This window comes from Virgisporangium aurantiacum, assembly GCF_016863635.1.
Lineage (GTDB): Bacteria > Actinomycetota > Actinomycetes > Mycobacteriales > Micromonosporaceae > Virgisporangium > Virgisporangium aurantiacum.
Genome location: NZ_BOPG01000037.1, coordinates 1 through 56,871 on the forward strand (window position 1 = coordinate 1; position 56,871 = coordinate 56,871).

The window sequence follows — 56,871 nt, forward strand, 5'->3', positions numbered from 1 at the left end:
GCAGGCACCGCAGGAGCAGGCACCGCAGGAGCAGGCACCGCAGGAACAGGCACCGCAGGAACAGGCACCGCAGGAACAGGCACCGCGGAAACAGGCAGGGAACCGCCGGATCGACACGTCGCAGCCGCATCCGGCGCGGCGGTACAACTACTGGCTCGGTGGCAAGGACCACTTCCAGGCCGACCGCGACTCCGCCGCGATGATCGAGCAGATGATGCCGACGGTGAGCGTCGCCGCCAAGGAGGGCCGCAAGTTCCACGGCCGCGCGGTGAAGCATCTGGCCGAGGCCGGGGTGCGCCAGTTCCTCGACATCGGCACCGGCCTGCCCGCGCCGAACAACACCCACGAGGTCGCGCAGGGCGTCGACCCGACCGCACGCGTCGTGTACGTCGACAACGACCCGCTGGTGCTCGTGCACGCACGTGCGCTGCTGCGCGGCACCCCGCAGGGCCGCACCGCCTACCTCGACGCCGACCTCCGCCGGCCGGACACGATCCTCCGGAGCCCGGAGGTCTTCGCGACGCTCGATCTCGACGAGCCCGTCGCGCTGCTCCTGGTCGCCGTGATGCACTTCATCCTGGACGACGACGGCCCGTACGAACTGGTGCGTCACCTGCTCGACGCGCTTCCCGCCGGCAGCTGTCTGGTCGTCAGCAACGCGACCACCGACTTCATGCCGCCCGAGCAGCTCGCGATCGTGGAGGCCGCCAACGCCCGGGCCGAGCGGCGGGAGGACCGGGTGCGGCTGCGGTCCCAGGCGGAGGTCGAACGCTTCTTCGACGGCCTCGACCTGGTGCCGCCCGGTGTCTGCTCCGTCGCCGACTGGCGGCCGGCCGACCCGCAGGCACCCCGGCCCACGCCGGCCGAGGTGTGCGCCCTGGGCGGCGTCGCGTTCCTGTCGAGGTGACGGTGGTGTGTCCACAGTGGACCGGCCGGCGTCTCACGAGCGTTGGGCGGCCCGGGCGGTGGCGTTGGCCAGCGCGGTGAACAGCGCCACCAGCGCGCGATCGTAGGCGCGGTCGGGCAGCAGCCAACGGGCGAGCAATGCCGCCTTCGCACCGCGTCCGACCGCGTAGCGGGTGCGGGGACGCCGCACCGTCGCGGCGCGGCCGATCGCCCGGGCGACGACGGACGGGGACGACAGGCCCCTGGCGTCCGAGGTCAGCGACGCCGCGTACCGGCGGGCGTAGCCGGCATACGCGCCGTCGCCGGAGATGGCGAGCAGCCGCTCGCCGGCGACCCGCGGGAACTCCGTCTCGATGCCGCCGGGCTGGATCATGATGACGTCGATGCCCAGCGGCCGGACCTCGACCCGCAGGCAGTCGCTGAGACCCTCCAGCGCGTACTTCGTCGCGTGGTACCACCCGCCCAGCGGCTGGTACATCCGCGCGCCGACCGACGAGACGTTGATGATGCGACCCGAGCCCCGCGCCCGCAGGTGGGGCAGCACGAGCTGGCACAGCCGGGCCGCGCCGAAGACGTTGACCTCGAACTGCCGCCGGGCCTCGTCCAGCGGCACGTCCTCGACCGCGCCGAAGGATCCGTATCCGGCGTTGTTCACCAGGACGTCGATCCGACCCGACTCCGTGACGACCCGATCGACCAGCGCCACCAGGCCGGCCTCGTCGGTGACGTCGACCCGGACGGTGTGGATGCCGAGCGCGGCGAGCGGAGCCATCCGGTCCAACCGGCGGGCGACCGCGTAGACGCGGAAGCCGAGCTGGTGCAGGCGGAGGCTGGTGGCCGCGCCGATCCCCGTCGACGCACCGGTCACGATCGCGACCCTGTCCATGCGCCCCACCCCCTCGCCGGTCGGGGTGCCCAGGGTAGCGGCGTACACGGCCGACCACAGCCGTTGAGGCGGATGGCGGACGGTCGGAGCTCCGTCGGATCACGCGGCGTGTACGAGGTCGGTGAGACCGTCGACCGGCACCCGGCCGGCCGGCTTGCCGGTGTCGAGACGCACCCACGTCACCCCGCCGGGATCGGCGACGGCGAGCCGGCTTCCGGCGCCGTCGACGCGCAGCCCGCGGATCTCGCCGGGCGCCTTCCACCACGGCGTCGTCGATCCCGACCCGTGGTCGACGACGGCGACGTTCCCGTCCGCGCCGAGGAACGTGCGGACCTGCGTGGCCGCCAGCCCGGCCGGACCGGACGCGGTGGGCACCGCCAGCACCTGGGTGACGGTCAGCGTCTCGGTGTCGGCCACGGCCAGGCGGCCGCCGGTGAGGTCGGCGACGAGGAGCTGCCGCCCGTCCGGGCGCAGCGCGATCGCGTGGCCGGCGGCCGGGCCGTGGCCGAACGGATCGGGCAGGTCGAGGCAGTAGGCCCACCGTCCGAGGAGGTGCAGGACGTGGACGAACGCGTGCGCCCCGCCGGGACGGCCGGCGACGATGTCGCGGGTGTGCTGGTGGTCGGGCTGGTGGGTGTAGAGCGTGTACAGGACCTGCCCGTTCGGAGACAGGACGGCCTGCCTGCCCTCGCCCCGCATCTCCTCCTCGGCCGGCACCGGTACCTTGTCGCGGGTCAGCAACGGTTTCGGGGCGCCGTCGGGGAGGTCGACCATCCGTACCCGGTACCGCTCCGGTGACTGCGCGGGCAGCCACTCCAGCACGAACAGGGCGGCACCGTCGACGCTGACCGCGTCGGGGGCGACGTTGCCCGGCAGGTCCAGCCGGTGCAGTTCACCGGTGGGCGCGGCGATCAGGACCGGCGTGTGGGTCCGGCCGGCCGGTACGGTTCCCGCCGTCGAGCCGGCCGGATCCGGTGGGGTGAACGCCGCGAACCCGCCGGTCGGGCCGACGACCCGCGGCGTCCACGCGCCGGCGAGCCGGACGCGGCCGACGTCGGCTCCGGTATGGAGGTCGGTCGTCACGAGCGTCGTCGCGGACCCGTCGACCGTCGCCGCGTAGACGCGGTCGCCGTCACCCGACAGGACCGCCGCCGGTCCGTGCTCGATCCGGCGGTCGCCGTTGACCGTGACGAGGCCGGCGCGGGTGGCGGCCACGATGAGACCGTCGGGAGCGTCCGGGGTGGTCTGCTTCCCTGGTTCTCCGCTTGTTGCTTCTCCGCACGCGGCGAGCACCGCCACGCCGCCCATCGATGTCAGCACCTGCCGCCGGGTCGCCATATCCTTCGGACACCGCCCGGCCCCCGCCGGTTCCCCATGAGCCGGGTTGACCCTCAGCCGGGCTTGGCCTGGCGGGTCGATCCGGCCAGCACGATTCCGGCCGCGATCAGCACGACGTTCTTGACCACGAACTCACCGGTCATCGTGAGCAGGAGCGGGTTGTCGCGCTGGAAGACGACGTCGGGTTGCATCACGAGCACGAGGAAGGTTCCGGCGAGGTGGGCCACCATGAGGGCCACGACAATGCCGATCCAGCGCCCGACGAGTAGCGCGAGGCCGATGAGAACCTCGAAAGCGCCGAGCGCCGGAACGAACCATGATTCCGGTAGAAACGGCACCGTCGCCGCTACCAGGTCCGCAATCGGCGTCGACTGCGTCAGCTTGAGCGCGCCGAACCAGATGAATACGATTCCGAGCGAGCCGCGCAGGAGCGGCAGACTCGCACGGCTACCGATCTCGGCCGCTCTGAGCAGGCGTTCTCGGGGCAGGGTGATCACGACCGTCGTCCCTTCATTGGGGTTGCCGGGCATTACGGCGCCCGTGCGCAAGCCGGCCTCATTGGAAAGTTTCGATTCTTGCCGGAGGCCGGCGCGCATTGGAGATAAATTGAAGTTAACAGATGTATTGCCGGACTCCGGGTCCCCCCAAGGGTGGCAAATTCAAGAGTATGAAGATTTGAGAGATTCCATTTGTAAATTGGAGTATCTCAATTGAATCTTCTTTCCCTAGCCCCGCCGTCGAAAGTTGCGGTCCCGGCTCCACGCCTCGGCGGTGCGCTCCGTCCATTGACACACGTCGAAACGTCAAGAACTATTGGACGCGGTTGCTCCACGTTCACCGGGCGGACGTGACGGCATTCTGCCGTGCCGGTGGACGACTCCGCCGGCTTCCCCCGGAGGAGACGACGTGCACCTCAGACCCAGAATCGTTGTCGCTGCGACGGCCGCCGCGGTCGTCAGCGTCGCCACCGCCACCGCGGTGACCAACACGAGTTACGCCGCGGCCGCCGGCTGCCGGGTGACCTACACCGTCGGCTCGACGTGGGCGGGCGGGTTCGGCGCGAACGTCGGCATCGTGAACCTCGGTGACCCGGTCTCCGGCTGGACGCTGAGGTGGTCGTTCGCCGCGGGGCAGACCGTGACCCAGGCGTGGAACGCGACCGTGACGCAGAGCGGGAGCGCGGTGACGGCCGTCAACGCGTCCTACAACGGCAGCCTGGCCACGAACGGCAGCACCTCGTTCGGCTTCAACGGCGGTTGGAACAACGCCAGCAACCCGACGCCGACGAGCTTCACCCTGAACGGCGTCGCCTGCACGGGAAGCGTCACGCCGACCACGTCGCCGTCCACGCCCACCACGCCGACCGTGTCGCCGTCCACGCCGACGTCGCCGGGCGTGCCGCCGGTGCGCACGGTCCGGGCCTACTGGCTCAAGCCCACCGACGTCGCGTACGACCAGCGCTATCCGGACGGCATCGCGAACGTGCTGCGCGAGGCGCAGCGGTACTACCGGCAGGAGCTGGGCCGGACGTTCGCGCTCAACAACCCGGTGGTCGAGGTCGTCAACGGTGACCACCCGCACGCCTGGTACGAGGACACACCGAACGGCAACGACTGCTACTGGTGGGTGGTCTTCAACATGCAGCAGGAGCTGATGCGCAAGCTCAGCCTCCGCGCGCCGGACACCCGCTGGGTCAACGTCGGCGAGATCAGCGCCGAGGCGCTGTGCTCCGGTGGTGGCGGTGGCGGCGGCTGGGTCATCCTGAGCGGCCACGACGCCGACGGCGCCGCCGGCATCGGCGGCAACATGAACCGGTGGTACGGCGGCATGGTGCACGAACTCGGCCACGCCTTCGGCCTGCCGGACTCGACGTCGACCGACGGCACGCCGATGTCGGCGTCGTTCTACAGCTACCCGAACACCCACTTCAGCCAGGCCCAGAAGACCCAGATCCTGAACGGCCCGTACGGGTCCTTCTTCTCCTGAGCCTGCGCCGACAGGCGCTGACCCGGCTGCCGTAACGTGGGGGCGTGGGTGAATACGAGCACATCCTGGTGGAGCGGAAGGACGACACCGTCGTCATCACGATGAACCGTCCCGCGCGGCGCAACTCGCTGTCGGCCGGGCACCTCGCCGAACTGCTCGCGGCGTTCACCGACACGGCGCGATCGGACGCGTCGGGCGTCGTGCTGGCCGGTGCCGGCCCGGTGTTCAGCGCCGGGCACGATTTCGCCGACGTCGCGGCCCGCGATTTCGCCGGGGTCCGTGAGCTGCTGCGGTTGTGCACCGACCTGATGCGGACCGTGCAGTCGGTGCCGCAGGTCGTGATCGCGCGGGTGCACGGGCTGGCCACCGCCGCGGGCTGCCAACTGGTCGCCTCGTGCGATCTCGCGGTGGCCGCGAGTTCGGCCGGTTTCGCCCTGCCGGGCGGCAAGGGCGGCTGGTTCTGCCACACGCCGGCGGTCCCCGTCGCCCGCGCCGTCGGGCGGAAGCGCCTGATGGAACTGGCCCTCACCGGCGACGCCATCGACGCGGCGACGGCGCTCGAATGGGGTCTGGTCAACCGCGTCGTACCCGACGGGGACCTCGACGACGCGGTCGCCGACCTGCTGGCCCGCGCGACGCGGGGGAGCAGGGCGAGCAAGGCGCTGGGCAAGCAGACCCTCTACGCCCAGCTCGACCGTCCCGAGGCGGACGCCTACACGATCGCGCTCGAGGTGATGGCCGCCGCGTCACAGACCCCGGCCGCCCACGAGGGAATGGCGTCCTTCCTCGACAAGCGCCCCCCGCACTGGCGCGACTGAACGGATTTCGCGCAACTCGGACGACAAACGTCTCAAGTGGCGGGTCGGTGTGCCGAACAGGTACGGGTAGACCGCTCGGCTAGCTATGAAGGAGAGCCATGTTGTGGCTCAGATCCCGCCGCGTCCGTACCAAGATCCTGATCGTGGTCGGGGTGGCCATCGCGGGTACGGCCGCGATCGGCCTGCTCGCCATCGCCGGCACGGGCCGGCTCGGCGACACCAGGAACGCGGAGGTGGGCCGGTCCGTCCCGTACATCACGGCGCTGAACAAGGCGGCCCTGGCGGCGAAGGCGGCCGCGAACGACGAACGCGGCTACCTCATCCGGGGTGACACGTCGTTCCGCGACGATGCCCTGGGCCGCAAGGCCACCGTCGACGAGCAGCTCGACGCCGCGGCCGGCCGGTCCGACGACCCCACGGCGGTCGACGCGATCAGGCAGGGCACCGACGCCTGGTTCACCGCGCTCGAAGCCGAGTTCGCCCTGTACTCCCGCGACCCGGCGGCCGCCACCACGGCCGCTCTCGGTGCCAACCGTGACCTGCGCAAGGTGTACGAGGAGCGCTTCGACACCGAGATCACCCGGGCCGAGCAGGCACTCGTCGCGGGGCAGGACTTCGACCGGACGGAGTCCTCGGTACGGCTCGGCATCGTGGTGCTGCTGATCATCGCGCTGGTGCTGGCGACCGCGCTCGCCCTCTACATGACACAGATGATCACCCGGCCGCTCGGTCGCGTGTCGGGTGTCCTCGAAGCGATCGCGGACGGCGACCTCACCCGCGACGCCGACGTCCACCAGCGTGACGAGGTCGGTCGGATGGCCGCCGCCCTCGGCCGGGCCACCACCAACCTGCGGGCGACGGTGGCGAAGCTCGCCGACCACGCCGTGGTGCTCGCCAACGCCGCCGAGGAACTGTCGACGACCAGTGCACAGAGCGCCACCGGCGTCGAGCGGGGGGCCCGGCAGGCCCACCAGGTCGCCGGGCTGGCGGCCGACATGTCGCACACGATCGAGACGGTCGCGTCCGGTGCCACCGAGATGGGCGCCTCGATCCGGGAGATCTCGCAGAACACCAGCCAGGCGGTCAGTGTGGCCGGCCGGGCGGTCCAGGTCGCCGCCGGCACCAACACGACGATGAACAAGCTGGGTGACTCCTCCGCCGAGATCGGCAACGTCATCAAGACGATCACCGCGATCGCGGAGCAGACCAACCTGCTCGCGCTGAACGCGACGATCGAGGCGGCCCGCGCCGGTGACGCGGGGAAGGGCTTCGCCGTGGTCGCCAGCGAGGTGAAGGACCTCGCCCAGGAGACCGCCCGGGCGACGGACGACATCAGCCGCCGGGTCGCCGCGATCCAGACCGACACCACCGGTGCGGTGGCCGCGATCGAGGAGATCAGCGGCATCATCACGCAGATCAACGAGTACCAGATGACCATCGCCTCGGCGGTGGAGGAGCAGTCGGCGACGACGCAGGAGATGAGCCGCAGCGTCGAGGCGGCCGCCGCGGTGGGCCGGCAGGTGGCGGAGACCGTCGACGAGGTGGCGACGTCGGTCGGGCTCATCACGGCGGGCGCGGGCGAGGCCAGAACGGCGGCGGAGAGCCTGGCGGAGATGTCGGGCAGCCTGCGCACGATCGTCCAGACGTTCCGGTACTGAGCACCTGCGCGCCCTCACGCGTCGATTCTTTGGGGAGGCTTGGAGGCACCTCAGGTTCGACGCATGAGATAACTTAAGTCGGTCTTCGACGGAACTGCGTCAGCGCGGACGCCGTACGGGCGGTTACGCAAGACGCGTTCCGTCGACAGGAAGGCTGACATGAGCAGGTCGAGGCATGGGCGTGGCGGGTTCTCGGTGTCCCGCCGGCAGGCATTGACGGCGGCCACCATCGGCGCCGGACTGACCGCCGGCACGGCGATCGGGGTGGCCAGCGCGTTCGACAAGCCCACCCAGGGCCCGGCCGCCGACGACGCGAACGTGATCGTGGTGCGGGTACGGAGTCTCGCCGCCGGCACGCTCGACGTGTTCACCGGCACCGAGCGTTTCGAGGTGCGCGACCGGGATCTGGCGAGGAAGTTGGCAAAGGCCGCACACAAGCGCTGATCCCCGTCCCTTCTTCCCCCCCGTGAGGTTCTTCTGCCATGTCTTCGCACCGCGAAGCCCCCGAAATCTCCAAGGACCCGGTCGCCGACAGCACCGACCTGTACGCGTTCGTCACGCCGGGAAAGCCGGACACGGTCACGCTGATCGCCAACTACCTCCCCATGCAACTGCCGTCCGGCGGCCCGAACTTCTACGAGTTCGGCGACGACGTCCTCTACGAGATCCACGTCGACAACAACGGTGACGGTCGGCCGGACGTCACGTTCCAGTTCCGGTTCGAGACCGAGATCCGCAACGACAAGACGTTCCTCTACAACACCGGGCCGATCGAGGCGCTGGACAGCGTCAACTGGAACCGCCGCCAGTTCTACACCGTGACCCGGCTGGACGGGCACGGAAAGGGCACGGTGATCGCGCGCAAGGTGCCCTGCCCGCCGGTGAACATCGGCCCGGCGTCCACACCGAAGTACGCAGACCTCGCCAAGGACGCCGTGAAGAAGCTCGACGACGGCACCCTGCTGTTCGCCGGGCAACGCGCCGACGGTTTCTACGTCGACCTCGGGTCCATCTTCGACCTCGGCATCCTGCGGCCGTTCCAGGACAAGCATCTGGTCGGCAGCACGCTGTTCAAAAAGGCCGACGACGGCGTGAACGCGCTGAACGGGTTCAACGTCCTGAGCATCGCGTTGCAGGTACCGGCCGCGAGCCTGCGGCAGGAGTACCGCGCGTACCGGTACGATGAGGCCGGCGCGACGATCGGCGTCTGGACCGCGGCGAGCCGCCGGCAGGTGCGCATCCTCGGTGAGGCCGGCGGACGCGACGCCGACACCGGGCCGTTCGTCCAGGTGTCGCGGCTGGGAAACCCGTTGTTCAACGAGGTCATCGTGCCGATGGCGCTGAAGGACCAGTGGAACACGCTGCCGCCGTCGGAGGACAAGCGGTTCGTCGGCTTCGTCGAGCAGCCGGAACTGGCCGCCCTGCTGCCGGTGCTCTACCCGGACGTGTTCCCGAAGCTCGACGCGGCGAACAAGGCGAAGACCAAGCGCGCGGACCTGATCGCGATCCTGCTCACCGGAATCCCGGCGGGCGTCGTGCCGGGCTTCCAGAACACCACCGGTTCCCTGCTCGCCGACATGCTGCGGCTGAACACGGCGATCCCGCCGGCGACCAAACCCAACGAGCTCGGCGTGGTCGGCGGCGACGTCGCCGGATTCCCCAACGGGCGCCGCGTCGAGGACAACGTGGTGTCGGTGTCGCTGCGTGCCATCGCCGGGCTGACGCTCGCGTTGGTGGACAAGACCTTCGTCCCGGACGCGGCGGCGTCCGCGGTCACCGACGGTCTCACCGCCAAGGACGTGAAGGCCGGTTTCCTCAAGGCGTTCCCGTTCCTGGGTACGCCGCTCGACGGGTTCAACAACCCGGCCGAGTGATGAGCGGACATCATCACCACGTCACCGACGCGTCGGCGGTGGCGAGCGTCGTCCTGGAGCTGGGCGCGGACCGCGGCGCACTGGCCATCTACACCGGTGGCGAGCAGTGCGGGCGGGAGATCCACGTGAGCCGCGTCGATCCGGACGGCGCCGCGGACGCGACCGCCGTGCGGACCCACGCGGCGGTACGCGTCCGCGCGGTGCGACCGCGTCCCGTGTACGGAGCGCTCATCCCCGATCTGCCCGCCGGGCGCTATGTCGTCTGGGACGGAGAGGTAGCACTGTCCACAGTGGACGTCAATGGCGGGGCCGTGGCCGAGTTCGAATGGCCACCAGTGCCGCGGTGGCCGTCAGCAGAAGAAGCTTGAGCCACTCGCCGCCGGTGCCGAGGGGCGGCACCAGTTCGTCGGCGAGGTTCCAGGCCGCGTGCATGAGGATCGCCGCGAACACACCGCCGCGCAGGCTCTCGGTGACGAACAGCATGAGGTAGGTGAGGGGAAGGAGTCCGAGGAAGAACACCAGTCCCCGCTGGGTGAACAGGCCGTCGTCGTGCTGCCCGGTGCCCGAGAGGAAGTACAGCGGCACGTGCCACAGGCCCCAGACGGCGGCCAACACCACGGTGGTCGCCGCCCGGCCATAGAACTGCCTGAGGCGCGGCTGCACGTACCCGCGCCAGCCGAACTCCTCCGCCACCGGCCCGGCCACGAACGTGTAGGCCAGCGCGACCAGCGGGCCGCCGACGTCGGCGACCACCCACTCGGCGTGCCGCGGGATCGCCGACAGGTCGTCCAGGTTCAGCAGAACCGCCGCGCCGAGGGGAGCGAACCCGCCCAGGATCACCGCAACCAGCGGTGTACCGACGGACCATCGCACGCGGGGACCCTCACGCGCGTCCCCTCGATGCCGCAACCACATAACCAGCGCCGCCAACGACGGGCCGCTCGCCGCGAGTCCGAAAATCAGCGCGCCGGGGCCCTCGTCGATGCTCGTGCCGAGCGCGCCCAACACCGCCCAGGGAACCCAGGTCAACACCAGGCAGACGGCCGCGAACTCCAGCAGCCGCCGCCGGAGCAGCCCGCGTTCGACCGGTCGATGCAACAGCTCGTTCATGTGTACCCATTTCATGATCAGATCGATGGGCACGACGCTATGCCGGCCGCGGGCGCACCGACGATCCTGCTGACCGGTCGGCGGCCGCTGCGGACAGCCCTACCACGGCTGGGGGGTCAGCGGCAGCGACGCGGGGCCTGCCCGTCCCTAACGTCGCAGGTATGACGACAACGACGGTCACGGTGCCGGCCACGGCGGTGGCGCTGCGCGGGATCAGCCGGACCTACGGGCGGGGATCGGCCGCCGTGCGTGCGGTCGACGACGTGACGATCGACTTTCCGCGTGGCGGCTGGACGGCCGTCATGGGCCCGTCCGGGTCCGGCAAGTCGACGCTGCTGCACTGCGCGGCCGGGCTGGAACGCGTCGACGCGGGACGGGTGTTCATCGGCGGAACCGACATCACCGACGCGAGCGACCGGGAGCTGACGGCGTTCCGCCGCACCCGCGTCGGCTTCGTGTTCCAGAGCTTCAACCTCATCGGCACGCTGACCGCCGAACAGAACGTCGCCCTGCCGTTGCGTCTGGCCGGCCAGCGTCCGTCGCGGTCGGTGGTCCGCGACACCCTCGCCGCGGTGGGCCTGTCCGACCGGGCCCGGCACCGGCCGCGGGAACTCTCCGGCGGGCAGCAGCAGCGGGTGGCGATCGCCCGCGCGATGGTGACCCGGCCCGAGGTGCTGTTCGCCGACGAGCCCACCGGCGCGCTGGACTCGACCGCCGCCCGCTCCGCGCTGAACCTGCTGCGCGCGATGGCCGACGGCGGTCAGAGCATCGTGATGGTGACCCACGACCCGGGCGCGGCCGCCCGCGCCGACGCGGTGGTGTTCCTCCGCGACGGGCGCGTCGTCGACCGGTTGGTCGGCGCCGGACCGCGCGCGGTCGCCGACCGGCTCGCGACGTTGGAGCAGTGACATGCTGGGTATGAGCCGGGCCGGTGTGGCCGAACGTTTTCCCGTCCTCGTCGGCGCCGTGCTGTCGGTGTCGCTCGGCGTGGCGCTGGTGCAGTCGTCGCTGCTGCTGCTCATCTCGGCGGCGACGCTCAAGGCGCCGGCGTCCCTCGGCCCGGCCGAGCGGATGCTGTTCGAGGACAACGCGTCCGCGGCGGTGGCGGTCCTCGGCGTGGTGATGGGCGCCGCCACGTTCCTCGCCGGGTTCATCGTCAGCTCGACGTTCGCGTTCACCGTCACGCAGCGCCGCCGTGACCTCGCGCTGCTGCGTCTGACCGGCGGGAGCCGTGGGCAGGTGCGCCGCCTGCTGCTCGGCGAGGCGGTCCTGCTCGGCGGCCTCGGTGCGGCGGTCGGGGTCCCGGCCGGGCTCGGGGTGATGGCGGTTCAGACGCGGTTGCTCGTCTCCGCGGACTTCGTGCCCGAGGGGTTCACCGCCGAGTGGCGGAACTGGATCCTGGCCGTCTCTGTGGGGACGGGCGTCGTGCTGGCCCTCGGCGGCGCGCTGGTCGCGTCCCGGCGGGCCGGCCGGATCCGCCCGCTGGAGGCGTTGCGCGACACCGGCGCGTCGGCCCGCGTGATGACGGCGAGCCGGTGGATCGCCGGCCTGCTGTTCACCGGCGGCGCGGTCGCCATGATGATCGTCGCCCCGCACGCCGGTGCGGCCGGCGGGCAGGCCGTCGTGATGAACATCGCCATGCCGGCCGCGGTGGCCCTCGCCGCGTTCTCGCCGCTCCTCGTGCCGCTGCTCGGTCGTCTCGTCCCCACCGGAACCGGGGTGGTGGCGGGCCTCGCCCGGGCGAACCTGCGCGACGACCGCCGGCGCAGCGCGTCGGTGGCGGCGCCGCTGATCGTGCTCGTCGGGCTCGTCGTCGGCAACGCCGGCGCCGGCACGTCCTTCCACGCGGCGGCCGTCGCCGAGTTGCGGGAACAGACCCGCGCCGACCTGGTGGTCGAGGGGACCGGCCCGATCGGTGCGGCCGTCACGGCGGTGCCCGGCGTCGCGGCGGCGTCGACCGAGGCGTCGATCCCCGCGATCGTCCACACCGGACACGGCGAGGACGCGGAATCCGAGGGGGTGCTGGCGCTCGTCGTCGACCCGACGTCCTACCCGGCCGCGCACGCCGGCAGCGACGCGATCGCCGGCCTGCGCGGACGCGGCGTGGCCGCCGGCCCCGGCGGCGGGGTGCCGGACCACGGCACGGTCCGGGTGAGCCTGCCGGGCGTCGACCTGGGCCCGCTGCCGGTACTGGCCTCGGTTCCGGAGACGCTGAGCGGCGGCGCCGGGCTGCTCCTGCCGCCCGACGTTGTACCGGCCGCCCTCCTGGCCGACGCGCCGACGCGGTCCTTCGTCACCCTGGCACCCGACGCCGACCCGGCTGCCGTGGCCACCGCACTCGCGGCGATCGGCCGGGTGTCCGAGGTGACCGGCGTGGGCGCCTGGCTCGAGGCCGACGCGAAGGAGCGAAGCTCGACCAACGACAAGGTGATGCTGATCGTGCTCGGCCTGGGCGGCCTGTACGCGCTCATCGGCGTGGTCAACTCGGTGATGATCGGCGCCGCGGCGCGACGCCGGGAGTTCGCCACCGCCCGCGTCACCGGGTTCCGGCGCGGCCAGGTGGTCCGCTCGGCGCTGGTGGAGTCGGTCGCGGTCGCGGCGGCCGGCGTCGTACTCGGCGGACTCGCCGCTGGAGCCACGTTCGTCGGCGCGCTGGGCACCACCGCGGCCGTCGCCGGATCGGCCACCCTCGACGTGCCGTGGACACTGGTCGCGGCGATCGTCGGCGCAGCCCTGACGGCGACGGCGACCGCGAGCACCGTCAGCTCCTGGGTCGCCACCCGCCCGGCACCGGTGACACTGGTCGGCGCCGGCCAGTAGCGGGTCAGGGACGCGGGCGCATCGCCTCGGCGCGGCTGGTGTGGGCGGGTTCGAGCCGGTCTTCCATACCCGCCATGTTCGCACGTATGTACGACAATATTTCCTAAGTCCATATCAAACAACACCGTCCACAGTGGACGCTGATTGCCCGAGCGGCGAGGATGGCGTGACGAGACGCGGACGCTTTGCGCGTTCTGCTGCGGGGGTGCCTCCCGGTGGGGGACCGTCGAGCTATGAACCGTCGGCCCTCTGTCCGCGGTACGCCGGTGCGTCGGCGGACCCTGCTGTCGGCCGCCGGCGCAGCGGCGGTCGGTGCGGGCACCGGAGTTCCGCTGGCCGCCCCGAAGCCGGCGGCGTTGCGTGCGGTGAGCATGGCGACGCACGTCCACGGGTCCTTCAGCGAAGGTGTCGGGAGTTTCGACAGTCACCTGGCGCAGGCGCGCAAGCACAAGGTGGACGTCGTCTGGTTCACCGACCACGATTTTCGCATCGCCGCGTACGACCATCGGCGGGAGGTCCGGTTCGACGCGGCCGTGGAGCCGGAGAACGGGTTGGACTGGACCTGGACACAGACGGTGGAGGGTGCGCCGACCGGTGCGGCGGCCGCGTTCGTCGCCGGGCCGCGTTCGCCGGGCGAGGCGGACGAGGTGGGCAACGCGTTGCGGCTGGCGGCCGGCGGCGGCAACGGCACGCTCTGGTACGCGGGCGCGGCGTGGAACGCCACGGAGCACGCCGCGATCGGCGACACGACCCTGACGTTCGACGCGTTGCCGGAGGCGCACGGGCCGGCCGCGCTACTGCTGCTGGAACTGCAACTGTCGTACCACCCGGCGCACAAGGGGCGGCCGGCCGGCATCTACACCGTCCGGTACGAGATCGGCGGTGTCGCACAGACCGGCCATACCGCGGCCGGGCTCGTCGGTACCGTGCGACTCGCCGCGAAAGCCGGTGTCTGGCAACGGTTCACGGTCGTGCCGGTCGACGACGTCCGGCGGCTGTGGCCGGACCTGGTCGCGGGCGACAACGCGGTGACCGGCCTGCGGTTCGGGGTGCGGACGACGGGCCCGGCGGTGTCCTTCGTGGTCGACCGGCTGAGGTTCGAACGCGCCCGCCGGCAGGGCCAGGCCGGCGAGCAGTTGCGCGCCGAGACGCTCGCACAGTACGCCGACGCGTACGACAGCGTCACCCCACACCTCGCCTACGAGATCTCCCTCGTGCGTCACCTGAACTGGTACGGCGGAGACCTGACACTGCCGGCCTTCACCAGCCCACCCCGGCGCGACAACACCATCGCCCGCACCGAGGAGATGGTCGCCCGGCTGCGCCCGCACGGCGGCGTCATCTGCTGGAACCATCCGCTCGACGTCGAGAAGCGCGACGGGCTCGCCCGGCTGATGGTCGAACGCAACGCCATCGGCGTCGACCTGATCGAGATCGGCCGCAAGGAGATCACCGATCTGCTGTGGGTGCTGGACGTGGCCGCGCGCAACGCGTTGTTCGTCACCGCCGTGGGCGGCAGCGACGACCACGAGGGCCACGACTGGCTGACGAACGAGGAGCACTACCTCACCTACGTCTGGGCGCCGTCGACGGAGCGGACCGCGCTCGTGACCGCCATGCGCAAAGGCGCGGCCTGGTTCACCGACATGGCCCGGTACCGGGGCTCGATGGACCTGCGCATCAACGGCACCAGCTACCTCGGCGGCGTCGTGGTGTCCGCCCGGAAGAGCGTCACCGTCAAGGTCGTCGCCACCGCGATGCCGCCCGACGCGACCCTGGAGGTGGTGACCGGCGTGGTCGACGAGGCAGGTGTCGCCGACCTCACGCCGTCCACCATGATCCGGCCCTTCCCCGCGAAGGCGGTGAAGGGCGGCTTGTGCCGCGTCGGGATCGAACCCGGAAACGGCACCTACGTACGCAGCCAGGTCCGGGCCGCCGACGGCTCGGTCATCGGCGCGTCGAATCCGTTGTGGCTGTTGCCCACGGCGCCGACGCGACCGGTGCCCGACGACCGCCGGTGGACCCTGTCCTGAACCTCCTCACCGGAACACGAAGCTGAAATCCCGTGCGCAGCGCCCGGCGAGGGTGCGGTCCGAGGTGATCCGGCCGGCGGCGATGCGTTTCGCGACCTCGGCGCGGGACACTTCCGTGCCCGTCGCGATGAGCGTCGTCAGCCGGATCGGGATGCGTTGTGCGAAGCGGACGTCGACGTCGAGGATGTCGGCCTTCGGCAGCTCGACCGGGGTCCGCTCCAGCGTCCACGCATCGGTCCAGTCGAGCCAGACGTCGTTGCGGTGCGCCAGGTGCGGCCCGGTCAGCAACTCGGCCGCGAGCGCGGAGTCGTTGTCGTAGAAGCGGTCGAGCATCGTGGGCTCGATCGAGCGGACGGTGGCACGCTCCAGCACGGTCAACTTGATCGTGTCGCCGCACCGGGCGCACCGCGCCAACAGCCAGACGTCGAGGAGCTTGCGGTTCGCGTTGACGCGGAATTTTCCCTGGGTTCGATGCTCCTCCGAAGGGCAGGTCCGGCAGCGGCGCCGGATGGTCGGGAAGTCTGTGGGACGTACGAGCCACTGTGTCGTGGCGCGGACGAGGAAGGTGTCTTCGTGCACCAGAAGGCCAATCGGCTGCGAGACCTTGTTGCGGGCTCGGCGCCGCGCGGGGCGCGGCACCGGATCGAGCCACGGGCGCCGCGAAGCGGGCAGCCGGACGTCGAGGACCTGCCGAGGGCACGCCGCAGCGGACCGGCAGCGCTCCGGCGCTACGCGGCCACGGACCCGTCAGGGCGCGGGGTGCCTTCTCGGCGATGAACGTCTCAGCTGGCGTACAACGGCCTGTCCTCTGACGGTGCGGGCAGTTTCCTGGTGGGGCATGACGGTAGTGGGGGCGGCCGCCGCACGCCATCGAGTTATGGCGAGCCGAGGGGAAATCCGGGTGCTCAGTCCCGGTCAGCGATGATCACGCAACTGTGGGGGAGTGAACTGCGACGGGGGACCGGTGTGGCGAGCCCGGCCGCCGTCTCCGCCAGGGCGTCGTCGCGGGTGACGGCGTAGCCGTGCGCGGCCAGCAGGCGGCCCATCGCGGCGGGCGTCCAGGTCGAGCGCCACGGCTCGTTCTTCCAGACGGTGGACCGGCCCGTCGACGCCATGAGCACCCGCGCCAGGAGGCGACCGAATCCGATGGACGCCGCGGGCGTCTGGAAGTTGACGACCAGCCGGCTGCCCGGCCCCGAACCGGCCGCGATCTCCGCGACCGTGGCGGCGACCTCGGCCTCGGTCAGGTACGGCACGACGCCCTCCCAGACCCAGGTGGTCGCCTCGCCGGCGCGATGCCCGGCGGCCGCCAGCCCCGCGCTCAGCCGCTCCGTGCGGAAGTCCACCGGCACGAACGCGGGCGGGCGGCCGGACAGGCGCGCGGACCGCTCACGCTTGTCCTGCTGGCTGGCCGGCTGGTCGACCTCGAAGACCGTCGCACCGGCGAGCTCCGGCATCCGCCAGGCCCGGCCGTCCAACCCGGCGCCGAGAATCACCACCTGCGGACCGGGACGCTCGCGCACGGCATCGTCGATGGCGACCGTGCGCGGCACCATCATGTCGCGGCTGGCCCGCACCGTCTCGTAGTCGACCCGCTGTCGCCACTGCCGGGGCGGGGTACCGTCGCGCACCCACTCGACGGCTTCCCGCTCGTCGGGGCGCAGGAGCGGCATGGCGGTCGGATCGGCGAAGCGGTCGGGAGCAACCAGCCCGTCGGCGGCGGCGCGCCCCTGGCAGACCAGCACGGCGGTGCGGCTCGCCGTCAGCGTCTTCGACATGCTGCCCCCCGGCTACCGGTGATGGAGGCGCTTGCCGCGGACGATGACCGCACGGGGCTTGTCGAGCTGGCCGAGGTCGGTGCGGGGGTCCGCGTCGTACACGACGGCATCGGCGGGGGCGCCGGGTGCGAGGCCGGGCAGACCCAGGAAGGATCTGGCCGTCCAGGACGCGGCGGCGATCGCCTCGTGCGGTGACACGCCGGCGGCGACCAGGGCGCGGATCTCACCGACGATGCCGCCGTGGGGACGCGAATCGGTGCCGGCCAGGACCGTCACACCGGCCTCGACCGCGGCCGCGGTGAGCGGGCCGTGCGCGCCGGCTCCCGCCACGTACCACTGCTTGCGTGGGCTGTCGGGCGCGGATCGGGCCCGCTCCAGCGAACCCGTGATCACCGACAGGGTCGGCGTCAGCGCGATGCCCCGCTCGGCCATGCGGGGCAACAACTGCGGGTCGAGGCACATGCCGTGCTCCAGCGAGTCGAGGCCGGCCTCGACCGCGACCGCACCGCCGTCGGGGTGCTGCGAGTGCACGGCCAGGCGGCCGCCCACCGCGTGGACGCGCGCGACCGCCTCGCGCAACACGTCGACCGGCATGACGTCGTCGCCGACGGACCAGTCGATCACGACCTTCGCCCAGCCGGTGCGTGCCGCCTGCGCCGCCGCGACGGCGGGCACGTCGGCAAGGGCGGGACGGCGTCCCCACCCGTCGAAGAACTGGCCGTGCTGGGCGATCCAGGGTCCGGCGTGGACGGCGCGCGGGCCGTCGTCGAGGTAGCCGAACCAGTCGGGCGGATCACCGGCGAGGCCCGGTGCGCGGATCAGTGCGACGCCGGCCACCACGTGCGCGCGCAGGTCGGCCCGGAGAACGTCGTGGTCGAGCGGCTGGCCGGGTTCTTCCGCACCCGGATGCGTGTGCGCGTCGACCAGGCCGGGCAGCAGCCAGCCCTCGGCCACCAGGTCGGCGCCGGCCACCGGATCCGTGGTCCACCGGTCGCCGTCGGCGTAGAGGTCGACGGGCTCGCCGTCCGGAAGAGCGAAACCACGGATCCGAAGCGCTGGCACCACACGGCCCCTCTCGATGTCACCCACCGGCGCGGCCAGCCTATCCACGCCTACCGCGGGCCGCCCATGGTGAGCCGGGCCGCCCGGGTGGTACCGACGGTGACCACCGCCGCGGTACCGCCGGTGCACGCAAAACCAACACGCGGGTGGTCAGCCCGCGACGATCAGTCGCCGGGCCAGGCCCGGGATTCCCCGGACGCTTTCCGGTTCGTAGTTGGACAGGATCACGGTCACGTATCCGCTGTCGGGATAGAAGACCAGGTCGGCCGCGGCGCCGTTGGTGGCGCCGCCGCTGTGTCCGTACGACCAGTGGTCGCCGGCGACGGTGGCGATCGGTCCGTAGCCCGTGAAGGCGGTCAGCGGGTCCGGGCCGGGTGGCGGTGGCATGGGCAGCCTCGGGCTGAGCGTCAGGCGGGTGTAGGCCGGGTCGAGGAGCCGTTCCTCCCACAGCGCGTGGGCGAACCGTTCCATCTGGGCGCAGGTCGCGAACGCGCCGGGCTGGAACATCTGCGTGTCGAGGTTGTCGACGCGGTCCGTCGATCCCGGCGGACGGTAGTAGCCGTGGGCGATGCGGCGGTCCGTACGCAACTGCGGCACGGTGTAGAAGCCGGCGTTGCCCATTCCGGCGGTGCGGAAGATGTGCTCGCCGACGTAGTCGTGGTAGTCCTGCCCGGACACCCGCTCGACGATCCGTTCGAGCAGGAAGTACGCGGAGTTGCTGTACCGGCTGCCCGCACCGGGTGGGAAGGCGAGCGTCTCCCCGCGCACGAACGCGCCGATCGCGTCGGTCTGCTGTCGCACGCTGGTCCACGTGCGAACCACGTCCCAGAAACCGGGGTCGCCGTAGAAGTCGCCCAGGCCGGAGGTGTGGGTCAACAGGTGGTGGACCGTCACCCGGTCGGCGATCTCGGCCGGGAATCCGTCCAGGTGCCGGCCGATCGGGTCGAGGTGGCTGAGCGTGCCGCGCTGCGCCAACTGCGCGATCGCGACGGCGACGAACAGCTTGGCGACCGAGGCCAGGCCGAACAACGTGTCCGGCCCGATCGGCACCTGGCGTGCCTTGTCGGCCATGCCGTACGACCGGGACAGCACCGTGCGTCCCCGATGGGTGATCAGCACGCTGCCGGAGAACACGTCCCGGGCCGCGAGGTCGGCGATCAGCCGGTCGAGTTCGCCGCCGGGCCGCAGCCCGGCGGGCACCCGCGGCGACGATTGCGCGGCTGCGGGTCGGGGGCGGCCGGCCGGGACGGCCAGGCCCGCGGTGGCGGCGACCGAGGCGGTACCCAACAGCCGGAGCGTCGCTCGGCGAGTCGTGGTCATGGGTTCATCAACCCTTTCCGTAGCGGTGAAGGCGAGAGCCAAAGTTCTACGGAGCCGCCGGTTGCACCGCGGTGACACCGCCACGCAACGCCCTTTGGGGGACGCTGGGAGCATGCGGGTACTGGTGATCGACGACGACGTGGAACTCGCCGAGGCGATCGGCGTCGGGCTGCGCCGCGAGCGGATGGCGGTCGACGTCGCCAACGGCGGTGCCGACGGGCTGGAACGCGCCCAGCGATGCGGATACGACGTCATCGTGCTCGACCGGGACCTGCCCGACGTCCACGGTGACGAGGTGTGCACGCGGCTGGTCGCCGCCGGGTGCCGCAGCCGGCTGCTGATGCTCACCGCCGCCGCCACCATCGAGGACCGGGTCGACGGACTCTCCCTGGGCGCCGACGACTACCTGCCCAAACCGTTCGCCTTCACGGAACTGGTCGCGCGGATCCGCGCGTTGTTCCGCCGCGCCCAGCCGGCGCTGCCGCCGGTGCTGGGACGGCACGGGGTGTGGCTGGACCCGGCCCGGGGGACCGCCGGCCGCGACGGCCGGCCGCTCGAACTCGGACCCAAGGAGTTCGGCGTGCTGGAACTGCTGCTGGCCGCCGGTGGCCGGGTGGTGCCGGCCGAGGAACTGCTCGAACGCGTCTGGGACGAGATGGCCGACCCGTTCACCACCGCCGTGAAGGTGACGATCAGCCGGCTCCGCCGCAAGCTCGGCGAACCGCCGCTGATCGAGACCGTGGCGCAGGCCGGATACCGGATCGGGGACGAGGGATGAGGCCCCGCCCCACCGTCCGGCTCCGGCTCACGCTGCTCTACGGCGCGCTGTTCCTGGTCTCCGGGATCGTGCTGCTGGCGATCACGTATTTCCTGGTGGGGGACCGGATCAGGGTCCTCGTTTACGACCCGCCGCCGGGTGGCGGCTCCCTGCCGCCGGTGGACGCCATCGCCGGCCGGCGGCAGAGCACGGACGTGCGCGGGCTGCTGGTGGTCCAGTCGGGCATCGCACTGGCGATCATGACCGTCGTGTCACTGGCGCTGGGGTGGGTGATGGCCGGCCGGGTGCTGCGTCCGCTCCGCACGATCACCGCCGCCACCCTGGACATCTCAGCGCACAACCTGCACGAACGGCTCGCGCTGGCCGGACCCGACGACGAGCTCAAGGAACTCGGCGACACGGTCGACGGCCTGCTCGCCCGCCTGGAGGCGGCGTTCGCCGCGCAACGGCAGTTCGTGGCGAACGCGTCCCATGAACTGCGCACGCCGCTGGCCCGGCAGCGCACCCTGCTGGAGGTGGCGATCGCCGACCCGGATCCGGACGTCGGCACGCTGCTCGCCACCTGCGAGCGGGTGCTGCGCGCGGGACTCCAGCAGGAGCGGCTCATCGAGGCGCTGCTGACGCTCGCCCGCAGCGAACGCGGTCTCGAACACCGCGAGCCGGTCGACCTGCGCACCGTCACCGAGGAGGTCGTCGCCGGCCAGCGCACGAGCGGGGTGGACGTCCGCGCCACGCTCGGGCCCGCCGCCGTCCGCGGCGACCGGCGACTGACCGAACGGCTGGTCGCCAACCTCGTCGACAACGCCGTGCGCCACAACGTGCCCGGCGGCCACGTGGACGTGACGACGGCCACCGTCGACGGCCGGCCCACCCTCCGGATCGCCAACACCGGACCGGTGGTGCCGGCCGCCGAGATCCAGCGGCTGCTGCGGCCGTTCCAGCGGCTGACCGGCCGGCGTCAGGCCAATCCCGACGGACTGGGTCTCGGCCTACCCATCGCCGCGGCGATCGCGGCCGCGCACGACGCCGAGTTGACCGCGCGCCCCCGCCCCGACGGCGGCCTCGTCACCGACGTCACGTATCCGGCCGCCGATCGCTGAGCGACTCGAACGCGACCAGGGCGGCGACGACGACCGTGAGCAGCGCGAGCGTGACCAGCGCGGGCAGCGCGCCACCGAGCCAGCCGAGCGGCACCAGGAGCAGCGCCACCGCCAACCGGACCGGGTTGAGCCGGCCGGTGGTGCGGCGTTGGAACGCGACGTGGCCGAGCAGGTACAGCACCACGCCACCGACCAGCGCCGCCAGCGCGATGCCCTTCAGCGGGTCCGAAAGGGAATGGTCCCCGACGTACTGCAGGACCTTCTTGAGACCGAGGGCGAGCAGCACGATTCCGGCGACGAGCGGCAGGTGCAGGAAGCTGTAGGCGTCCCGGGCCAGGCCGGCGCGCCGCTCCTCGTCGGCGGCCGCCAGAGCGTGCTCGGCGACGCGCGCCGAGACGTCGAAGTAGGCCCACCACAGCGAGCCGGCCAGCGCCAGGCCCAGGATCGACGCGGCCACGATCGGACCGGAGATCGGCAGTTGGGCGACCCCCACCCCGATCGCCACGATCGACTCGCCCAACGCGACGATGACGATGAGCCCGTGCCGCTCCGCGAAGTGACCCGGCGAGCGGACCCGCCAGCCGTGCACCCCGCCGACGTAGGTCCCCGCGTAGTCGGCCACCAGGGCGGCGACCCACAGCCACGTCTGCGCGGCGCCGTCGGTGGCCGCGGCGGCGAGCAGCAGCGCGGTGCCGGCCAGCATCGCCGGGGTGAAGCGCAGCAACTGGGCGCGCAGCGCCGGGTCGCCCGGCGACGAGGCGTAGAACAGCAGCAGGTGCACCGCGCGGAAGCCGAAGTAGCACACCGCGATCACGACCGGCCCGGACAGCCCGCCCGGCGCGTCGTCGAAGCTCTCCGGGATGCACAGGGCCAGGACGAACATGGCCGCCATCGCCGCGAACATCCCGACCCGGGCGACCCCCTCGTCGGCGCGGACCAGGTTGCCCAGCCACGCGTAGGCGGTCCAGCTCCACCACAGCAACGCGGTCACCAGCAGGCCGCGGAGCAGTCCGTGGCCGGTGAGGTCGTCGGCCATCGCGGCCGTCACCTGCGTCAGGGCGAAGACGAACACCAGGTCCAGGAACAGTTCCAGGGTGGTGACCGACCCGGTCTCCGTCATCGGCCGCACCGGCATCCGCGCGCTCATCCGCGGTACGGCGGTGCCACGCCCCAGCCCCAGTGCGGCACGGGGGCCTGGCCGAACGGTTCCGCGTCGGGTTGGGAGTTGGCCCGGGCCAGGCGGGTGCCCCACTCGATGTAGCCCATGAACGCGGCCCGGAACTCCGGGTCGTCGGGAAGTCCGACCTCGTCGGCGGCGTCGGCCAGCAGGCTGATCCAGCGTCGCCGTTGCGGTTCGGTGATGGCCTTGCCCAGGTGCTGGGAGAGCATGTGCGGGTAGCCGCCGCGCTCGGTGGTGTACCGGTTCGGGCCGCCGAAGACCTCGGCGAGCCACATCGCCACGAACTTCGGGTGTTCGGGGTGCATGTGCCCGAACAGCGGCTCCAGCAGCTCGTCCTGCACCACCTCGCGGTAGAACGCGTCGGTCAGCCGCTCGAACGCCGCCGCACCGCCGGCCCACTCGTACAGGCTCGGCACCGACGCACCGGTGCCCTGCACCGCCGTCCGCTCGTAGTGCCGCATCTCCTGGATCGCCGGAACGTACGGCCGGATCTCGGCCAGGAACTCGCCGAAGTTGGCGCTGCCCCGGAAGCCGGACAGGTGATCGGTGGCGGACGTCCAGGTGATCCGCAGGATGTAGCTCTCCGGCTCGTCGACGCAGCGGCTCAGCTCGAAGTCGACGCACTGCGGCGCCCGCCCCAGCGGCACCGCCGCCCGCGCGTACGCCGCCTCGAACTCGCCCGCCCGGTCGGCCGGGATCTGGTACCGGATGTATTCGACGATCATGGGGTCACCTCTTCGCTTGATCGGAATTTACAATACAATACTGCTGTGTATGGGAAAGGCCCGGGACGGGCCCGCGACGGCCGGATCGACGTGCGGGTGCTGGCCGTCGCCAAGCGACATCTGGCGCGTCACGGCTTCGACGGCATGTCGATCGCCGCGATCGCGCAGGAGGCCGGCACCACCCGGCAGGCCCTCTACCGGCGCTGGCCGACCAAGGCCGACCTGGCCGCCGCCGCCGTCGACGGCATCGAGACCCCGGTCGCGCCACGAGCGGTCCCGCCCGTCCCGCCCGGTACGCCGGACCCGCGGGCCGCCCTGGTCGCCGAGCTCGAGAACTTCGTCGCCGGTGTCAGCCGGCCGGGCCGGATGTCCCTGGTCGGCGCGATGCTGCAGGAGACCGCCGATCCCGGCGTCGTCGAGCGCTACCGGGCCCGCGTCATCGCGCCGCGACGGGCGCGGATCCTGGCCATCCTCCGCGACGCGCAGGACCTGAACCTGGTCGACGGCGACGCCGACCTCGAGGTGGCCGTCACCATGTGCACCGGCAGCTGGTACGGCCGCGCCCTCGCCGGCGACCCACCCCCGCCCGACTGGCCCAACCGTGCCGCCGCCCTGATCTGGCGGGCCGTCGGCGGCCGGTAGGCGTCACCGCGCGGGGGTGTGGAGGATGCCGTTGATCAGGACGTTCAGGCCCCACGCGTCGCGGTCGCCGGGGGAGAGCAGGGCCTCGCGCATCGAGGTGATCATCGGGTAGCGGTCGGGCGGCAGGGAGGCGTAACGGCGGTCGGCCGCGGCGACGGTGGCCTCCTCGCCGGCGCCTTTCGTGTTGTGCGTGCTCTGCTCCGCGGCGGCGGCCGCGATGTGGAGGTAGAGCAGGTCCACGGCCCAGGCGGCGGTGGTCTCGGCCAGGCCGCCCTCCGTGAGCAGGACGAGCATGCGGTCGAGGATCAGCAGGGCGTTGTCGCCGGTCGGGATCCGGCCGAGGGCGACCGCGGCCAGTCCCTCGTGGCGGCTCATGGCCTCGATCGCGGCGGCGGCCAGGGCCATGAGCCGGTCCCGCCAGGTGCCGTCGGCGGCCAGGGGGACGTGGGCGAGCGCCGCGTCGAGCATCGCGGCCATGAGGTCGTCGCGATTGGCGACGTAGACGTAGAGCGACGCCGGACCCGTGTCCAGCTCCGTGGCGACGCGACGCATGGTCAGGGCGTCCAGGCCGTCCCGGTCGAGGATCTCCAGGCCGGTGGCCACGATGACGTCGCGGCTGAGGGGTGCCTTCGCCGGCCGGGCGCGGCGGCTGATCGGCTGGCTCATGCGACGAGCCTAGCGAACATCGTTTGACACGAACGGCGTTCGTTCCTATGGTTGAACGAACGATGTTCGCTACGAACAACGTTCGTCCTGCTCACGAAGGCTCTTTCATGACCACCACCACCCTGTCCGCCGGCACGCGGCTCCGCTGGGCGATCCTCGGCGTGATCCTGGCGGCCGAGGTCCTCGACCTGATCGACGCCACCGTCACCAACCTCGCGGCGCCCACGATCACTGCCTCCCTGGGCGGCGGCGCGTCCCTCGTCCAGTGGCTCGGCGCGTCCTATGCCCTGGCCCTGGGCGTGCTCCTGGTCGTCGGCGGGCGGCTCGGCGACCGGTACGGGCGCCGCCGCGTCTTTCTCACCGGCCTCGCCGGGTTCACGGTGGCGTCCGTCGCCTGCGGCCTGCTCTACGTCGTCTCCCTGTTCCTGCAGGGCGGCCTGGGTTACTCACCCCTGCGCACCGCGCTGACCGGCAGGTCGTTGCCGCCGCGCTGGTGATCGGCCTCGGCATGGGCACCTGCTTCGGGACCGTCTACGACATCACGCTCGGCGACGTCACGCCCGCGGAGGCGGGCGCCGGCTCCGGATCCCTCACCGCGGTGCAGCAACTCGCCAACGCGCTCGGCGCCGCCGCCGTCACCACCGTCTACCTCCACACGGCTGCCGGGCCCGCCCCCGCCATGACCCGCAGCCTGCTGACCGTGGCCGCCATCACGCTCGCGTGCTGCTGCCTGGTCGGCCTGCTACCTCGACACGCCCGAGCCGGGCACCACTCCGACCACTAGAAGGACACCGATGTTCCTGATCACCGGGGGCCGCGGCGCGGTCGCCACCCACCTCACCCGTCTCCTCCTCGACGGCGGCCGGCCCGTGCGGCTCGGCTCCGCCCGACCCGACAGCCTCACCCCGCCCGACGGCGTCGACGCGGTCCGGCTCGACCTCACCGATCCCGCCTGCTTTCCCGACGCGCTGAGCGGCGTCCGGTCCGTCTTCCTGTACGCCGAACCCGCCCGGATCGACGACCTGATCGGTGCCGCCCACCGCGCCGGCGTCGAGCACGTCGTGCTGCTCTCCTCGTCGAGCGTTCTCGGGCCCGACGCCGCCGACGACCCGCTCGCCCGCTCGCACCTCGACGTCGAGAAGGCGCTGCTGGCGTCGCCGCTCACCGTCACGATCCTGCGGCCCGGCTCGTTCGCCTCGAACGCGAGTGCCTGGGCCTGGCCGATCCGGGCCGGCCGCCCGGTCAGCCTGCCGTTCCCGGACGCGCACACCGACCCCATCCACGAGAAGGACGTCGCCGACGCCGCGTACGCGGTGCTCACCGACGAGCGCCACCGCGGCGACGCGTACACCCTCACCGGACCCGAGTCGCTGACGTTCGCCCAGCAGCTCGACCGGCTCGGCGCCGTGCTCGGCCGGCCCGTGCCGGTCGGGCACGTGACCCGGGACGAGTGGAAGCGGGAGATGGCCGAGTACATCCCCGGCCACTACGCCGACGCGCTCCTGAACTGGTGGGAGTCCACCGTCGACCGGCCGGTGGCCGTCACGAAGACCGTCGAGCTGCTCACCGGTCACCCCGCACTTTCCTTCGAAACCTGGGCCGCCGATCACGCCGGTGACTTTTCCTGATGCCTTTCGGTGGCGGCGGCGGCCGTGGCGAAGCGCCCGGCCACGGCCCGCAGGTGCTCGGCGAAGCCCGCCGGTGACTCGACGGTGAAGTCGACGCCGAGCATCACCAGCAGGTAGGCGAGCATCTCCGGGTTCTCGGCGCCGAAGTGCAGCACGCAGCTGCGCTCGTCGACGGGCTCCAGCCGGCCGTGCACCGGCCACATCCGGTCGCGCACGGCGTCGGCGGACGCGTGCAGGCGGACCCGGGCATGCGTGGTCCACACGTCGGCGACCGAGCGCGCGACGAACGCGGCCGCGTCGCCGCCGGGCGGCTCCCGGTGCGCGAACCGCGGGCCGGTCGGCAGGTGCGGGGTCATGCGGTCGAGCCGGAAACTGCGCCAGTCGGCCCGGTCGAGGTCCCAGGCGACGAGGTACCAGCGCCGGCCCCACGACACCAGGCGGTGCGGTTCGGTGCGCCGCACGGACTCGCCGCCGGTGTAGGAGCGGTAGCCGAACCGCAGCCGCTCCCGGTCGCGGCAGGCGGCGGCGACGGCGGTCAGGAGGTCGACGTCGACGAGGGAACCGCTCGGTGACGTGGGAACGGTGGCGATCTGGAGCGCGCCGACCCGGTGCCGCAGCCGCGCCGGGAGCACCTGCTCCACCTTGATGAGGGCGCCGAGCGCCGTCTCGCCGACGCCGGCCACCCCGCTGCTGGCCGCGGTGTGCAGCGCCACCGCGACGGCGACGGCCTCGTCGTCGTCGAGCAGCAACGGCGGCAGCGCCGCGCCGGGGCCCAACCGGTAGCGGGCGCCCGGACCGGTGCCCGCGTGCACCGGATAGTCGAGGTCGCGCAGCTTGTCGACGTCGCGGCGGACGGTGCGGGTGGTGACGCCGAGCCGCTCGGCGAGCTCCGGCCCGCTCCAGTCCCGCCGGGCCTGCAACAGGGTGAGCAGTCGCAGCAGCCGCGAGGGATTCTTCATCTCTCCATAATGGCGGACAATAACCGTCCTCCATAACGCCTAGCGTTGTGGGCATGACCGACGAGGAGATCCGCCCGTTCCGCATCGACGTTCCCCAGGCGCAGCTCGACGACCTGGACCGCCGGCTCGATGCCACCCGCTGGCCGGACGAGGCGCCGGGCGTCGGGTGGACGCACGGCATCCCGCTCGACTACACCCGTCAGCTGGCCGGGTACTGGCGGGAGAAGTACGACTGGCGGGCACAGGAGGCCCGGCTGAACGGTTTCCCGCAGTTCCGCACCGGGATCGACGGGCACGACGTGCATTTCCTGCACGTCCGGTCGGCCGTGCCGGGCGCGCTGCCGCTGGTCCTGACGCACGGGTGGCCGGGGTCGATCGTCGAGTTCCTCGACGTCATCGGTCCGCTCACCGATCCGGCCGATCCGGCCGACGCCTTCCATGTGGTGGTGCCGACCCTGCCGGGCTTCGGCCTGTCCGGACCGACCCCGGGCGGATGGACGGTGAAGCGCGCGGCGCGGGCGTTCGCGGAGCTGATGCGCCGGCTCGGGTACGACCGCTACGCGGCCCACGGCGGTGACTTCGGTGCGGCCGTGAGCCGGGAACTCGGGCTCGTCGACGCGGAGCACGTGGTCGCGATCCACGTCACCCAGCTCTTCGGCGCGAGCGTCACCGCGGAGACGGCCGACATGTCCGACCCGGCGGAGCGGCGCGCGGTCGAGCAGGGGTACCGGTACGAGTACGAACTCGGCGCGTACGGAATGCTGCAGGCGAGCCGGCCGCAGACGCTGGCCTACGCGCTGACCGACTCACCGGTCGGACAGCTCGCCTGGATCGCGGAGCGGTTCAAGGACTGGACCGACTCCACCGACGTGCCGGAGGACGCCGTGGACCGCGACGCGCTGCTGACCAACGTGATGATCTACTGGCTCAACGGCACGGCCGGATCGTCGGCGCGCTACTACCGCGACGGCGCGGAGGCCTGGGGCGAGCCCGACCCGCCCTCGACCGTGCCGACGGCGGTCGCGATCGCGCCGCACGACATCGGCTCGCCCGTGCGGCGCGTCGCCGAGGAGACCAACAACATCGTGCGGTGGACCGTCCTCGAACGCGGCGGACACTTCGCGGCGATGGAGGAGCCCGATCTCGTGGTGGCCGACCTGCGCGCGGCGTTGGCCGACTTCCGCTGACATGACCACCGTCCTCGGTCGACGCGCGGTGAACCGCGCGACGCTGGCCCGGCAGCTCCTGCTCGACAGGTCGGAGCTGCCGGTGCCGGCCGCCGTGCGGCACCTGGCGGGGTTGCAGGCGCAGACCCCGCAGACGTGGTACGTGGGCCTGTGGACGCGGTTGGCCGGCTTCGACGCCGTCGCGGCCGGCGAGCTGCTGGTCACCCGGGACCTGGTCCGGCTGCCGGCGATGCGGTCCACCATCCACCTCCTCACCGCCGACGACGCGCTCGTCTTCCGTCCCCTCACCCAACCCGCGATCGAGCGCAGCACGATGGGCGCGTTCGGGCGTCACCTCCGCGACCTCGACCGCGACGACCTGGTCGCGGCGGCGCGCGCCCTCGTGGAGGCGGAGCCGCTCCTGGCGTCCGATCTGGGCCGGCTGCTGGCCGGGCGGTTTCCGGGCCGCGACGCGGGTGCGCTGGCGCAGGCCGCCCGCGCCTGGCTGCCGATGGTGCAGGTGCCGCCGCGCGGCGTGTGGCGTCGCGCCGGACGCGCGCTCCAGTCGCCGCTCGACACCTGGCTCGGCCGCCCGGTCACCACGGGTTCCCTGCAGCACCTCGTGCTGCGGTACCTGGCGGCGTTCGGCCCGGCCACGGTCCGCGACATCCAGGCCTGGTGCGGCCTCACCCGCCTGGCCGAGGTGGTCGACGGGCTGCGCCTGCGCGTTTTTGCCGGCGAGGACGGTGCGGACCTGTTCGACCTGCCCGACGCGCCGAGGCCGCCCGCCGACACCCCGGCCCCGGTCCGCTTCCTCTACGACTTCGACAACCTGCTGCTCTCCTACGCCGACCGGCGCCGCGTGCTGGGCGACCCGGGTGCGGTGGACTACGCGTCCCACGGCTACGCCGCCGACTCCAACATGATGCCGTCCTCGGTCCTGGTCGACGGCATGGTGGCCGCCACCTGGCGCACGACCGCCGACCGCACCCGAGCCACGCTCGCGGTACGCGGCTTCCGCCGGTTCACGCCCCCCGAGACCGAGGCCCTGGAGGCCGAAGCCACCGCTCTCCTGACGTTCCTCCACCCGAACCGCATCCCCGACGTCCACGTCACCGCCTAGCCCGCGTCGATCTTGCAGTTGTGGTGCCTGAGTTGCCCGGCTTTGTGATTGTTTATGAGGCACCACAACTGCAAGATCGACGGGCTGGTGCCGGCCGCGGCGGGGAAAGGCTCGTGGGCTGGTGCACGCCGACGGCACGGCGACCGACGCCGGGTTCGCCCTGCGCGACCGGGTCGAGCGGCACACCGGCGAGCCCGCCCGGGCGGGGGACCGGGCGGGCGGACGGTGCTGGTGGGGTCAGGCGCGCAGCGTGTGCACGCCGAGGTCCGACGCGTAGTTGATCGCCATGTACACGGCCGCGCTGCAGTCGCCGTTCGCGGTGCCGGTGGTCGCGCCGAGGGAGTGGACGCCCACGGCGATGTTGCCGACGAACCACGGGCCGCCGCTGTCGCCGCCGTAACACGCCAGCTGACTGCCCTGGACGAACATCCAGGTGTTGGCGCACCGACCGACGTTGCACCCGTAGGTGGGGGCGTACGCCTTGTCCTCCAGGGTGCCGCAGCTGTACTTCGTGATCCGGCCGCGGTGGCAGACGTAGTCGCCGACCTGTTGCTGGTCGCGGCCGCGGCTGCCGGTCAGGTCGCGCGGTGTGGTGTCGGAGCTGGCGTAGAAGCGCGGGTACACGTTGCCGCCGGTGGGCACGGTGTGCCACTGCACGTCGTGGTGCCCGTCCCACAGACCCGACTGGTACGTCGTGTGGTAGGCGTGGGTGGCCGTCTCGTAGTAGACCTGGTTGGGGCCGCAGTGCCCGGCGGTGATGAATCCCTTGGCGCCACTGGTGTTGTGCTGCACGGTGAACCCCGACGTGCACTCCGAGAGGCGCTTGCCGCCGTGGATGTTGTTGAGTTGCATCGTGTTCTTGTCCGTGCGTACGCGCACCGGCACCGGACTCGCCAGGCGCGCGCCGTCCATGCTCCGCTGGGCGGTCGCCGCGCCGGCGCCGGACGTGTGCAGGACGATCTCGCCGGTGCGCACGTCGAGGCCGGATGCCATGCCGGGCAGGTCACGGTCGATCTGCGGCCGCAGCCGGTCGAGCTCCGCCCGCACCGTCCGCAACGACGCGGCGGCGTCCGCGCGGACCTGTACCGGCGTGACGCCGATCGCGGCCGGCACGGCCACGGCGTCGAGCGCGCCGGTGGTGAGCCGCACGACCAGCCGGTACACGGGTTGATGCTCGAACCAGATGCCGGCCACCCGGTCCGGGAAACGTTGTTCCAGCTCTGCCGCGTACGCGTCCACGGTCGGCTGGTTGGCCAACCGCTGCCGCGCCACGGCGACGGGCACGCCGAACTCCGTGGCATACATGCCCGCGTCCTCGTCGATGGCGGACGGCGCCGGGCCGGCGGCGGCCGCGGCGGTTCCCGCCACCATCGCGCCGACGCCCAGCAGCGCCACGACCGCCACGTACAGGGGTGCTCTCATCGGGGCTCCTCCAGCTCTGATCGATCTGTGGGAGCCAGCCTCGCGGGCAGGCATGTGACGCCGCTCTATCGCCGATGTATCGGCAGGTCAGGACAGTGCGGCGAGCTTGGCGCGGACCTCGGCCGCGGCATCCGGACCGCGTCTGTCGAGGATCTCCACGGCCCCGGTCCACGCGTGCCGGACCCGGTCGCGGTCACCCGCCGCGGCGTACGCGTCGCCGAGGTGGGTCAGCGTGACGCCCTCGATCCACGCGGCGCCGGCGGCGCGCATCAGCGGCAGCGCCTCGTGGAAGCAGCGGATCGCCTCGTCGTACCGGCCGAGACCGTGGTAGATGACGCCGATGCTGTCCCACGTGTTCGCGATGCCGTGCACGTCGCCGATCTGCTGCACCAGCGCCAGCGCCCGTTCGCAGTACGGCAGGGCGGTCGCGTAGTCGCCGAGTTGGGCGGAGCACCAGCCGACCGCGTTGCTCAGCGCGGCGATGCCCTGCTTGTGGTCCTGCAACTCCATGTGGTGCAGGCCCTCCCGGGCGTGCCGCAGCGCGGCCTCGTGGTCGCCGCGGTTCTCGTTGAGCTGGGTGAGCGTCCCGTGGAGCGAGCCCTGCCGGCCGTGGCTGCCCTGCCGGCGGGCGATCGCCATCGCGGCACCGAGATGCCGCTCCGCGTCGTCGAAAGCGCCGAGCCGGCCGTACGCCCGGCCCAGCCCGCTGTTCGCGTGGTACATGCCGTCGCCGTCCGCATCGCCGGTCGCTGTCGCGGCGTCGAGCCCGGTCCGCTGGACCGCGAGGTTCTCCTGGAAGTGCCCGCGCCGGTCGAGGTAGCTGTACAGCACCCAGCCGAGCTGCCAGGCCGGGTCGCAGAGACCGACGTCGGCGCACCGCCGGACCATCCGCACCAGGATCGGCCACTCCGCGTCGAACCAGGCGATCGCGCCGGCGTAATCGTGGAGCGGCTGCGCCTCGACGCCGTCGGGAAGCGGCGCGAGCGGCGGCGGTTGGCGCCCGGGGTCGATCAGCTGCGCCGCGGCGATCCCGGTGTGTACATAGTGGACGGAGACGCGCAGCAGCGCCGCCCGCCGTTCCTCCGCGCTGTCGGTCGCCCGGGCCAGCTCGTCGGCGTACGCGCGCAGCAGGTCGTGGAACGCGAACCGGCCCGGCCGGTCCTCGCCGATCAGGTGCAGGCGGGCCAGTTCCGCGAGCAGCGGCCGCACCCGCGCGGCCGGCGCACCGGCGAGACCGGCCGCCGCGGGCAGCGCGATGTCGGGACCCGTGTGCACGCCGAGGAGCCGGAACAGCCGCGCGGTCGGCGCGCCGAGGAACCGGTACGACCACGAGAACACCGCCCGGGTCCGGGTGGCGCTGTCGCCCGCGTCGAGGACGTCGAGCCGCCCGGCGGCGCCGGCGTCGGTGAGCTCGTCGGCGAACCGGGCCAGTGGAAAGGTCGGGTGCGCCGCCGCCCGGGCGCCCACCGTTGTCAACGCGAGCGGCAGGCGGGCGCACCGCTCGACGATGACGCGCGCGGCGTCGGCGTCGCGGGTCACCCGGCCGGCGCCGAGGTGGCGGGCCAGGAGTTCGCGGGACACGTCGGCGCTGAACAGGCCGAGCGTGATGAGCAGCGCGCCCTCCGCCGCGAGGCCGGTGAGCTGGCTGCGGCTCGTCACCAGCACCAGGCAGCCCGGCGTGCCCGGCAGCAACGGCCGGACCTGGTCGGTGTCGCGGGCGTTGTCGAGCAGCACCAGCAGCCGCCGGCCGGCGAGCGTGCTGCGGTACAGCGCCGCCTGCGCGTCGAGGTCGCCCGGCGGCCCGACGACGCCGAACGCGGCGAGCAGGCTCCGGATCGCCTCGGCCGGACCGACCGGCTGGCCGGCCGGGTCGAACCCGCGCAGGTTCAGATACAGCTGACCGTCGGGGAAGTCGGCCGCCACCCGCTGGGCGAAATGCAGGGCCAGCGCGCTCTTTCCGACGCCGGCGGTGCCGCTCATCGCGCCGATGGGCACGGCGGCGGTCTCGGTGACGAGGTGCGCCAGTTGCGCCAGTTCGGCCGAGCGGTTCACGAAGTGGCGACCGGCGGCCGGCAGCTGCCGGGGAACCGGCGGCGCGACGCGCGGTCCGGACCGGAGTTCCGCCCTGTTCCCGGCCGTGTTCCCGGCCCTGTCCTCGACCTTGTCCTCGGCCAGGAGACGGGCGTGCACGTCACGGACCGCTGTGCCGGGCTCGATCCCGAGTCCGTCGGTGAACGTGCGCCACATCCGTCGGTACGCGGCGAGTGCTTCGGGACGCCGACCGGCCCGCGCGAGCGCCAGCAGCAACAGCCGCCACGCCCGCTCGCGGTACGGATCGACGGCGACCACGTGCTCCAGCGCCGGTACGAGATCGTTGCCCCGGCCGGCGTCCGCGTCGCCGGCCTCCGCCTCCAGGCACAGCTCCGCCCACGCCTCGGTGACGTCCCAGCGCCGCTTGTCCAGCGCCTGCGCGGCTTCCGCGAGCACTGGCACCGACAGCACACCCGCCAGCGCCGGCCCGCGCCACAGCGCCAGCGCCGCCGACAGTTCGTCGATCGCCGACGCGACGTCGCCCGCCACGGCCGCGGCGCGACCGGCCGCCGCGCGACGCTCGAACACCGCCGCGTCGACGTCGTCGGCCCCGACGGCGAGCCGGTATCCGTCGGGCACCGAGCGGATGACCTGACCGGCCTCGTCGGCGAGCAGCCGGCGCAGCCGCCAGACGTAGTGCGCCAGCGTCTGCCGCGCCGAGTGCGGCGGATCGACCGGCCACATCGCGTCGACCAGCCAGTCGCGGTCGAGCGGCTGGTCGCGCCGGCACGCGAGGACCGCGAGCAGCGCCCGGACCTTCGTCGCGGCGAGCGGGACCGGACGCCCGTCGACCGACGCCTCGATCGCCCCCAAGATCCGAAAACGCATCGGGTCCTCCCGCGGACAGCTTCCCATTGGCGGACATCGAAGACCACCACGTTCCGTGCCGGGGCGGTGCCCCACGGGGCAACCGTTCCGCACCCGGACCGCACCCCGACTCCGGTCCACCGGGCCGCGCCCGCTGCGCATGATGCCGACATGGTTCCTGCGTGCCGTCTCCTCGCGGTCGCGGCCCTCGGCGTCACCGTGGGTCTGACCGCCGCGATCGGCGCGGCCACCGCCGCGACCGCCGCTCCACGCTCGAAGGCCGGGCTCACCGCCGCGCAACGGGCGTTTCTCGACACCGCCGCGGTGCAGGCCCGCTCCAGCCAGCGGCGGTACGGGGTACCGGCGTCGGTGGTGATCGCGCAGACCGTTCTCGAAACCGGTTGGGGGACCAGCGAACTCGCCCGCACCTCGCGCAACTACTTCGGGATGACGTGCGGCCCGGCCGGGGCCGGCCCGGTGGCCGAGACCTGCCGCGACGGGCGGGACCGGGTGTGCACGCGGTCGGGGTGCCGGGCCACGATATCGTCGTTCCGCGTCTACCGGAGCATGGCCGACTCGTTCGCCGACCACGGTCGCCTCATGTCGACGAACCCGAGGTACAGCAAGGCGTTCGCCGCCCGGTCCAACCCCGAGGCGTTCGCGAAGCGGCTGGCGCGCGCCGGATACGCGACCGATCCCCGCTACGCCCAGCGACTCATCAAAATCATCAAGAAGTACCAGCTCCGCCGCCACGACAAGCGGTAACCCGCCCCTGCCGCCCACCAGAAAACCGCACCCTTGGTCGGCCGGTTGCCCGCCTGTTGTCCGGGTGCCGGAACTGCCAGCGTGAATGGCACGTTCCGGCGCATGGACAGGAGCATGACGTGAACCGCATCAACAGGTTGCTCGCGATGTCGTTGATTCTGGCGGTGGCTCTTCCGGCGGAGCCGGCACTCGCAACGGATTCCGCCGTGTCGGTGCGAGGGGACCGGGAGCTTCAGGCCGCGCTCGACGGGCTCGTCGCCGCCGGCGCACCGGGAGCGATGCTGCTCGATCGCCACGGGCGGCACACGCTGCGGCTCAGCAGCGGGCTGGCCGATCAGGTCGAGGGCCGGCCGATGCGGGTCACCGACCGGTTCCGGGCCGGCAGTCAGATGAAGAGTTTCACCGCCGCGATCGTGCTCCAACTCGTCCAGGAGCGCCGCCTCGGCCTCGACGACGCGGTGGACGATCTGCTGCCGGGCGTGATCCCGCACGGGTACGGCGCGGGCGTCACGGTGCGGCACCTGCTGCAGCACAACAGCGGGCTGTTCAATTTCGGTGACGACCCCCGGGTGTTCGAACCCGCCATGTCGGGCGACCTGGGTTACGCCTGGACGCCTCAGCAACTGCTCGACATCGCCTTCGAGCACGAGCCGCTCTTCCCGCCGGGCACCCGGTTCTACTACTCCGACACGAGCTACGTTCTCGCCGCGTACATCGTCGAGGCGGTCACCGGGCACAGCTTCGATCACGAACTGCGGGCGCGGATCATCCGGCCGCTCGGTCTCCGCGACACCAGCCTGCCGACCACCGCCACCATCGCGGGCCGGCACGCGCACGGCTACGTCCTGTTCGGTGACCCGCCGGTCGACTTCGACATCACCTACCTGTACCCGTTCTCGTGGGCCGGTGGCGGCCTCACCAGCACGGTCGACGACTCCGCCACGTTCTTCCAGGCGCTGCTCGACGGCCGCCTCCTGTCGCCGGCGCTCATGCGGGCGATGAAGACGACCATCGAGGTCACCGACAGCGACCTGCCCAGCCGGTCCGGGCTCGGCGTCTACTCGTGGACGACGCCGTGCGGCACCGCCTGGGGCAAGAGCGGCAACGCACCCGGGTACCTGGTGTACACCTGGATCAGCCCCGACACCCGGCACGAGACCGTACTGATGATCAACGATGACCCGCGGTCGATGGGCGGACCGGGCATGGCCGTGTACAACGACATGCTCGCCCGGTCCTTCTGCCGGCGCTGATCAGGCCGGTGGCGTGTCGTCGAAGCGCAGTCCGCTGGAACCGGGGCCCCGCCCCGGTCCCTTGCGGCGCGCCCGCCACAGGTGCGTGGTGCCGTCGGCGGCCCGTCCCCACGTCCACAGCCGCGACACCTTCGCACCGGTCGGCGGCACCTCCTCGTCGAAGATGTCGAGCGGGCGCCCGGGTTCGAGCAGCCGGCCCAGTGGCGGGATCGTGGTGTTGCCGGCGCGCATCGCGCCGCGGGCCAGCAGCCGCTGGGTCACCGCGCCGGCGTTGTCGCGCAGGAACTTCGGCAGCAACGGGATCCAGTTGCGGGGGACCGGTGACTGCAGCACGTACCGCCGCGCGCCGGTCGGTCCGGTCGACGCCGCGGCGGTGCGGCGCTCCGCCTCGTCCTGGTAGCGGTCGAGCGGGCGGCCGGTGCGGCTCTCCACGGTGTTCTCGATCGCCCAGGCCATGTTGGCGAGCTCGTCGCGCACGACGAGCACCTCCTCCACCGGCGCCGACTCCTGCGTGGTGGGCAGCGCGTCGAGCAGCAGCAGGGCGTTGCCGGCGTCGGAAACGCCGTCCGACCGCGACAGTTCGAACATCCGCCAGTCCGTACCGGCGCCGTCGCCGAACGGCGTGAGCGTCGTCGTCGTGCCGAAGGCGTCGGTGACCGTCACCGTCGCGATCTCGCACAGCGTGCCGACCGGCAGCCCGTCGAGCGGCGCGGTGAACCAGTCGTTGCCGAACACGGTGGCGAACTCGACGAGCACCAGCTTCAGCAACTCGTTCGGCGCGGCGGCGACCGAGCCGAAGTCGAGGCGCCGGTCCTCCATTTCCCACCAGCGCGGCACCGGCATGCCCGGATAGCTGACCGGGACCGGCACGGCGCGGCGGGTGAAGTTCACCGGTCCGCGGCCGTTCGCGGCGGAACCGAGCGACGAGCCCGGCGCGCGGCGCACGAACGAGTACCAGTCGAGGTGCCCGCCGTCGTGCTCGGGCGCGTCGAGCACCAGCCCGCCCGCGCCCGCCGCGAACGCGTACTCCATCCGCTTCGGGTCCCACGCCCGGCCGTTCTGGGTGGGCTCGCTGAACAGCTCGCGGCACCAGTCGTACCAGTCCCGGAGCGCGGCCACCACCTCGGAGCGGTCGGACAGGTCGATGTCCGGGCGCTGCGGCAGGCGCGGCGGGGAGTCGAGCGCGCCCTGGAAGTCGTTGAAGATCTCGGACCCGTCGGGCGCGCGGTCGGCCATGACGTTGAGGAACCGGCGGCTGCGCGCGTCGAGGCCGCTCGGCGCTCGCAGGCCGTACTCGTCGAGGAACCGCCGCCGGTACACGCGGGTCTTCGCGTCGCTCAGCCGAGCGCCGATGAGGCGCAGCAGGTGCAGCCCCGCCTCGGCCGACAGCCGCAGGTCGCCGAAGGAGCGGTCGTCGTCGTCGCCCGTGCGCGGGATGACGCGTTCGCGTTCGACCAGCGCCTCCAGCGGCACCCCGACCGGCACGTGCTCGCTCTGGCCGTCGCGCGGACGCCAGCGCGACAGCGGGGTGACCTTGCCGTCGACGCGCACGTCGACCGGCGTGCCCGCGTCTTCGCCGCGCAGTTCCAGCAGCTGCCACTGCCGGCCGAGCATCCACAGTGGATCGTAGACGCGCGCCTGCAGCCCGAGGTCGAGTCCCCGCTGCAGGTCGGCGGTGCGCGCGTGCGGCTCGACCCGCGTCCACGTGGTGATCGACGCGCGGCTCTCGATGAGGATCCGGCTGCGCTGGTCGGGTACGTTCCGGCCCCACTCGGTGGTGATGACGACGTCGCGGATGCCGGTGGTGCGCAGGCCGCGCAGGTCGGGCAGCGCGGCATGGATCTCGACATCGGTCCACGACAGGATCGCCGGCGCGGTGACGACCGGCGGCGCGTTCGGGTCCTCGGTGTCGAACACCGCGACGAGGCGCAGTTGCCCGCCGGCCGGTGGCCCGAACGCCCGCCCCTCGACGGTGATCGTCGTACCCGGTGACGGGCTCGCCGGCAGCACCGCCGAGATCGACGGCAGCTCGCCGAGCAGGAACCCGACGGCACCGCTGCGTCCCCACGGGGTCCGCACCGCGATCGACCGGGAACCCGCGCCGCCCAACGACTCCAGCGACGGGACGCGCACGCGCACCGAGGTCGGCGTCCAGCTCAGCACCTGCGCCGTGACGTCAGTGGGTCCGGGTGCCTGGAAGACCACAGTGGACAGTGCGGTCGGCCGGCCGAGCCGCTCGCCGGTGAGCACGACGGTGTCGTTCTCCAGCCCGCGCACCGGGTTCACCGCCGACAGGACCGGCGGCGCCTCCTCCTCGACGACGAACGTCAGCGGATCGCTGTCGCCCGCGTCGGTGTGGACGGCGACGTCGAGCGGTCCGCCGGAGCCGAAGCTCGCCAACGGCGGCACGCGCACCCGGACGGTGTCGGCCGTCCACGCCAGCACCTCCGCCGGAACCGGTGCCGCACCCTCGTCCGGTACGCGGAACCGCACCGCGGAGGCGGCGTTGCGCGCACCGAAGTCGGCGCCCGTCAGCGTGACCTCGGCACCGCCGGGCCCCGACGCCGGGGAGAGCGTGTCAAGCCGGGGCATGTCGTTGTCCCTTCACCATGAACGGGTCAGCCCAGCGGGATGCCGCGGCCGGACAGGAAGTCGGTGGCGACGGTGACGCCCTTCGCGTTGAACCCCAGGTACGTCGCCGGGACGAACTGCCCGGCCTCCTGCAACGCGTCGAGGTCGACCATCCGGATCTTCGCGAGGTCGAGCGTGTCGAGCACGACGTCGCGCAGCTTCTCCAGCGTCCAGTCCTCGTTCGGGCGCGGCGGCACCGCGAGCACGATCGCCTGCGGCGGCGCGGCGTTGGGCTGGTCGTAGTGCAGGGCCAGCCCGGTGGTCTTCGCCGGCGCCGGCAGTACCTCGGTGAAGTGCTCGACGACCAGCCCCGCGAACCTGCGGTTCGGGTCCGGCGCACCGGCGGGCAGGTGCGCCACCACCGACACCCGCCCGGCCGGTGGCGTGCCGTTCGCGAACGGCAGCGCGAGCCACCGCTCGCCGGGGGTGGCCGGCAGCTGCGCCACCTCGAAGCGGGCCGGATCCTCGCCGCCGAGCGCGTCGGCGTACAGGAGGAGGTCGCCGAGGCGCTGGGCACCCTCGCGCACCCGGGTCAGGCGCTGGAACCAGCGGATCACCTGCTGCTCGTCGCCGCCCTGCAGCGATCCGCTGGCCGGGAACGAGACGTCGACCTGGTTCCGGTCGTTGCGCGGCGGCGACTGGTAGCGCGGCACCACCCGGAAACCGTTGCCGAACACCGTCTCCAGCCGGGCGACCGCGTACGCGACCCGACCGTCCACATCGGACGCCGGCGGCACGGCGAGCCCGTCGATCGCGGCGATCCGCCGCCGCACCTCGGCCTGGACCGTCGCCGCCTGCACGCCCAGTTCGGCCCGGTCGGCCGCGGCGTCGCCGAACGCGGAGACCGGCACCGCGCCCGGCACGCCGAACGCGAGCGCGCCGAACAGCGCCGTCCGTAGGGCCTCACCGGTGATCGCGGTTCCGAGGGCCGTGTCGGCGGACCGCAGCGCGGAGACGGCCGCGGTGGCGCGGCTCTCGGCCTCGGCCACGTCGACGGCCGCCGTGCCCGGCGCGTCCGGCAGCGACAGGTCGTCGGGGCCGACCGCCCGCGCACCGGTCAGCGTCTCGCGGAGCGACTGGGCCAGCTCCATCGCCTCGACGATGCCGATCTCGTCGGCGTCCTCGTCGTTCGGGGCGATGTCGAGCACGCGCACGACCGCGTCGGCCGGCACGTTGTTCGGCCGGGTCCGCAGCGCGTGGTACGTGATGCGTTGCTCCACTTCGGACAGTTGGCTCTGCGCGTTCGCCGCGGCGGCGTACACGAGATCGAGCGGCGAGATCGCCGGCACGAGGTCGTCGAGGTGACGTTCCTGCTCGTCGAAGAGGTGGCCGTCGGACGCGCGCAGGTACCGCACCCGGTACCGGATCCGCTCCGGGTCGAACAGCACGCGCGCGGCCCAGGCGTTCAGCCGGGGCTCGGCGGCGGCCCGCCGGGCGAGCGACGCGGGCTGGTTCCAGCCGGGTGTCGAGGACAGTTCGCCGGGCAGCAGGACGGCGAGCCGGTGGATGACGGCCGTGCCCGCGTGCGGCGTGTAGATCGCCTCCAGCTCGGGCGGCGTGCCGCTCGGCTGCGCGGCGGCGTGCAGGGCGGCGGAGGCCCGCTCGGCGTTGCCCCGGCCGAGCTGGAACACGCCCTCGGTCAGCAGGATGTCGCCGATCGCGTCGACCGCGTCGTCGAGGTCGTTGAACACGGCCTGCAGCGGCGTGCGCGCCGTGCCGCCGGGCCACGCGTCGGGCTGGGTGCGCCCGGCCGCGACCCAGAGCCGGTGCAGTTCCAGCGCGTCGACGACGTTGCCCGCCGACACCGTCGCCGAGCCGGTGACCGGCAGCGGCGACAGGGTACGGAAGTCGTCGACGAAGCGGGCCAGGCCGCCCTGCTGGAGGGCGCGCTCGAAGCGGTAGCCGAGCAGCGCGCCGAGCGGCTGGCCGGCCCGCACACCGTCCAGAAGGGACAGTGCGGTGCGGACGCGGGCCGAGGACAGGTCGATGCCGAACGGGTGCCGGGTGCCGCCGTCGGAGTGCGACAGGAAGCCGCTCGCGAGGATCGCCGCCGCCGACGCGTGCGACGGTGACGGCGTGTGCACGTAGCCGGCGCTGCCCCGGCCGTCGTCGCGCACGAGGTCCTCGACCATGCCGTAGGCGCCCAGGTGCACGCCGCCGGCGCCGGTCGCGCCCCGGATCGCGTGCAGCCGGCGCTGGGCGTACGAGGTGATCCAGGCGTCGAGCCGGTGCGAGCACAGGTCGAGCGCCTCGGCGGCGGCGCGCTCCAGCACGTCGACGGGCGCGCCGACGAGCCCGGCGATGCCGTCGCGCACGTCGGTGAGCGGCGGCCGGGGTACGGCGTCGAGTTGCGCGCCCTTCGACGCGAGCCGGTCCCAGGTCAGCCCCGGGCGCGGCGCGTCGAGGTTGTCCTCGATCTCGTCGATGCCGTGCAGCACCTCCTCGCCGCCGCGCCACGGGTCGGGCGGGTCCATGGCGCCGGCCGCGAACAGGTACGCGGCGAGCAGCGAGTGGCGCAGCAACAGGTACAGCAGCGGCCGCTCGGTCAGCCCGGACAGGTCGAACGCGTCGTCGCGCAGGTCCCGCCAGCCGGACCCGTTGAGCACGCTCAGCCAGTCGACGGACAGCGGTTGGTCGGGCGCGCCGCCGTCCTGCACGAGCGGGAACGGAACGGGGAAGTAGTTGGTGGCGAACACGGTGCGTTCGAGGTACGGGTGCAGGTCGCCGAGCCCGTGCGCCTCCAGGGCGGCCCGCGTGAGCGCCGCGTGTTCCGCCTTCCAGGCCGGGCCGAGCAGCTGGTCGGTCGTCAGCCGGTTGCGGATGAACCGCCAGGCGGCGTCGACGAAATCGAGCCCGAGGACGCTGCGGCCACGGAAACTGACCGACGTGGGTTGCATCGACAGGACGGTCAGGAGCGGGTTGTCGCGCGTGCTGTCCGGGTCCGGCGTGTCGTCGACGCGCGGGACGGCGACCGTCGACGCCCGCCAGATCGGGCGCAGCGTGCCCTGCAGAAAGGTCGCCAGCCGCGCGACGGGTGGCTCCTCGTCGACCGCGGTCCAGCGGTTCATCGGCAGCACCGGCAGCAGCCCGTACGGCTGGGTACCGATGCGCAACGTCGGCTGCGGGCCGCAACCCCGGACCCACGCGGTGAAGTGCCGCCGGGCGCCCTCGGCGTCCGCCGCGGAGACGTCCGGCGCGAACATGTGGTCGAGGAAGTACCCCCACGTCGCCGGCCACAGCGCGGCGTTCAGGCGGGTGCGCGCGTCGCGCAGGCGGGCGCCGTCGCCGGCGTTGGGCGTGCCGGAGAACACCTCGGCGGCGCGGTCGCCGAGCCCGAGCGCCCGCGCGGCCTCGGCCGCGTTGGTCCCGTCGGCGAGCGGCGCCGGCGCGTCGGCGGGCCGGTCGGCGCCGACCGGCTCCGGGTCGACGGGCGCGGACGGGGTGACGTTGGTCGGCGTCCCCTCGTTCAGGAAGCCGACGCCGTCGGTGTACCGGTGGGCGAGCAGCGCCCCGGCGAGCTCGCCGGCCGCCGCCTGCGGGGAGAGCGCCGTCTCCACGCCGAGCACGACGACCCGCGCGATGCGCGTCGGCGCCGGGGTCGGCAGCGTCAGCTTGACCGCCATGCCCCGGCTCTGCGCGGCGGGGAACGAGATCAGCCAGCTCATGCCGGGGTCGGTGGTCGGGTCGGTGTCGTCGTCGGCCTCCGGGTCGGGACCGATCGGCAGCTCGAACGGGACCGGTCGCCCGTACTGCGACGCGATCACGGTTCCCGCGTCGTCGAACGCGAACACGTGCAGGCGACGGGGGAGCAGCCGGCTCCGCGCGGCGCGGGCCCACGGCTCGGCGCGGGTGGTGACCGTGCCGGACAGCGTCGCCCGCACGATCCACTCCGCCCGCGGCACGCCGAACCGGGTGGTGAGGTCGAGCCAGGCGTCGTCGCGCCCGTCGCCGGCGTCGCGGTAGCGCTGCCCGAGCGCGACCTCCTCGGCCGTGAGCCGCTCGTCGTGGCTGTCGACGTGGATCGTGTCCGGGATCGCCCGCACCCACAGCTCCCGGCCCTGCGCCATGAACCGCGTCTGCACGAGCAGTGGCAGCAGCGCGACCGGCGCCGAGGACAGCCGGGCGGGCTCTTCGAGCGTCACGGTCACGGCGGCGCTCGCGCCGTCGCGGTTGCGGACGCGGACCGGCTTCGGCCCGGGCGCGCCTAGCCCGTCGGGGAACACGAACCGCACGCGGTCGTTGCGCCAGCTCACGATCGTCGCGTTGAGGACCGCGCCGGACTGCGCGGTCACCTGCACGGCCGACTGCCCGCCCTGGTTGCCGAACGCGGTGCCGATCGCCTCCAGTTCGTCGCCGGGGAGCGCCTGCAGTGCCTCGTCGGGCCGCGCCGGGGCGGCGATCCGGGTCAGGACGGGAATGCTCATGAGTTGGTCTCCGGCAACGCGGTCCGGGCGTGGACGGCCACGCGAAGGGGACGCTGGAAGGTGATCGCGGCCATCTGCGCGGCGTCGGCCGCCCAGGTGGCGGTCGGCTGCGGCCGCCCGGCGAGCACGGGCAGCGTCGCCGGCGGTGTGGACAGCGGGCCGGACAGCCCGGCGTAGCGGATCGTCGACGGGTCGGTGCCGGCGGGCACGAGATCGGCCCAGTCGAGGTCGGACCAGCTGGCCGGCGGCGCCGGTGGGCCGTCGGGCTCGTCGAGACCGAAGCGCGGCGCGGTCGGCTGTTCCTGGATGACGAAGAACCAGCCGGGCCCGCCGTCGTCGCCGCGCGCCTCGGTGAGGTCGAGGTCGAAACCGAGGTAGCTGACGTCGGGGTCGACCGTGCCGCGGAACAGCGGGTAACGCTCGTCGGGGCCGGGCACGAGCCCGCCGTCCACTGTGGACACCGCCCGCGCCGCGTACACGGCGGTGTGCGGGTAACGCAGCAGCAGCCGGCCGCGGATCAGCAGCACGAGCAGGTCGGCGCCGGCGGCCTGCGCCGCGTTGGCGCCGAGCGCGCCCGGCCAGGTCGCGATCGCCGGCAGGGTCGCCGTGTCGTCGCCGCGACCGGGCAGCCCGCGCACGTCCCAGAACCGGTCGGCGAACGTGGCGGACAGCTCGGCCGGCAGTCCCCGCCACAGCAGTTCCCGGCTCAGCTCGTGGTTCAGCCCGGCCATGAACGCCTCGACGAAACGCGGGTTGCCGACGAGCACCGAGAGGCTGTCCTCGGGGATGCGGTCGATGCCGGGCAGCAGCATCTGCCCGTCGAGCGTGCTGAGCGGCTGGCTCATCGGTTGCGGGAAGCGCGGCGTCACCTTGCGTGGGGCGAGGTCCCGCGCGCCCTCGGCCGGCGGAACGAGCGTCGCGACCGCGCGGGTCACGGTCCGATCCGGTTCCAGGACGCCGCCGCGGCCCACCAGCGTGTCGGCCACCGGCGCGAGGCCGAGGTGCGCACCGGCCGGCGGCGGGGCCTCCACAGTGGACGGAAGGTGCTGGAGCAGGAAGTCCGTCGCCTGCTTGAACCGGTTGTTGATGCCGCGCACGCGGTCGCCGCGCCGGCCCGGCTCCTCGACGTCCCAGGGATCGCCGGGCAGCCGGATCGCGGTCGCCGGCGACCGCGCGAGACCCGACGGGAACGGGTCGGCGCCGATGTAGAAGCCGCCGTCGTCGGGCGCGTCGGTGGCGACCTTCCGCCACCCGCCCGCCTCCGCCAGGTTGTCGCGCAACTGCTGGAACCGCGGGGCGTCGCCGCCCGGCGGCGTGATGCGCGCACCGACGTCGTCGAAGTCGGCGCCGCCCCGGGCCGGGCGGATCGGCACCCGGAGCCGGCCCACCGCCAGCCCGTCGGAGAGCTGCGCGGTCACCTGCGGCGCGGGAGCGGGCAGGCGCCGGCCGAGCGGTCCGGCGGGTCGCAGCGCCCGGCGGAACGGCGGCGAGACGGCCGCCTCCGGGAACACGCTCTGGCGCACGCTCGACCGCAACGTGGCGCTCACCCCGGACCCGTGCGGCGTGCCGTCGGCGGCCACGCGGATGCGGCTGTGCACCGGCTCCGTCACCCGCACCGCGCCGTCCGGTGGAAGCCCGTCGAGGTGCTTGTCCCGGACGCCGCCGGTGGCAGCCCGCGCGAGCTCGGCCTGGCGCAGCATGCTGTTGGCCCGCTCCAGTTCGCCCGCCTGGTCCCACGCGGAGGCCATGAGCGACTCCTGGTGCTCCTGCACCACGCGGGTACCGAGCGCGGCGGCGGCGCGCCAGCCGGGGTCGAGGTTCAGCTCCCGCAGCCACGGCCTGGCCGCGCCCGCGTCCGGGACGACGGGCCCGGTGCCGGCCTGGAACGTGCCGTACACCGGCGGCCGGAGCACCGTCGCGTCGACGCCCGGCGGCACCTCGATGAGGTCCTCGAGCCGTTGCTGGAACCGCGTCTGGACCCCGGGCGGCCACTGGCGGGCCGGGCGCTCGGGGGAGACCAGCGCGCCCTCGAAGTCGAGCAGCGTCGGCGTCGGCAGGTGCAGGCTGTCGAACGCCGGGTCGGGGTCGGAGATGTCGACCGGCAGCACGCCGATGTCGGGTCCGGCCCGGAACGGCCGCAGCCGCCGGACGAGCAGTTCGAAGTCGCCGACCTCGGCGGTGGCGAACTCCCAGTGGTCGTAGACCGGCAGCTCGAACCGCCCGGTCACCGTGCCCCATCCGCCCGGCGGCGGCCAGGCCGGTTCGGCACCCGCGGTGACCGGCTCGCCCCGTCCACTTTGGACACCCGCGAGGTACGCCGGAACCAGGCACGCCAGATACGCCCGCTGCGGCGCGAGCCGACGCGGGGAGAGCAGCCGGGCCAGCGTCCGCTCGGGGTCGCGCCCGTCGAGCGCCTCGACCGGTGGCGCGTCGGTGCCGGCGAGCTGGACGTGCGCCCACGCCCACGACTCGCTCAGGTCGGGCAGCTCGGTCTGTGCGTCGGCGGCGGCGAGGCTGAGAAACGGGAGGGGCCGGCGGGGGTCCACGTCGAGCCGGGCCAGCTCGCGGCGCACGACGACGAGCACCAGCCACGGTTTCACCGTGGTCGCGCTCGGGTCCGGGCTCACCAGCCACGGCAGCTCGGGCGTGTCGAACTCGACCGACGGGAAGTAGTTGGGTTCGAAGTCGGCGCTTCCCGGCCGTGGTTCGCGCCGGATGATCTGCCGGCCGTCGAGCGCGACGACGTCGCCGGGGCCGTACAGGGCGAGCGTGCGGGTGACGTCCTCGGTCTCCGCGGCGCCCTTGGCCACGGTGAGCGTCACGTCGATCCGGGCCCGCGCGGCGGCCGGCGCCTGCGCCGGGATCGCGGCGGCGAGCCCTCGCCGCGACCACGCGATGAAGCGATAACTGCTCATGCGAGCTCCAGCTCCTCGATGCGGACGATCTGCAGCTCGTTCCGGTCCGCGCGCCCGCGCAGGCGTTCGGCCGCGGCGGTGAAGGTACCGTCGAGCCCGTCGTCGGCGAGCGCCTGCGTCGCGGCGAGTTGGTCCTTGCTCACGAGCGCGTACACCGGGTCGGCGACCCGCGGCCCGGGTTCGGCCGGGCCGAACCTCGCCCGGCCGGTGGTGCGGAGGTCGGCGCTGCCCGCCGGTCCGAACTCGGCGAGCGCCGCAACCGTCGTCCCGGCGGGCGTGTAGCTCTCGGCGGGACGTTCGCCGGCGGGCTGTTCGAGGTCGAGGATGACGACCTGTTCGTAGTCGAGCGGGGTCTCCTGCACGAACCCGATCGCCGCGCCGCCCTCCGGGCCGAGCCGCACACCGGAGACCATCCGCTCGAACGGCGGGCTGGCAAGCTTCTCCTCGTCGCTCATCTGCCGGAACTGGGCTGGCGCGAAGTACTGCGTCTGCCGCCCGTCGACGTGCAGGCCGCTGGCGCCGGTGATGGCGAAGCGGTCGAAGTCGCGCGGTGGCACGGATCCGAACAGCCCGAGCGTCCGCTCCAGCGGCACGAGGTTCTGCGAGACGCCCAGCGTTCCGAGCGGGTGCGCCAGCAGGTCGGTCCCCGATCCCGCGCCCTCGCTCAGGACGACGAGGCGGCTCCGGTCGTCCGGCAGCTGCGCGGTCCAGTTGGCGTCGGCCCGGAGACTGTCGCGGAGCACCGGCCACACGTCGTGCCGCTCGATCGCCGGAATGTCCTCGTCGCGCCCGAACTGCGCCCGGAACGGGATCGAGATGGTGAAGATGAACAGCTTGATGCGCGCCTTGCCCCAGATCACCCACGGCGCCGGCCCGCTCAGGTGCACGTCGATGTCGAGACCCAGCAGGGTCGTGCCGCCGCGCTTGAGGGCGAGGTGTGCGCGGATCTCGGCGAGCAACCGGAACGGGTCGAACTGGATCAGCGTGTCGAACGCGAGCCCGCCCTCGATGCTGAACCCGGCGGCCCGCACGGCCAGGTCGAGCCGCGCACCCACCTGCACGGTGTTCGACGTGAGCGCGAAGTACGTCTCCATGCGCAGCCGCGGATTGTCCCCTGTGGACACCGCCAGCGTGAGCCGGCGCAGCGTCGGGAAACCGGCCGGCGGCTTGAACGCGGGGTGGAAGCCGCCGACCGACATGGCGAAGTCGGGGTTGGAGCCCCAGCTCGCCCGCGCGGCCATGTCGCCGCTGAGCGCGTACGGGCCGACCGTCGAGTCGTACAGCGTCGCGTCGACCGACAGCTCGCGCTTGTCGAAGTCGATGACGCCGACGACGTCGAGGTTGATGTTCACGATCCGCTGGTCGGGGTTCGGCAGCGCGGCCCGCACGCGACCCAGCACGATCAGCCGGATCGGCGACGGCAGTTCGAGGATCAGCGCGATCTCGATGGTGAGCAGCGTCGGCGTGCCCCAGCCGATCAGCGCCATCGGACCGAAGACGTACTGGTTGGCCGCGGGCGGGAAGACGGTCTGCAGCGTGGAGACGATCTGCGGCGCGCGTGGCGTCGGGTCGTCGGGTGAGAACAGGATCGCGTCGAGCGTGCGGTTCTTCAGCCCGGCCCGCAACGCGTCCACCGACACGGTGCGGTTGATGCCGAGCAGGCCGCCGACGCCGTTGAGCGTGAAGCCGAAGCCGAGCTGGATCGGCGTGAACCCGGACGCCTGCACGATGACGAGGAGCGAGAAGCCGTCGGACCCGTCGGGCATGCGCGTGGTGAGCAGCCCGATCGCGTTGAGCGTCAGCTTCTCGAACTCCAGCCGCAGGCCGCCCGCGTACTGCTGCTTGTCGGGGTCGAAGAACAGGAACCCGCCACCGGTCACCGGCCCGGACGAGACCGACAGCGCGATGCCGCCGGGACCGTGGAGCCCGAATCCGACGTCGAACGGCCCGGCGTTGCCCGCCTCGAACCGGACGGGAAGGTGCACCCCGATCCGGTCGACGGCGAACGCGACCGGACCGAGCGAGCCGGAGAACGTGACGCCGCCCCGGATGTCGAGCTCCGGCGTGACCCCGGCACCGGCCACGAACTTCGTCGCGAGGTCGACCCGGTCGAACCGCACCGGGCCGAGTTCGAGGTGCGGGTTGGCGGACAGCTCGAACCCCGCCCCGCCACGGAAGTCCAGCCCGGTCCGGCTCGACCACGAGACGCCGATCGGCAGCTCGATGCGCGACTCCTTGTCGCCGAGCAGGCCGCCGAGGAAGCCGTCGAGTCCCCGGCCGGTGACCACCACGACGAGCCCGCGCGGCGCGACAGCGGCCGTGAGTTCGAGGTCGCCGCCGCGCACGTCGAGGGCCAGCGCGAGGTCCAGCCCCGCCAGCTCCACGCGGTTGCCGCCGGGGCTTCCCAGCAGCAGCACGGGACCGGCGGGCGTGAACGACAGCGTGACGCCGAATCCGGCCGAGGGCGCCGGACGTCCCGGCGCGAACGGGAACCGGACGCTCAGCTCGCCGGGCCGGAACACGACGCCGAGCTGCTGGGCGAGATCGGTACCGGCGCGCAGCTTGAACGTCCAGCGGCTGTCGACGGGTATCTCGACGGCGATGTGGTCGGGCACGAGCGGGAGGATGAGCACACCGGGCAGCGCGCCGCCCTCGGCGGGCAGCTCGGTGACGAGCAGGCCGATGTCGTGCACCTGCCCGGCCACGGCGACGTCGAAGAACGCCAGCCGCAACGCCTGCAGCAGTTGGGCCGCGGGGGTTCCGGTCGCCTGGCTCTGCACCGCGTTCGCGAAGTCGGCGTCCATGCGCTCGATCGCCGTCGCCAGGTTGAGCGCGTAACCCAGCTCACCGAACAGCACCGCGGCACGGGCGAAGTCGAACTGCGACGTCCCCCAACCGAGGACGACTTCGGGGATCGTCGTCGGATCCGTGAGAACCTTCGGCAGCGCCTCCCACTCGAACCGCGTGCGGGTGAACGCCGGGCGCGTGCCGGCCGCCGCCACCGTCTCGTACCGGATGACACCGAGAAGCTCCAATGTGGACCCGAGCCGGGGCAGCTGGACGTTCAGATAGTCCACCAGCAACAGCTCGAACAGGCTGCGCGCCAGCGTGGCGAGGCCCGCCGGATCCATTCCCGGCGGAACGGCGGTGAGCGCGGAGACGGCGCGGTAGAGGTCGCCGGCCGACCGGGCGAGCGCCAGCGACTCGTCGAGGCCCGCGTCGTCGGCGAGCGACTTCGCGGCGTCGACGAGTTGCGCGGCGGCGTCGGCGACCGCGAGATACGACGGTGGCAGCGACTGCACGTCCCAGCCGAGGCGAAGCATCAGCACGCGGAACGAGTCGGCGTCGCGGAAGCCGGCGACGAGCGGCTGCATCGCGAGGGCCAGATGCCCGGCGACCGAACGGATCGTACTGCGCTCGCTCATACCGGGTACCTCGCGGCGAAGTCGTTGTCGATCCAGCGGTGCTGCGACGGGTCGACGAGGTCCACCATCGCGTACCGGCACACCGGGCAGAACTGGTAGGCACGCTGGGTGCCGAGCGCGGCGTCGTTGAACGCGGTCTGGCGCATCAGGCAGATCCCGGTCGGCCGGTAGATGTCGCAGTCGAACGTGGCGCCGTTCTCGTAGACGCCGACGATCCACGACGAGTACTGCGGCGGATTCGGTACCGGGACCGGCGGGCCGAAGTTGGTGGCGGGCGTCGGCGTCGGCTGCCCACCGACGCAGGGCCGGTTCGGGTTCGCGGCATCGGCCGCCGCGGCGTTCAACGGGTTGCGGGTGGTGTTGATGCGTCCCCGGACCGTTGCGTGCATCAGCTCGAGGTCCGGGCCGAACACGCGGCCGGCCGGGTTGGGATCCGGCCCGCGCGCCGGCGCCATCAGCACCGAGCCGGCCGGGAAGTTGCCGGGCACGAACGCTCCCGCGAACAACTGTTCCAGGTCGATCTGCTCGCCGGCCGCCGCGATGTCGGTGACGATGAACCGGTCGGACGGTGCGCCCGCGGTGAGCAACTGCCGCCGCCGGAACCGCACCACGTCGCCGCGGGCGAAGTCGGCCGTGTGACCCGGCCGCAGCACCACCCGCCACCGGTTGCCGCCGCGCGAGGTCGCCAGCCCGATCGTCACACCGGCCGCCCGCAGGCGCGGCCACCGCCACTTCACCTTGTCGGCGTCGAGGTTGACGCCCGTCAGCAACGTGCTGCGCGGCTGCACGTTGGCCGCGGTGGCGAAGCCGGCGGCCCGGTTCGCGGGCAGGAGACCGCTGCCGCCGTACTCGTCCTCGAGCGTGAACGAGTGGGCGAGCTCGTGCGCGGCGGTCACCCAGGCGATCAGTTCCAGGCCGGCGGGCACCGGATCGGCGACGAGATCCTTGCCCCGTCGCGGGGCCGTCGCGTCCTGGATCCGGTGGTGGTCCTGTTGCGCCAGGTTCGATCCGATGAACCGTCCGCCGCCGGTGCGGGACGTGTTGCCGCCGCCGTACCGGTTCGTGTGCGCCAGAACCATGACGCGGTCCTGGTCCTTCCCGCCACGCGCCCACATGGCGCCGACCGCCGCACCGCCGGGAACGCGCAGGTTCCGGAGGAAGTCGTCGATGCTGGTCTCGGCGAGCCGGGTGGACCGGTACGTGACGGCGCGGAGCGGCAGGCGCCGCTGTGCCCGCGGCCGTTCGCCGAGCGTCAGTCCGAACAGGGTGTCGCAGTCGTTGATGAGGAAGCGGTCGTTGGTCGCCGGAGTCGGTGGATTGCCGACGGTCCAGGCGGCGCTGATCGTGGCGGCGGTGTCGGGGACGGCGGTGTCGACCTCTTCGGCGTCCGCCAGCGCGCCGGCGACGTTGAACCGGCGGACCGGGCCCAGCGCGGAGATGCCGGCCTGCCGCGACGGCACCCAGGCCGAGAAGTAGTTGAGGCTCTTGCCGAGCACGTCGTAGGGACGTGTGTACCGGCGGGTCTGCAACGCCTGCGCCAGCTTGAAGGCCTGCCGTTCGAAGTCGTGCCGCTCGGCGTCGGTGAACCCGTCGGGAAGAATGAGGATGTTCGCCGCGGTGGCGAGGGCGCCGAACCCGGGCCCGCCGAGATGGTCGAGCGTCACCGGTGTCGTCCACGGCGCCGCGGGCCGGGCGATCCCGGTGGCATTCCTGGTGACCGGCGCGGCGATCGTCGCCGTGACGTTCACGTCGCCGGCCGCCGCGACCCCGGTCAGCACGCCGGTGGCCGCCTGTGCGGTGACGGCCCCACCCGCGTTCGGCGTCCACCCGACGATCGGCGTGCCGGCCGCCGCGGTCGCCCTGACGTACGTCCGGTCCGCCGCGGCGGGCGGTGTCGGCGGGCACCACGGCGTCAGATCGCCGTAGGTGCCGTCGTCGAACTCCGCGAGGAGGGTGAACACGACGTTGGCGGTGCCCTGGTGAACCGTGAGCGGATCCGGCGCCAGCCAGACGTTGGTGACCGCGTTGTGGATGACGACGCGCCGGTAGAGGTTGAAGGTGTTGGCGCCCTCCTTCACCTCGACGGTCATGAGAAAGTCCAGCAGCCGCGGCGGAGCCGGCAGCGCCGTGAGGCTGACCGCTCCCGTGGCGGCGTCGACCTGCACCTCCGGATGCGCACCGCCGAAGTTCGCCTTGATCGTCACGGTGATCGGCGCGACCACGGCGTCGAGGCGCAGGTTCCCCTCGGTGCGCCGCACGAACACCAGGTGGTTGAGTTGGGGCCCGGTCAGGCCGGGGATCAGGTGGAGATCGTCGGCTCCCGAACCGATCCATTCGATCGACGTGACAGGCATGCGGCGGAACCTAACACCGCGCACAACGCCCGGCCCCGTGTCAATGCGTCTTCGGTCAGACGTCTGCAACGCCCGATCGGCCTTGTGCGGCAACCATTCCGCAGGTCGCCCCGGCCATGGCCGGGAAGCCGCCCGGGCAACCCGTTCCGACAGATCATGGACGATGCGCGCGATACCGCACGGACCACGACCCGGAGGTTCGAGAATGGCAACGCCGCCGGGTGGAACTCGAGTTGGGGGTTGGAGATGGACGCTGGAGTCGCGTGCGAGTTACGCGCAGGCGGACGCCGGTCAATGGAGCGCGACGGAAGAGGCCAACCTCCGTGCCGCCGCCGCGGAGATCGACATCCTGGCCGGTCCGAACGTGTCCGGGCCCGCTCAGGACCTTGTCGAGGTCGTGCTCGAGGTGCACAAGGGATTGGCCGCCGGTGAGGATGCCGCACGGGCACGGGTTCCGGACGTGAACCGCGAGCGCCTCAAGCTCAAAGATCTGTTCAAGGCCGATCTCGGTCTGAAGGACTGACACGACCGGTCGGGACCAGAGCAACATCCGTACTCACGCGTGCGCCGGCACGGGCGGATTCGATCTCCGGACGGCGCGCGGACTTGAGTAGCCGATTACCCTGTCGGCCGGCGAACGCCGCATCCTACGGTTCACACCGCGAATACGACAGTCGAAGTTCGACGTGGAGGATTCCGGTGTTTGACGTCACGGCCTATGGCGACGGGTTGGCCTCCGTCTACGACACGCTCTATCCGACCACCCCGGACGCCGATCAGGCGGCGCAGTTCGTCAACGACGAGGCTCCGCGGGGACGCGTCGTCGAGCTGGGCGTAGGCACCGGCCGGCTGGCGCTGCCGATGGTGAAGCTGGGGCTGCGCGTGCACGGCGTCGACGCGTCCCAGCGGATGCTGGACCTGCTCGCCGAGCGCGACCGCGAGGGTCTCGTCGAGGTGACCGTCGGCGACTTCACCCGGCAGCTGCCGGCGGGCCCGTTCGACGTGGGGCTCGTCGCGCTGAACACGCTGTTCATGGTCCCCGACCGGGACCGGCAGATCGAAACCCTGCGGCTGCTGCGGAGCCGACTCGTGCCGTCCGGCTCGGTCGTCGTCGAGACGTACAACCCGTGGTACTACCACCGGTTGACCGAGCCGCGCGTGGACGTGCACCACCTCGCACCCGACCGGCTGATGATCGACACGTCGTACGCCGACCGGGTCACCCAGACCGTGGTCATCGTCCACGCCGAACTCGACGGTGGAACCCCGCGCAAGGTGGTCGAGCTGTCGCGGTACGCCTGGCCGTCGGAACTGGACCTCATGGCGCGGCTGGCCGGGCTGCGCCTGCGGGACCGGTTCGGCGGGTGGAACCGCGAGCCGGTGACGCCCGAGACGCCGCGGTACGTGTCGGTTTTCGAGGTGGCGGATGCTGACCGCTGACCGCACCCGGCTGGCGGCGGTGCCGCTCGCCGAGGCACCCGACGTGGGGGAGTTCCTCGACCGCCTCGGCCTCGGCGCGCTCGTCGACGACCGGGTCTCGTCGTTCATGGGACGCAACGACATCTGGGCCGGAGTGTCCACTGTGGGCACCGCGCTGTTCGTCAAGCGGGTCGACGGCGAGCGGGCCGACGTCCGTCGCCGGCTCACCCGGATGGCGGCGCTCGCCACCGCCCTGCGGGACCACCCCGTCCTGCTCACCCCGCGGTGCTTCGGGGTCGACCTCGACGCCCGGCTGGCGGTCTTCGAACTGCTGGAGGACTCGGTGACCGCGGCGGAACTGCTCGCCGTGGCCGGGTTCGGCGAGGACCTCGCGTACGAGGCCGGCTCGATGGTGGCGGCGCTGCACCGGCTCACCCCGCCCGACGCCCTGGTGTCCGACGGGTCCGAGCCGCCGACCCCGCCGGTCCGCGGGCTCGACGTCATTCCGTTGCGGGCGTACGTGGGCGCGAGCGCCGGCGAGTTGGAGGTGTGGGGCATCATCCACAACGACCGGCCCGTCGCCGACGCCATCAGGCGGCTGCGCGAGCGGGAGGAGCGGTCCGTCCGCACCGTCGTCCATTGCGACCTCCGCCTCGACCAACTGCTGCGGTACCGCGGCCGGCTCCACCTGACCGACTGGGAGGAGTGCCGGATCGCGGACCCGGCCCGCGACATCGGCGCGTTCGCCGGCGAGTGCGTCTACCGCGCCGTGCTCGGCATGGCGTCGGCGAAGCACACCGGCGACCGCGAGCTGACCGAGAACGACGTGCTCGCCAACGGCGTGCGCGAGTTCGAACTGCTGGTCCCGCTCATCGAGGCGTTCTGGGAGGGGTACCGGCTGGCGCGCCCGGAGGCGGCGGACGACCCGGACCTCGCCGAGCGGGCGGTGGCGTTCGCCGGCTGGCACATGTTCGACCGGGCCTGGGCCGCCGCGCACCTGCGCGCGCGACTGTCCCCTTTGGAGCGTGCGGCGGCCGGCGTCGGCCGCACCGCGCTCATCGACCCCGCCGCGCTGATCACGACGATGGGACTGGGAGGTGCGGCATGACCGCCGCTGTGTCGGAGGAACTGTCCGGTGTGCTGGACGGGATCGAGGTGGACCTGGTCCGGCGGCGCGCGACCGTCGGCGACCGCGAGGTCGTGGCCGAGAACCGCAAGCAGTTGCAGGCGATGCTGGCCAGCACCCTGTACGACGCCCGGCACGCGGGTCGGCGCCCGGCGGACACGCCGCAACCGGCGAACCGGCGCGACCGCGACTTCGAGCGGCGGCTGCGCGCGGTGGTCCCGCACGACACCGCGCTGGTGCCTGGCCGGCTGGAGACCGGCGCCGCCGGGGACCCGTTGGTGGTGCGGATGAACGGCGTCCGCGTCCGCGTGCCGGCCGACCTGGTGGCGGAGCAGGGCCCGGACGGTGTGGTGCGGCTGCGCCTGCCCGCCGTGCTGCCCGCGATGTCACCCGGTTTCCTGGTGGTCAACGGCTCGGTCGGCACCGGACGGGCGGCGGGCGCCTGCCTCCGCGTGTACCTCCACGTTCCGACGCCCGACGCCGCACCGGTGGTGTGGGGTGCGGTGCTCGGGCACCTGGAAGAGGCGGGCGTCGCCTACCGGGCGAAGGTCACGTCGGCGCGCGCCCTGTTCCCCCGGCGCGACGCGATCGTGGTGTATCTCGGACCGGCGTCGTGGCACGCGGTGGCCGACCTCCAAACGGCCGCCACCGCGACCGGCGCGCTCGGCGCCGAGGTGTCGGCGTACGTGGCGCGGCTCGACGACGGCGTCGGCTGCGCCTGGGAACCCGACGACCCGCGGCCCGGTATGCGGGGGATGAGCTTCGGCGAGCACCGGTCCCACACGGTCGCGGCCGCGCTGATCGGCGCCGCGGCCGACGGCAACGGCGACCGGCACGCCGCGCTCGCCGACGCGCTGCGGGCCGCCCGCATCGACCCGGAGCGGATGTACCGCAACGTCGAGTCCCCCCAACTGCCGAACCTGGAAGGAGGTGAACGATGAACCCGACGCGCCTGATGTCCACTGTGGACACCTACACCGACCTGATGGAGGTCGCCTGTGCGCCGGCCCCGCAGTCGCTGGAGCCGTCGCCGACCTTCACTCCGCTGACGCCGCCGACCCCCTTCTCGGTCGTGAGCGTCACGATCGTGCCGCAGACGAACTGACGCCCGTCCCGGAAGGAGTGAGACATGGGAATCGAGAACCTGCTGGGTTCGGCCGACACGTACACCTCGTTCAGCGAGGTGGCGGCCGCGACCGGAACCGTGAACGACCAGGTGGTGGCGTCGACGCCGGCGAGCGTCATCTTCACCATCGGCATCTCGGTCGGCATGAGCGTCACCGAGACGTACTTCCACGCCTGTTGAGGCAGAGAAAGGAGGCCGGTCCCGATGGGAACCGAAGCCTTGTTCGACGGCGCGGACGCCTACACCTCGCTCGCCGAGGTCGCCGCGCTGGAGGGCACACCCGACAACGCGGTGGCGTCGACCTTCACGGTCATCGTCTTCACGGTCGGAATGTCCACCGGCGTGACCATCTCGGAAACCTACGAGCACGGCTGCTGATCGACGAAGGGACGGACGGAACATGAGCACGGAGACCCTGTTCGGCGCCGCCGACGCGTACACGACGCTCGCCGAGGTGGCCGCCGACGGCGCCACGCCCGACATCGTCGAGCCGGCCGGCAGCCCGGTCATCATCACCGTCTTCACGGTCGGTGTCAGCGTCGGCACCATCCTGGTGACGTCCGAACACGAGTGCTGAACGGAGCCGGACATGAACATCCATCCGCTGCTGGAGGGCGTCGACTCGTACACCACTCTGGCCGAGGTCGCCGTCGCGACGCCGGAGACGGAGGAGCCGCAGGCGACTCCGACCGTCATCGCGAGTCTCGTCGGCGGCGTCACGATCACCATCACCTACTACGAAGGGTGCTGAGACGTGAGCATCGAAGCTCTGCTGGAGGGTGTCGACTCGTACACGTCCCTCGCCGAGGTCGCCGCGGGAGCCGCGGGGACGCCGGAAACCGAGGCGCCGCAGTCGACCCCGACGGTACCGATCCTCATCTCCATCGAAATCACCATCGGGCTGGGGTGCTGAGATGGCACCGGACATCGCGGCCCTGCTGGACGGCGTGGAGACCTACACGTCGCTCGTCGAGCTGGTCGGCGCACCGGACGTCGACGCGGCTCCCGCGTCGCACCCGGTCAGCACCATCGTCACCATCACGCTGATGACGATCTTCGAAGGTTGTTGAGACATGGCCGGAAAGCAACGCCCGGCCGCCGTGCTCTTTCCACGGCAGGCCGAGCACGCCGAGTTCCTGGTTCCGTTCGCCCGGGCGGCGGTCGCCGGTGGCGCCCGCCGACTGTGGACGGGTCAGTCGCTGGTCGCCGAGAGCCACCAGGCGTTCGCGTACCTCGCGGGTGCGGGAATCCGGTTGCCGGTGGGCCTGGGCGTCACGCTCATGCCGCTGCGGCACCCGTACGAGGCGGCGGTGCAGGCTCGGAGCCTGGCGTTGCTGACCGGCCATCCGGTGGTCGCCGGCTTCGGTGCGGCGACCCCCGGTCTGGTCGCCGGCCTGCGGGGGTCCCCGTACCGCAGGCCGGCGGCCGCCGCGGCCGGCTACGCCTCGACGGTGCGCCGGCTGCTCGACGGCGCGGCAGTCGCGCACGAGTGCGAGGCGTGCGCCTGCGCGGCGACCCTCCCCTCGGTCGCCCATCCACTGGTCGAGGTGGGGTTGG

General features: G+C 72.7%; 51 protein-coding genes (1 of these 51 only partly in view). 32 read left to right on the forward strand and 19 right to left on the reverse strand.

Features of this window, described 5'->3' with window-relative positions; all coding sequences use genetic code 11:
* Positions 1-109: 109 nt before the first annotated feature.
* Positions 110-907 (forward strand): SAM-dependent methyltransferase, encoded by a 798-nt coding sequence (locus Vau01_RS29655; protein WP_203999743.1) that lies wholly within the window; start codon positions 110-112, stop codon positions 905-907.
* A gap of 33 nt (positions 908-940) precedes the next feature.
* Here Vau01_RS29655 and Vau01_RS29660 read toward each other — a convergent pair whose 3' ends face one another.
* The 3 genes from Vau01_RS29660 to Vau01_RS29670 form a co-directional block, all read right to left on the reverse strand.
* Positions 941-1,792, reverse strand: a complete 852-nt coding sequence (locus Vau01_RS29660) for an oxidoreductase (RefSeq protein ID WP_203999240.1) — start codon at positions 1,790-1,792, stop codon at positions 941-943.
* A gap of 99 nt (positions 1,793-1,891) precedes the next feature.
* Positions 1,892-3,130: a YncE family protein gene (locus tag Vau01_RS29665; protein WP_203999243.1), complete on the reverse strand. Its 1,239-nt coding sequence runs from the start codon at positions 3,128-3,130 to the stop codon at positions 1,892-1,894.
* Between the two features lie 53 nt (positions 3,131-3,183).
* Positions 3,184-3,726, reverse strand: a complete 543-nt coding sequence (locus Vau01_RS29670; RefSeq protein ID WP_203999246.1) for a DUF417 family protein — start codon at positions 3,724-3,726, stop codon at positions 3,184-3,186.
* A gap of 310 nt (positions 3,727-4,036) precedes the next feature.
* On the opposite strand from Vau01_RS29670, the gene Vau01_RS65045 reads away from it, so the two are divergent.
* The 6 genes from Vau01_RS65045 (at position 4,037) to Vau01_RS29700 (ending at position 9,834) form a co-directional block, all read left to right on the forward strand.
* On the forward strand, positions 4,037-5,116 hold the full coding sequence (locus Vau01_RS65045; RefSeq protein WP_308440489.1) for a cellulose-binding domain-containing protein: 1,080 nt from the start codon (positions 4,037-4,039) through the stop codon (positions 5,114-5,116).
* Positions 5,117-5,160: 44 nt separating this feature from the next.
* A complete protein-coding gene (locus Vau01_RS29680) occupies positions 5,161-5,934 on the forward strand; it encodes an enoyl-CoA hydratase-related protein (RefSeq protein WP_203999249.1) in 774 nt (257 codons plus the stop codon).
* 98 nt (positions 5,935-6,032) lie between these two features.
* On the forward strand, positions 6,033-7,592 hold the full coding sequence (locus Vau01_RS29685) for a methyl-accepting chemotaxis protein (protein ID WP_203999252.1): 1,560 nt from the start codon (positions 6,033-6,035) through the stop codon (positions 7,590-7,592).
* Positions 7,593-7,751: 159 nt separating this feature from the next.
* Entirely contained in the window at positions 7,752-8,036 is a 285-nt protein-coding gene (locus tag Vau01_RS29690) for a hypothetical protein (RefSeq protein WP_203999255.1), read from the forward strand.
* Positions 8,037-8,074: 38 nt separating this feature from the next.
* Positions 8,075-9,466, forward strand: coding sequence for a DUF4331 domain-containing protein (locus Vau01_RS29695; protein WP_203999258.1), 1,392 nt, complete (start codon positions 8,075-8,077; stop codon positions 9,464-9,466).
* Positions 9,466-9,834 carry a phospholipase gene (locus Vau01_RS29700; protein WP_203999261.1) on the forward strand — a complete coding sequence of 123 codons (369 nt, stop codon included), beginning with the start codon at positions 9,466-9,468 and terminating at the stop codon, positions 9,832-9,834. Before Vau01_RS29695 ends, Vau01_RS29700 begins: the two co-directional genes overlap by 1 nt.
* Here Vau01_RS29700 and Vau01_RS29705 read toward each other — a convergent pair.
* On the reverse strand, positions 9,764-10,576 hold the full coding sequence (locus tag Vau01_RS29705) for a CPBP family intramembrane glutamic endopeptidase (RefSeq protein WP_203999265.1): 813 nt from the start codon (positions 10,574-10,576) through the stop codon (positions 9,764-9,766). The two genes, Vau01_RS29700 and Vau01_RS29705, sit on opposite strands and share 71 nt — an antisense overlap.
* Positions 10,577-10,737: 161 nt before the next feature.
* Between Vau01_RS29705 and Vau01_RS29710 the strand changes: the two genes are divergently transcribed.
* From Vau01_RS29710 to Vau01_RS29720, 3 genes are all read left to right on the forward strand, one after another.
* Positions 10,738-11,484 carry an ABC transporter ATP-binding protein gene (locus tag Vau01_RS29710; RefSeq protein ID WP_203999268.1) on the forward strand — a complete coding sequence of 249 codons (747 nt, stop codon included), beginning with the start codon at positions 10,738-10,740 and terminating at the stop codon, positions 11,482-11,484.
* A gap of 1 nt (position 11,485) precedes the next feature.
* On the forward strand, positions 11,486-13,396 hold the full coding sequence (locus tag Vau01_RS29715) for an FtsX-like permease family protein (protein WP_203999271.1): 1,911 nt from the start codon (positions 11,486-11,488) through the stop codon (positions 13,394-13,396).
* A gap of 266 nt (positions 13,397-13,662) precedes the next feature.
* Positions 13,663-15,429 (forward strand): CehA/McbA family metallohydrolase domain-containing protein, encoded by a 1,767-nt coding sequence (locus tag Vau01_RS29720; protein WP_239151957.1) that lies wholly within the window; start codon positions 13,663-13,665, stop codon positions 15,427-15,429.
* Between the two features lie 6 nt (positions 15,430-15,435).
* Here the strand turns inward: Vau01_RS29720 and Vau01_RS29725 are convergent, their stop codons facing one another.
* The 4 genes from Vau01_RS29725 to Vau01_RS29740 all read right to left on the reverse strand — a co-directional run bounded on the left by Vau01_RS29725 (position 15,436) and on the right by Vau01_RS29740 (position 19,589).
* A complete protein-coding gene (locus Vau01_RS29725; RefSeq protein ID WP_203999277.1) occupies positions 15,436-16,008 on the reverse strand; it encodes a DUF1062 domain-containing protein in 573 nt (190 codons plus the stop codon).
* A gap of 326 nt (positions 16,009-16,334) precedes the next feature.
* Positions 16,335-17,207 carry a class I SAM-dependent methyltransferase gene (locus Vau01_RS29730; RefSeq protein ID WP_203999279.1) on the reverse strand — a complete coding sequence of 291 codons (873 nt, stop codon included), beginning with the start codon at positions 17,205-17,207 and terminating at the stop codon, positions 16,335-16,337.
* A 12-nt stretch (positions 17,208-17,219) separates the two neighbouring features.
* Positions 17,220-18,269, reverse strand: a complete 1,050-nt coding sequence (locus Vau01_RS29735; protein ID WP_203999290.1) for an amidohydrolase family protein — start codon at positions 18,267-18,269, stop codon at positions 17,220-17,222.
* 150 nt (positions 18,270-18,419) lie between these two features.
* Complete coding sequence (locus Vau01_RS29740) at positions 18,420-19,589, reverse strand: serine hydrolase domain-containing protein (RefSeq protein ID WP_203999292.1); 1,170 nt, start codon at positions 19,587-19,589, stop codon at positions 18,420-18,422.
* A 112-nt stretch (positions 19,590-19,701) separates the two neighbouring features.
* Here Vau01_RS29740 and Vau01_RS29745 point away from each other — a divergent pair, with 112 nt between their 5' ends.
* Positions 19,702-20,367 (forward strand): response regulator transcription factor, encoded by a 666-nt coding sequence (locus tag Vau01_RS29745; RefSeq protein ID WP_203999294.1) that lies wholly within the window; start codon positions 19,702-19,704, stop codon positions 20,365-20,367.
* Positions 20,364-21,467, forward strand: coding sequence for a sensor histidine kinase (locus tag Vau01_RS29750; protein ID WP_203999297.1), 1,104 nt, complete (start codon positions 20,364-20,366; stop codon positions 21,465-21,467). Before Vau01_RS29745 ends, Vau01_RS29750 begins: the two co-directional genes overlap by 4 nt.
* Here the strand turns inward: Vau01_RS29750 and Vau01_RS29755 are convergent.
* Positions 21,442-22,614, reverse strand: a complete 1,173-nt coding sequence (locus tag Vau01_RS29755) for a low temperature requirement protein A (protein ID WP_203999300.1) — start codon at positions 22,612-22,614, stop codon at positions 21,442-21,444. The genes Vau01_RS29750 and Vau01_RS29755 overlap by 26 nt on opposite strands.
* Positions 22,611-23,372 (reverse strand): globin domain-containing protein, encoded by a 762-nt coding sequence (locus Vau01_RS29760; RefSeq protein ID WP_203999303.1) that lies wholly within the window; start codon positions 23,370-23,372, stop codon positions 22,611-22,613. The genes Vau01_RS29755 and Vau01_RS29760 overlap by 4 nt, the downstream gene beginning before the upstream one ends.
* Before the next feature lie 45 nt (positions 23,373-23,417).
* Between Vau01_RS29760 and Vau01_RS29765 the strand changes: the two genes are divergently transcribed.
* Positions 23,418-24,014, forward strand: coding sequence for a TetR/AcrR family transcriptional regulator (locus tag Vau01_RS29765; RefSeq protein WP_203999306.1), 597 nt, complete (start codon positions 23,418-23,420; stop codon positions 24,012-24,014).
* A gap of 3 nt (positions 24,015-24,017) precedes the next feature.
* On the opposite strand, the gene Vau01_RS29770 is transcribed toward Vau01_RS29765, so the two are convergent.
* Positions 24,018-24,680 carry a TetR/AcrR family transcriptional regulator C-terminal domain-containing protein gene (locus tag Vau01_RS29770; protein WP_203999309.1) on the reverse strand — a complete coding sequence of 221 codons (663 nt, stop codon included), beginning with the start codon at positions 24,678-24,680 and terminating at the stop codon, positions 24,018-24,020.
* Positions 24,681-24,787: 107 nt separating this feature from the next.
* On the opposite strand from Vau01_RS29770, the gene Vau01_RS29775 reads away from it, so the two are divergent.
* Genes Vau01_RS29775 through Vau01_RS29785 form a run of 3 tightly spaced genes read left to right on the forward strand, consistent with a single transcriptional unit; the run spans position 24,788 to position 26,308 of the window.
* Positions 24,788-25,177: an MFS transporter gene (locus Vau01_RS29775; RefSeq protein WP_203999312.1), complete on the forward strand. Its 390-nt coding sequence runs from the start codon at positions 24,788-24,790 to the stop codon at positions 25,175-25,177.
* Entirely contained in the window at positions 25,174-25,464 is a 291-nt protein-coding gene (locus Vau01_RS29780; RefSeq protein WP_203999315.1) for a hypothetical protein, read from the forward strand. The genes Vau01_RS29775 and Vau01_RS29780 overlap by 4 nt, the downstream gene beginning before the upstream one ends.
* Before the next feature lie 10 nt (positions 25,465-25,474).
* A complete protein-coding gene (locus Vau01_RS29785) occupies positions 25,475-26,308 on the forward strand; it encodes an NAD(P)H-binding protein (RefSeq protein WP_203999318.1) in 834 nt (277 codons plus the stop codon).
* On the opposite strand, the gene Vau01_RS29790 is transcribed toward Vau01_RS29785, so the two are convergent.
* Positions 26,287-27,267: a helix-turn-helix transcriptional regulator gene (locus tag Vau01_RS29790; protein ID WP_203999320.1), complete on the reverse strand. Its 981-nt coding sequence runs from the start codon at positions 27,265-27,267 to the stop codon at positions 26,287-26,289. The two genes, Vau01_RS29785 and Vau01_RS29790, sit on opposite strands and share 22 nt — an antisense overlap.
* Positions 27,268-27,335: 68 nt before the next feature.
* Here Vau01_RS29790 and Vau01_RS29795 point away from each other — a divergent pair, with 68 nt between their 5' ends.
* Both Vau01_RS29795 and Vau01_RS29800 read left to right on the forward strand, forming a co-directional pair.
* On the forward strand, positions 27,336-28,454 hold the full coding sequence (locus Vau01_RS29795) for an epoxide hydrolase family protein (RefSeq protein WP_203999747.1): 1,119 nt from the start codon (positions 27,336-27,338) through the stop codon (positions 28,452-28,454).
* 1 nt (position 28,455) lies between these two features.
* Positions 28,456-29,556, forward strand: coding sequence for a winged helix DNA-binding domain-containing protein (locus Vau01_RS29800; RefSeq protein WP_203999322.1), 1,101 nt, complete (start codon positions 28,456-28,458; stop codon positions 29,554-29,556).
* A 237-nt stretch (positions 29,557-29,793) separates the two neighbouring features.
* On the opposite strand, the gene Vau01_RS29805 is transcribed toward Vau01_RS29800, so the two are convergent.
* Positions 29,794-30,978: a S1 family peptidase gene (locus Vau01_RS29805; RefSeq protein WP_203999324.1), complete on the reverse strand. Its 1,185-nt coding sequence runs from the start codon at positions 30,976-30,978 to the stop codon at positions 29,794-29,796.
* A gap of 87 nt (positions 30,979-31,065) precedes the next feature.
* Positions 31,066-33,897 carry an AfsR/SARP family transcriptional regulator gene (locus Vau01_RS29810; protein WP_203999325.1) on the reverse strand — a complete coding sequence of 944 codons (2,832 nt, stop codon included), beginning with the start codon at positions 33,895-33,897 and terminating at the stop codon, positions 31,066-31,068.
* A gap of 150 nt (positions 33,898-34,047) precedes the next feature.
* On the opposite strand from Vau01_RS29810, the gene Vau01_RS29815 reads away from it, so the two are divergent.
* The gene (locus tag Vau01_RS29815) at positions 34,048-34,641 is read left to right on the forward strand and encodes a glucosaminidase domain-containing protein (RefSeq protein ID WP_203999327.1); all 594 of its coding nucleotides are present in this window, start codon (positions 34,048-34,050) and stop codon (positions 34,639-34,641) included.
* A gap of 119 nt (positions 34,642-34,760) precedes the next feature.
* On the forward strand, positions 34,761-35,894 hold the full coding sequence (locus tag Vau01_RS29820) for a serine hydrolase domain-containing protein (RefSeq protein ID WP_203999329.1): 1,134 nt from the start codon (positions 34,761-34,763) through the stop codon (positions 35,892-35,894).
* Here the strand turns inward: Vau01_RS29820 and Vau01_RS29825 are convergent, their stop codons facing one another.
* Genes Vau01_RS29825 through Vau01_RS29845 form a run of 5 tightly spaced genes read right to left on the reverse strand, consistent with a single transcriptional unit; the run spans position 35,895 to position 51,643 of the window.
* Positions 35,895-38,486, reverse strand: a complete 2,592-nt coding sequence (locus Vau01_RS29825) for an IPT/TIG domain-containing protein (RefSeq protein ID WP_203999332.1) — start codon at positions 38,484-38,486, stop codon at positions 35,895-35,897.
* 26 nt (positions 38,487-38,512) lie between these two features.
* The gene (locus Vau01_RS29830; protein ID WP_203999335.1) at positions 38,513-42,949 is read right to left on the reverse strand and encodes an ATP-binding protein; all 4,437 of its coding nucleotides are present in this window, start codon (positions 42,947-42,949) and stop codon (positions 38,513-38,515) included.
* Positions 42,946-45,864, reverse strand: coding sequence for a hypothetical protein (locus tag Vau01_RS29835; protein WP_203999338.1), 2,919 nt, complete (start codon positions 45,862-45,864; stop codon positions 42,946-42,948). The genes Vau01_RS29830 and Vau01_RS29835 overlap by 4 nt, the downstream gene beginning before the upstream one ends.
* Positions 45,861-49,289, reverse strand: a complete 3,429-nt coding sequence (locus Vau01_RS29840; RefSeq protein WP_203999341.1) for a DUF6603 domain-containing protein — start codon at positions 49,287-49,289, stop codon at positions 45,861-45,863. Before Vau01_RS29840 ends, Vau01_RS29835 begins: the two co-directional genes overlap by 4 nt.
* Positions 49,286-51,643 (reverse strand): M64 family metallopeptidase, encoded by a 2,358-nt coding sequence (locus tag Vau01_RS29845; RefSeq protein WP_203999344.1) that lies wholly within the window; start codon positions 51,641-51,643, stop codon positions 49,286-49,288. Before Vau01_RS29845 ends, Vau01_RS29840 begins: the two co-directional genes overlap by 4 nt.
* Before the next feature lie 205 nt (positions 51,644-51,848).
* On the opposite strand from Vau01_RS29845, the gene Vau01_RS29850 reads away from it, so the two are divergent.
* From Vau01_RS29850 to Vau01_RS29905, 12 genes are all read left to right on the forward strand, one after another.
* A complete protein-coding gene (locus Vau01_RS29850; RefSeq protein WP_203999347.1) occupies positions 51,849-52,166 on the forward strand; it encodes a hypothetical protein in 318 nt (105 codons plus the stop codon).
* Between the two features lie 176 nt (positions 52,167-52,342).
* Entirely contained in the window at positions 52,343-53,083 is a 741-nt protein-coding gene (locus Vau01_RS29855; protein WP_203999350.1) for a class I SAM-dependent methyltransferase, read from the forward strand.
* Positions 53,070-54,170: a class V lanthionine synthetase subunit LxmK gene (gene lxmK / locus Vau01_RS29860; RefSeq protein ID WP_203999353.1), complete on the forward strand. Its 1,101-nt coding sequence runs from the start codon at positions 53,070-53,072 to the stop codon at positions 54,168-54,170. Before Vau01_RS29855 ends, lxmK begins: the two co-directional genes overlap by 14 nt.
* The gene (locus Vau01_RS29865; RefSeq protein ID WP_203999356.1) at positions 54,167-55,129 is read left to right on the forward strand and encodes a T3SS effector HopA1 family protein; all 963 of its coding nucleotides are present in this window, start codon (positions 54,167-54,169) and stop codon (positions 55,127-55,129) included. The genes lxmK and Vau01_RS29865 overlap by 4 nt, the downstream gene beginning before the upstream one ends.
* Positions 55,126-55,293: a hypothetical protein gene (locus tag Vau01_RS29870; RefSeq protein WP_203999358.1), complete on the forward strand. Its 168-nt coding sequence runs from the start codon at positions 55,126-55,128 to the stop codon at positions 55,291-55,293. The genes Vau01_RS29865 and Vau01_RS29870 overlap by 4 nt, the downstream gene beginning before the upstream one ends.
* A gap of 24 nt (positions 55,294-55,317) precedes the next feature.
* On the forward strand, positions 55,318-55,494 hold the full coding sequence (locus tag Vau01_RS29875; protein ID WP_203999361.1) for a hypothetical protein: 177 nt from the start codon (positions 55,318-55,320) through the stop codon (positions 55,492-55,494).
* A gap of 24 nt (positions 55,495-55,518) precedes the next feature.
* A complete protein-coding gene (locus Vau01_RS29880) occupies positions 55,519-55,692 on the forward strand; it encodes a hypothetical protein (protein WP_203999364.1) in 174 nt (57 codons plus the stop codon).
* A 22-nt stretch (positions 55,693-55,714) separates the two neighbouring features.
* Positions 55,715-55,891: a hypothetical protein gene (locus Vau01_RS29885; RefSeq protein WP_203999366.1), complete on the forward strand. Its 177-nt coding sequence runs from the start codon at positions 55,715-55,717 to the stop codon at positions 55,889-55,891.
* A 12-nt stretch (positions 55,892-55,903) separates the two neighbouring features.
* Positions 55,904-56,065 carry a hypothetical protein gene (locus Vau01_RS29890; RefSeq protein WP_203999368.1) on the forward strand — a complete coding sequence of 54 codons (162 nt, stop codon included), beginning with the start codon at positions 55,904-55,906 and terminating at the stop codon, positions 56,063-56,065.
* 3 nt (positions 56,066-56,068) lie between these two features.
* Positions 56,069-56,227 (forward strand): hypothetical protein, encoded by a 159-nt coding sequence (locus tag Vau01_RS29895; RefSeq protein WP_203999370.1) that lies wholly within the window; start codon positions 56,069-56,071, stop codon positions 56,225-56,227.
* A gap of 1 nt (position 56,228) precedes the next feature.
* Entirely contained in the window at positions 56,229-56,384 is a 156-nt protein-coding gene (locus Vau01_RS29900) for a hypothetical protein (RefSeq protein ID WP_203999372.1), read from the forward strand.
* Positions 56,385-56,387: 3 nt separating this feature from the next.
* A protein-coding gene (locus Vau01_RS29905; protein ID WP_203999374.1) for an LLM class flavin-dependent oxidoreductase crosses the window boundary here: on the forward strand, positions 56,388-56,871 show its beginning. Its footprint extends 497 nt past the window's final position; only the first 484 of its 981 coding nucleotides appear in the window; it begins with the start codon at positions 56,388-56,390; its stop codon lies off the right edge, out of view.

Excerpts from the sequence above, each read along its gene's own strand:
- Vau01_RS29800 (WP_203999322.1), top strand. The coding sequence starts at position 28,456 with ATGACCACCGTCCTCGGTCGACGCGCGGTGAACCGCGCGACGCTGGCC.
- Vau01_RS29810 (WP_203999325.1), bottom strand. The coding sequence starts at position 33,897 with ATGCGTTTTCGGATCTTGGGGGCGATCGAGGCGTCGGTCGACGGGCGT.
- Vau01_RS29695 (WP_203999258.1), top strand. The coding sequence starts at position 8,075 with ATGTCTTCGCACCGCGAAGCCCCCGAAATCTCCAAGGACCCGGTCGCC.
- Vau01_RS29750 (WP_203999297.1), top strand. The coding sequence starts at position 20,364 with ATGAGGCCCCGCCCCACCGTCCGGCTCCGGCTCACGCTGCTCTACGGC.
- Vau01_RS29760 (WP_203999303.1), bottom strand. The coding sequence starts at position 23,372 with ATGATCGTCGAATACATCCGGTACCAGATCCCGGCCGACCGGGCGGGC.
- Vau01_RS29660 (WP_203999240.1), bottom strand. The coding sequence starts at position 1,792 with ATGGACAGGGTCGCGATCGTGACCGGTGCGTCGACGGGGATCGGCGCG.
- Vau01_RS29900 (WP_203999372.1), top strand. The coding sequence starts at position 56,229 with ATGGCACCGGACATCGCGGCCCTGCTGGACGGCGTGGAGACCTACACG.
- Vau01_RS29705 (WP_203999265.1), bottom strand. The coding sequence starts at position 10,576 with ATGAACGAGCTGTTGCATCGACCGGTCGAACGCGGGCTGCTCCGGCGG.
- Vau01_RS29875 (WP_203999361.1), top strand. The coding sequence starts at position 55,318 with ATGGGAATCGAGAACCTGCTGGGTTCGGCCGACACGTACACCTCGTTC.
- Vau01_RS29745 (WP_203999294.1), top strand. The coding sequence starts at position 19,702 with ATGCGGGTACTGGTGATCGACGACGACGTGGAACTCGCCGAGGCGATC.
- Vau01_RS29770 (WP_203999309.1), bottom strand. The coding sequence starts at position 24,680 with ATGAGCCAGCCGATCAGCCGCCGCGCCCGGCCGGCGAAGGCACCCCTC.
- Vau01_RS29850 (WP_203999347.1), top strand. The coding sequence starts at position 51,849 with ATGGCAACGCCGCCGGGTGGAACTCGAGTTGGGGGTTGGAGATGGACG.
- Vau01_RS29805 (WP_203999324.1), bottom strand. The coding sequence starts at position 30,978 with ATGAGAGCACCCCTGTACGTGGCGGTCGTGGCGCTGCTGGGCGTCGGC.
- Vau01_RS29670 (WP_203999246.1), bottom strand. The coding sequence starts at position 3,726 with ATGCGCGCCGGCCTCCGGCAAGAATCGAAACTTTCCAATGAGGCCGGC.
- Vau01_RS29815 (WP_203999327.1), top strand. The coding sequence starts at position 34,048 with ATGGTTCCTGCGTGCCGTCTCCTCGCGGTCGCGGCCCTCGGCGTCACC.
- Vau01_RS29685 (WP_203999252.1), top strand. The coding sequence starts at position 6,033 with ATGTTGTGGCTCAGATCCCGCCGCGTCCGTACCAAGATCCTGATCGTG.
- Vau01_RS29870 (WP_203999358.1), top strand. The coding sequence starts at position 55,126 with ATGAACCCGACGCGCCTGATGTCCACTGTGGACACCTACACCGACCTG.
- Vau01_RS29710 (WP_203999268.1), top strand. The coding sequence starts at position 10,738 with ATGACGACAACGACGGTCACGGTGCCGGCCACGGCGGTGGCGCTGCGC.
- Vau01_RS29755 (WP_203999300.1), bottom strand. The coding sequence starts at position 22,614 with ATGAGCGCGCGGATGCCGGTGCGGCCGATGACGGAGACCGGGTCGGTC.
- Vau01_RS29740 (WP_203999292.1), bottom strand. The coding sequence starts at position 19,589 with ATGACCACGACTCGCCGAGCGACGCTCCGGCTGTTGGGTACCGCCTCG.
- Vau01_RS29790 (WP_203999320.1), bottom strand. The coding sequence starts at position 27,267 with ATGAAGAATCCCTCGCGGCTGCTGCGACTGCTCACCCTGTTGCAGGCC.
- Vau01_RS29825 (WP_203999332.1), bottom strand. The coding sequence starts at position 38,486 with ATGCCCCGGCTTGACACGCTCTCCCCGGCGTCGGGGCCCGGCGGTGCC.
- Vau01_RS29830 (WP_203999335.1), bottom strand. The coding sequence starts at position 42,949 with ATGAGCATTCCCGTCCTGACCCGGATCGCCGCCCCGGCGCGGCCCGAC.
- Vau01_RS29885 (WP_203999366.1), top strand. The coding sequence starts at position 55,715 with ATGAGCACGGAGACCCTGTTCGGCGCCGCCGACGCGTACACGACGCTC.
- Vau01_RS29845 (WP_203999344.1), bottom strand. The coding sequence starts at position 51,643 with ATGCCTGTCACGTCGATCGAATGGATCGGTTCGGGAGCCGACGATCTC.
- Vau01_RS29715 (WP_203999271.1), top strand. The coding sequence starts at position 11,486 with ATGCTGGGTATGAGCCGGGCCGGTGTGGCCGAACGTTTTCCCGTCCTC.
- Vau01_RS29880 (WP_203999364.1), top strand. The coding sequence starts at position 55,519 with ATGGGAACCGAAGCCTTGTTCGACGGCGCGGACGCCTACACCTCGCTC.
- Vau01_RS29785 (WP_203999318.1), top strand. The coding sequence starts at position 25,475 with ATGTTCCTGATCACCGGGGGCCGCGGCGCGGTCGCCACCCACCTCACC.
- Vau01_RS29730 (WP_203999279.1), bottom strand. The coding sequence starts at position 17,207 with ATGTCGAAGACGCTGACGGCGAGCCGCACCGCCGTGCTGGTCTGCCAG.
- Vau01_RS29775 (WP_203999312.1), top strand. The coding sequence starts at position 24,788 with ATGACCACCACCACCCTGTCCGCCGGCACGCGGCTCCGCTGGGCGATC.
- Vau01_RS29890 (WP_203999368.1), top strand. The coding sequence starts at position 55,904 with ATGAACATCCATCCGCTGCTGGAGGGCGTCGACTCGTACACCACTCTG.
- lxmK (WP_203999353.1), top strand. The coding sequence starts at position 53,070 with ATGCTGACCGCTGACCGCACCCGGCTGGCGGCGGTGCCGCTCGCCGAG.
- Vau01_RS29835 (WP_203999338.1), bottom strand. The coding sequence starts at position 45,864 with ATGAGCAGTTATCGCTTCATCGCGTGGTCGCGGCGAGGGCTCGCCGCC.
- Vau01_RS29665 (WP_203999243.1), bottom strand. The coding sequence starts at position 3,130 with ATGGCGACCCGGCGGCAGGTGCTGACATCGATGGGCGGCGTGGCGGTG.
- Vau01_RS29700 (WP_203999261.1), top strand. The coding sequence starts at position 9,466 with ATGAGCGGACATCATCACCACGTCACCGACGCGTCGGCGGTGGCGAGC.
- Vau01_RS29865 (WP_203999356.1), top strand. The coding sequence starts at position 54,167 with ATGACCGCCGCTGTGTCGGAGGAACTGTCCGGTGTGCTGGACGGGATC.
- Vau01_RS29690 (WP_203999255.1), top strand. The coding sequence starts at position 7,752 with ATGAGCAGGTCGAGGCATGGGCGTGGCGGGTTCTCGGTGTCCCGCCGG.
- Vau01_RS29840 (WP_203999341.1), bottom strand. The coding sequence starts at position 49,289 with ATGAGCGAGCGCAGTACGATCCGTTCGGTCGCCGGGCATCTGGCCCTC.